Below are 57,267 nucleotides of genomic sequence, written 5' to 3'. Positions count from 1 at the left end.
AACACCACCGTCGCACCGCTCCACCTCCATCGCGTCACGGAAAGCCTCGAAGGCCTGCACTGGTCGTCGTTCCTGCTCGACGACGGCGAAACGCACAAGACCTTCGCGAACGTGGGCCGCGTGCTGGAAGCCCTGGGCGAACTGGGTGCCACGCGCGACGCCTGCGTCATCGCGCTCGGGGGTGGCGTGGTCGGCGACCTCGCCGGATTCGCCGCGGCGTGCTGGATGCGCGGCATCGATTTCATACAGATGCCGACGACGCTGCTGGCCATGGTGGATTCCTCGGTAGGCGGCAAGACGGGTGTGAACCTGCCGGTAGGCAAGAACCTGGCCGGCGCGTTCCACCAGCCGCGCGCCGTGGTCGCCGACATCGACCTGCTGCGCACGTTGCCGCAGCGGGAATACCGCGCGGGCATGGCGGAGGTCGTGAAGGGCGCGGCCATCGGCGATCCTGCCTTCTTCGCCTGGCTCGAAACCAACGCCGACGCACTCGCCGCACGCGAAACCGGCCCGCTGATCGAAGCGATCGCACGCAAGTGCGCGTACAAGGCGGGCGTGGTGTCGCGCGACGAAACCGAACAGGGTGAGCGCGCCTTGCTCAACCTCGGCCACACCTTCGGCCATGCCATCGAAACCGCGGGCAACTACAGCGACCTGCTGCATGGCGAAGCCGTGGCCGTGGGCATGGTACTGGCCGCACGGCTCTCGGAGAGCCTGGGCATGTCCGGCGGCGAAGACACCGCGCGACTGGTCGCCCTGCTCGGGCGGTTGGGCCTTCCCACCGAAACCTCGCGCCAGTACCCGGCCAGCCGCCTGCTCGAACTGATGCGGCTCGACAAGAAGAACAGCGCGGGCACGCTGCGCCTCATCCTCTGGCGTGGCATCGGCAAGGCCGAGATCGTGTCCGGCGTTCCCGAAGAAGAAATACTTGCCGTCTTGCTCCCGCGCGGATGACTGATTCCTGTGGGAGCCGCTTCAGCGGCGATCCCGCGGCAGCGGGCAACCGTGCCGCGAGCACCCATCGCCGCTGAAGCGGCTCCCACAAAAAGCACTACAATGATCGGCCCTGCGCCTGTCACGGATCGCTGATGCGGATCTACCTGCAAACCATGCCCGAAGCGGGGGCGGAGTCGCCCCGGTACGTGCAGATCACGCTCGAGCAGGACCTGCTCGGCGGCTGGACCTTGTATCGCGAAAGCGGCGTGCAGGGCGGCAAGGCCATGCTCAAGCGCGAGGTCTTCGTCGACCGCGATGCCGCGCTGGCCGCGTTCACCAAGGCGCGCGACGCCCAGATCAAGAAAGGCTTCAAAGTGATGTTCAGCCAGGGACAGGAGTCGGCGCATGGCCGCTGAACTCCGCAACGACCGCTTCCTTCGTGCGCTCCGCCGCGAATCCACCGACACCACGCCCATCTGGGTGATGCGCCAGGCCGGGCGCTACCTGCCGGAATACCGCGCCACGCGGGCCCGCGCGGGCAGCTTCATGGGGCTGGCCACGAACCCCGAATTCGCCTGCGAAGTCACGCTGCAGCCGCTGGAACGGTTCGAACTCGATGCCGCCATCCTGTTCTCCGACATCCTCACCATTCCTGACGCGATGGGGCTCGGCCTGTCCTTCGCGCAGGGCGAAGGTCCGCGCTTCGCGCGCCCGCTGCGCGACGCCACCGCCATCGAGGCGCTCGCGATGCCCGACATGGACGGCGAGCTGCGCTACGTGATGGACGCCGTACGCCTGATCCGCCGGGAACTGGACGGCCGCGTCCCGTTGATCGGATTCTCCGGCAGTCCGTGGACACTCGCCTGCTACATGGTGGAAGGTGAAGGTTCGCGCGACTTCGCGCGAGTGAAGGCCCTGGCGTGGGACCAGCCCGCCCTCGCGCACCGCCTGCTGGATACGATCGCCCGCGCTGTCTCCGCTTATCTCATCGCACAAGCCCATGCGGGCGCGCAGGCGCTCATGGTCTTCGACACCTGGGGCGGCCTGCTCGGGCCGGGACCGTTCCGCGAATTCTCCCTGCGCTACATGGCCCAGGTGGTCGAGGCGCTGAAGGCCGACGCGGCGAGCCGCGACCTGCCGGTCATCCTGTTTTCGAAAGGCGCCGGCGGACAGCTGGAAGCCCTGGCCGATACCGGCTGCGCCGGCCTGGGCGTGGACTGGACGCTGGACATCGGCGAAGCCCGCCGCCGCGTGGGCGACCGCGTGGCGTTGCAGGGTAACCTCGATCCGGCGGTGCTCCGGGCGTCACCGGAGATCGTGGCGCGCGAGGCGCGCGCCGTGCTCGATGCCTACGGCAACCATCCGGGGCACGTGTTCAACCTGGGCCACGGCATCACGCCGGAAGTGGACCCGGAGAACGTGAAGGTGCTGGTCGACACCGTGCATGCGCACGGTCGGACGATCAGACGAGGCTGACTTTTGTGGGAGCCGCTTCAGCGGCGATAGCCAGGATGCCGGCACCCCATCGCCGGCATAGCCGGCTCCCACATTCAAGCGCGTACCGATCCAATCAGAAGCGGTTGGGCCCCGCGATATGGCACTTCGCCAGTTCGCCGCGCGCGGCGTTCGCGCCGTTGGCGTCGCCGGCCTGGAGACGCATCTCCACGACCGTCTGCCAGTTGCGGGCGCACAGGCTGCCCGACTTGGGGCCCATGTCGAACGACTGCTTCGAGAGCTTCTCCGCGAGCGGGTAATCCTGCCGGCGAATGGCGATCTCGGCGCGGTCCTGGATGAGCTCCGGCGCCTCGGGCGCCAGCTTCAGCGCCTGCATCAGCTTGGCGTCCGCCTCGTCGTACTTGCCGGCACGTTCGTCCGCCTGCGCGGCCTGCTCCAGGCCCTTCACGCCCGGATCGCGCAGCGGCGCGACCTCGATGGCGGATTTCTCCCTTTCGCCCGCGGCGCGGACCTGGGCGACGATGTCGTACGTGGGTTTGCTGGGGCGGGTGGCTTGCGGCGGGGCGGGCTGGCTGCAGGCGGCAACGAGCGTGACGGCGGCGATGGCACAAAGACGAAGGCGATGCATGGGTCAATCCGTAGGATTACTGGGTACCGGGGACGCCGGCACGGCAGGCTCGGCGTCGCCGCCGAACATACCCTTGAATCGCTGCCAGAAACAGCCCTCCTCCGCTTCCGGGACGTAGCCCGATATGAACGGGAACTGCCGGGCGCCTTCACAGGAGGGATCGGTGCGCTTGCCGGTCTGCGGATTCACATAGGCCATTTCGAGGCCGTCGCCCAGCGTGGTGGGCAGCGGACGGGTCGGCATCTTGCGGAACAGTTCCTGCCACACGCGCATGCTGCCGGTCGCGCCGTAGAGGCCCGTGGGCTTGTTGTCGTCGCGGCCCATCCAGACGACGGCGAGACGGTCGCCCGTGAAGCCCGCGAACCAGCTGTCGCGCTGGCTGTCGCTGGTGCCGGTCTTGCCGGCCGCATGCAGCCACGACAGCCCGGAGTTCCCGACGGCCGCGGCGGTGCCGCTGTTCACTACCTGCTGCATGGCCCACGTGATGAGCCGCGCCGCCGTCTGGTATTCGCCTTCACCGCCCTTCACCTCGTAACGCTTGATCGCCTGGCCCTTGGCGTCCATGACGCCACGCACCGCCACCAGGGGCAGCGCGTGGCCGTCGGCGGCGATGTACTCGTACAGCTGCGCCACTTGCAGCGGCGAAAGGTCAATCGCGCCGAGCAGCAGCGAAGGACTCGGGTTCACGTCCTCGAGACCGAAGGATTCGAGGAAACCCTTGATGCGCGGGACGCCCACCTGCAGGCCCAGGTTCACCGTGGCGAGGTTCCACGAATGCACCAGCGCATCGAGCATCGGCACCTGGCCATGGATCTGGCGATCGTCGTTCTGCGGGGTCCAGGGCTTGCCGTCGGGCTGGCGCATGTTGATCGGCGAGTCGTCCACGATGGACGCCAGCGACCAGCGCGAGGGCTGTGCGAGGGCCACCAGGTACACCAACGGCTTCACCAGCGAGCCGATGGACCGGCGCGCGTCGAGGGCGCGGTTGAAGCCCTGGTCGCCCGGATCGCGCGAGCCGACCACGGCCAGCACGCTTCCGTTCGTGGTGTCGGTGACCACGGCCGCCGCCTGGGAGGCTGCGCCGCGCTTGCCCAGCGCCTTGGTGGTGCTGAGGATCGCCTGCTCGGTATACAGTTGGGCCGCCGGGTCGAGCGTGGTGAAGATCGACAGGCTGCCGTCGCGCAGCGCCGCTTCGTCGAAGTCGGCGGTGATCTGCGAGCGGACGAGCTGCATGAACGCGGGGAAGCGGTTGTGCGGCAGTTGCGCGTTCGATGCGATGCCCAACGGCGTGGCCTGGGCCGCCTTCGTCTGCGCGTCGTCGAGAAGACCGGTGTCGTGGAACTGCTGCAGGACGAGGTTGCGGCGTGCCAGCGCCCGCTCCGGATAGCGGCGCGGATCGTAATAGCTCGGGCCCTTCACCAGGCCGATGAGCAGCGCGATTTCCTGCGGACGCAGGTCTTCGAGGCGCCGGCCGAAGAAGAACTCACCGCCCGCCGCGAACCCATGCACGGCCTGGTTGCCCTGCTGGCCGAGGAACACCTCGTTGACGTAGGCCTCGAGGATGCGCCCCTTCGAGTAGTGCGCTTCCATGAGCAGGGAGAGGATGGCCTCGTTCACCTTGCGCAGCATGTTCTGGCTGCGGTCGAGGAAGAGGTTGCGCACCAGCTGCTGGGTGAGCGTGGACCCGCCCTGCACCGTATGGCCGGCGCGCAGGTTCGCGAACGACGCGCGCAGGATGGCGGAGAAATCGAGGCCGATATGGCTCTTGAAATCCCGGTCTTCGACGGCCTGCAGGCCCTGCACGAGCAACGGGGGCACGTTCTCCAGGCGCACGATGCGCCGCTCTTCCTGCTGCGCGCCGTAAAGCGTGGCGATGCGTGCGGGATCGAGGTGGATCGCCTTGATGGGTTTCTCGTTCGTATCGTCCACGACCGATGCCACCTGGCCGCCCGACAGGGCGACGCGGATACGGTGCGGCAGTTCACCGCCGTCCGGACCCGCATAGCCGTGGGACGCGATGAGGAAGCGCGACCCGTTCTTCGAGTAACTGCCCTGGATCTTGCCGCCACCTTCGGTGGTATAGCCCGCGAAGGTCAGTTCCAGCTCCAGCGCCGCCGGCGTCATGGGCAGTCCCTGGGCCAGCGCCAGCGGCCGTGCATAAACGCGCGTGGGTACGGCGAATACCAGGTCGTTGAAGCGGTTCTGCAGACGCGCGTTGAGCACCAGCGTATACGGAAGCAGGAAGCCGAAGACGAGCCCCATCAGCAGCCAGAAAGGAACGCGCAGCCAGGGCCAGCTGGCGCGCAGGAAGGAGCCGAGACGATTCAGGAAAGCCAACGCGGGGAGTCCAGGCAAAGATGACGTGCGGGGATGATAGGGGCACTTTCCCGGCATCCATCTGAACGGATGCTGGCAGGGAGGTGGCGGCGGCGTTCAGCGGCGCGGGCGCCAGGTGTCCGGAGAGGGTCGGAAGGGCCGCGGATGAACGCCCAGGACGCGTTCCAGCTCGCCATTGTCGGCGATCAGGTCGTCATCGAGCCTGTCGACCGGCCCCCGGAGACTTGGCATGGCAAGGGCCGCCAGGCGCAGCGCGAAACGCGGAACCGGCATGGGCACGGCCATGCCGCCGGCGCTGCGCCGGGCGCGTCGGAACATTTCCGTTGCCCTCATGCGGTCACCCCCGCCGATCGGGAACGTCTTGCCGCGGGCAAACGGCGACGCGAGCGCGGCGACGATGGCTGCCGCGATGTCGTCGGCATGCACCGGCTGTCGCAGGCCACGACCCGCCGGCACGGGGAACACGCGGCGGCGCAAGGCCGCCTGCACTATCGGAGTCAGGCTCTTGTCCACGCCGGCCCCGTAGATCAGGGTCGGCCTGAACAGCGTCCAGGGCATGCCGCGCGAGGCGCAGGTAGCGATCAGGGTCGTTTCCGCATCGCGCAGACGGCGCGAAAGCTCACGCTCCGCCGGCACGTGCGAGTCGCGCTTCGTCTCCGCACTCATCGACGAGGTGGCGACAAGGTGCGGCGTTCCCACGAGGCGCGTCGCCGACAGCCAGGGCGCCAGGTGATCGAGCGGGCCGAGGCTGACCACGGCGCGCAGTGGCGGCAGATCGGGCATGGCGTCGGGAAGACCACCGCGAATCCAGCGCGGGTCGCCGTCCGTCGCCTGGCGGGTGAGCGCCAGCACATCGAAGCCGGCTTCGGTCAGGCGGGGAAGCAGGAACTGTCCGATCTGCCCTGACGCCCCGATCACCAGTACCGTCATGCCCAGACTCAACGACCCGTCGCGATGCGCTCGTAGGCGCTTTGCAGGCGAGGATCGTCCGGCGCGTAGCGGCGCGCGCGGTCGAGGGCCTGGAACGCACCCGCTCGATCGCCCTGCGCCGCGCGTTGCAACGCACTGTCGATCCATGCGCTGCCGAGCCGGTGGCGCATCTCGCCCTGCGCCGCGTCGCCGGGCGCGAGGTCGGACAACGTGCCGTAGAGGTTTTCGGCGCGTTGCACGTTGCCGTTGGACACCGCCTGCTGCAACTGTTTCTCCACCTGGGTGGGCAGGCCTTGCAGTCCCGCACGTGCGGCGGGGTCGTTTCCGTCGATGGCCAGCGCGTTGCGATACAGGTCGTAGGCACTGTCGCCAGGCGGATCCATGATGTCGCCCCGTGTGGCGGCAACCTGCGCGCGCCGGACGAGATCGGCCACCTTCGCCTTCTGCTCCGGGCTCACGGCCATCGACGCTTCGGGAACCGCATCGTCGCCGGCGACAGCCACGGCGTCGCTGGAAGCAGCCGGACGCCGCTCGCCACCGGCGATGCGGGCACGCGCGGCAGCCAGTTCCGCCGACTTCGGCGCGAGCTTCGCCGCGCGGTCGAGCAGCCGCGTGGCCTGGTCGTCGTCCTCGCTGTCGATGGCCGCATTCGCCTGCACGATCAGCGCCTGGGCCACCCGGCCGATACCCGCCTTCGCATCGGCGTTGTCGGGGTCGGCGGCGAGCGCGGCCTGGAACCGCGAGAGCGCATTGTCGTCGCCGTCGCCGACGAACCGGCCGGCGCGTAAGGCTTCGTTACCCTGCTGGACCAGCGCGGCGACCGCCTGCCCGTCCTGTTTCTTCGTTTCCGCCAGCGCCGCACGCAGCGACGGAAGATCGCTGTAGCGGGGCACGAGGATGGCGATGCGGTCGACGATGGCGTTCGCCTTCGTCTTGTCGTTGGCGGCGATGGCCTCGCGCGCCTGGGCCGCGAGCGCGTCGCCCACCTTGTCCAGTCCGCGCGCGGCGACGGCATTGGTCTTGTCGGCGTCGAGCACGCGGCGGTACAGCGCACCGGCACCGTCGTCGCCATCGAGACGGCCGGCGGCCAGTGCCTGCTGCGCCTGATCGATGAGGCTTTCCGTGCGCGCTTCCGGGTTCCGCGCCTGGGAAAGCCGTTGCGAGAGGCGTTCCACGTCGGCGCCGCCGCCCAGGAGTTCGCGCGCAACGTTGAGCGCGGCCTCGGCTTCGTCGAGGTTGCCCGCCGTGAGCGCGGCATCGGCCTTGGCCACTTCCGCCTGCCCGACCCGCCGGAGACCGTCGCGTGCCTGGTCGCTGTCCGGCTGCTGGTCGCGCGCCTTCTCGAACAGTTCCCTCGCGCTGTCGCCGTTCGTGCCGTCCAGGCGGCCTTCGTCGAGCGCGCGGTTGGCCTGGGCGAGCGTGTCGTTGAGTTCGGTGGCGGGCACCATGTTGCGCAGGCGATCCTGCTGCAACCACAAGCCCGTGGCGGCGCCGATCAGCACCAGCACGAGCACGGGGATGAGCCAGCCGCGCTTGCGCGGCCCGCGGGGCGACGCCGGCGGCGGCGAGGCGCGCCGGCGCGGGGCGTCCACGACGATATGCGGCAGGCCGTCGTCAGCCGGCGCGGCCGGCTTGTCGAGGTCGTCGAGCCGGCCCAGGGTGGGTTCGGTGCGACCGCGGGTATCGCGGTCGTTGGAATCTCTGCGTCCGCTCATGGGGTTGGATCGTCCATAGGAGCGTTGCAGCTTAACATTCGGGCGTGAACGGCCGTTGTAGGCGCTTGGGGGACTAAAGTTCTACCCGAATGCGGCTGGCAGCGCGGGTGGCCTTCGCCAGCGCTTCCTCCACCGTGGCCGCGCGCGCCAGGGTCACCGCCATGCGCCGCCGGCCACGAACCTCCGGCTTGCCGAAGATCCGCAGCATGGTGCCTGTCTCGGCCAGGGCGTCCGCGACGCCGTGGTACCTCGGCGCCGCGCCTTCGCCCTCGACCAGGACAGCGCAGGAGGCGGCGGGCGCGAACAGGTGGATCTCGGGCACCGGCAGGCCGAGGATGGCGCGGGCGTGCAGCGCAAACTCCGAGAGGTCCTGCGAGATCAACGTGACGAGCCCGGTGTCGTGCGGCCGCGGGCTCACTTCCGAGAAGATCACCTCCTCGCCGCGCACGAAGAACTCCACACCGAAAACGCCGCGACCGCCCAGGGCGGCAGTGATCGCATCGGCCTGGCGCTGCGCGGACGCAAGCGCGACGTCGCTCATGGGTTGCGGCTGCCACGATTCGCGATAGTCGCCCTCTTCCTGGCGATGGCCGATCGGCGCGCAGAAGGACACGCCGTCACGGTGCCGCACGGTCAGCAAGGTGATCTCGTAATCGAAGTCGACGAACCCCTCGACGATGACGCGACCCTTGCCCGCCCGGCCGCCCGACTGGGCATAGTCCCAGGCGGCGTCCGCATCGCCGATGCTCCGGACGACGCTCTGTCCCTTGCCGGAGGAACTCATCACCGGCTTGACGACGCAGGGCGTACCCAGCGCCGCGATGGCGGCAAGGAAGCTCTCGCGGTCGTCGCAGAAACGGTAGGGTGATGTCGGCAGCCCCAGCTCCTCCGCCGCGAGACGGCGAATGCCTTCGCGATCCATCGTGAGCCACGCGGCGCGCGCCGTGGGGATCACTTTCACGCCTTCCTTTTCCATCTCGACCAGCGTCGGTGTGTGGATCGCTTCCACCTCGGGCACCACGAGGTCCGGCTTCTCCTGCTCGATGAGTGCACGGAGCGCCGCTCCGTCCAGCATGTCGATGACGTGGCTGCGATGGGCCACCTGCATCGCCGGCGCGTTGGCGTAGCGATCCACGGCCACCACCTCCACGGCGAAACGCTGGAGTTCGATGGCGACCTCCTTGCCGAGTTCGCCCGAGCCGAGCAACAGGACCTTGAAAGCGGTATGGGAATGCGGCGTGCCGAATGTTTTCACAGAAGGTCCTTCGCGGGGATGGGGAGGATTCTATAAGGATCGTCCAACCAGGACCGAGTACGGACGAACGCAATCGAAGTGGCCCTGGCCCGTTGTCGCCAGGAGGCACTTGACTCGGGCTATGAAAGTGGTGTGATGGAGGCGTCCCCAACAATTCGGAAGTACGCTCATGAGACGCTTTCTTGCCGTCCTCGCCGTACTGTGCGTCATTCCCGCCGTTTCCGTGGCGGAAGAGCGCTGGATGACCGTCTTGTTGGACGGCCGCAAGGTCGGAAGCCTGCACATCGACCGCCAGGTACAGCCCGGCCAGGTCGTGACCTGGCAGGTGCTGGATTTCCGCATGACCCGTTCCCGCACACCGATGGCGCTGCGCACGGAACTGCGTTCCACCGAGTCCCAGACGGGCGCGCCACTGGCGTTCTACGCCAGCACGCGCATGTCTTCGCAGGAGAACCTGGCCACCGGCGAGGTACGTGACGACGGCCTGTTCCAGGTAGCCAATACCGTCGGCGGCCAGTCGAAGATCAACCTGCTGATCTGGCCGACCGGCGCCACGCTCGCCGAGGGACAACGGCTGGCCATGGTGACGAACGGCTTCAAGGCGGGCACCACGTACCGCCTGCGCAATTTCGATTCGGTCCGGCAGCAGGTTGCCGATGTCGACGTGCAGGTCGTCGGTGACGAGGTCGTGGTCATGCCCGACGAGCGCAGGGAAACCCTGCACCATCTTCGCGAGTCGATCGCCGGCACCCACGACGACCGTGCCGTGGACATCTGGGTGGACGACGAGGGTTTCATACGCCGCAGCCTTGCTCCCCTCCTCGGTTTCCGGCTGGAAATGGCCGCCTGCAGCGCCGCGTGCGCACAGGCGCCCGACCAGGACATCGACCTGCTCCGCGCCGCCATGATCGGTTCGCCACGGCCGATGGTGGCCGCACTGCGCATCGCACCCGTTCGATACACCATCACCGTGCGCGGCGGCGACTCCGGCGCCAGTCCCTTCATCGAGACCGACGAGCAAGCGGTGCGTTCGCTCGGCGATGGCGTCTATATCGTGGACGTGGGCTTCGGCATGCGGCACAGCGACGAGCCGGGCCCGCTTCCCGAGGACACGGCGCCAAACGCCTGGGTGCAATCGGAGAACCCCGAAGTGGTGGCGCTGGCACGGCGTGCGGCCGGCGATGCGCAGACCGACCTGCAACGCATGCGGCGCCTGCGTTCGTTCCTCTCCGACTACATCGACGCCAAGGGGCTGGATGTCGGCTATGCCTCCGCGCTTGAAACGGTGTCGACACGGCGGGGCGACTGCACCGAACACGCCGTGCTCCTGACCGCCATGGCGCGTGCGCTGGGCATTCCCGCGCGCGTGGTCACCGGCATCGTGTACGCGGAGCGCATGGGTGGTGCGACGCGTGTGTTCGTGCCGCACGCGTGGAGCCAGGCGTGGATAAACAACCGCTGGATCAGCTTCGATTCGGCGCAACGGCGCTTCGATTCCACGCACATCGCGCTAGGCACGGGAAGCGGCGAACCCTGGCGATTCTTTTCCGCCATGAATGCGCTCAGCAGGATCCGGATCGACCGGGCCATCCCCTCGTCGAACCTCATGGATCTACCGCCAGCCAGCGACGGGCCCGCCGCCAGCCCGGGAGGACGCGGAGCGCCCTGATCCGTGTAGTTGAATTATGATATCAAAGTGATATCTTTACCCCTACACACCAGGGGTCCACCGCCATGAACGAGCGTGCCGCCGCCTCACTTCCGGGCATTCCCGCCCTCATCGGATTCATCGTGCTGATCGTCCTGGTCGCCGGGGGCGTGCTGGGCCAGGTCGTGAACCAAGGCAATCCCCTGGCAGCCGCGGGCGTCGTGCTCGTGCCCATCTTCGCGTTCCTCGCCAAGGGCTTTTTCCAGGTCCAGCCGAACCAGGGCCAGGTGATGCAGCTGTTCGGCAAGTACGCGGGCACGGAACGGCGCGAAGGGCTCCGTTGGACGAACCCGTTCTATTCCCGCCGGCCGGTCAGCCTGCGCGTGCGCAACTTCGAGAGCAGCCGGCTGAAGGTGAACGACAACGACGGCAATCCCATCGAAATCGCCGCCATCGTCGTCTGGCAGGTGGTGGATACCGCGGAAGCCGTGTTCTGCGTGGACGATTACGAGAACTTCGTGCAGATCCAGAGCGAGTCCGCGCTCCGGCAGATGGCGCAAAGCTATGCCTACGACGCGCACGACGACACCAAGCCGTCATTGCGCAGCCATGGCGAGGAAGTGAACAACCACCTGCGCCAGGAGATCGAAGCGCGGCTGCAGAAGGCAGGCGTGCAGGTCATCGAATCGCGCATCAGCCATCTCGCCTACGCGCAGGAGATCGCCCAGGCCATGTTGCAGCGTCAGCAGGCCAGCGCCATCGTCGCCGCGCGCGAACGTATCGTGGAGGGCGCCGTGGGCATGGTGGCCCTGGCACTCGACAGGCTGCGCGCAGAAGGCGTGGTGGAACTCGACGAGGAGCGCAAGGCCGCCATGGTGTCCAACCTGCTGGTGGTCCTCTGCGGCGATCGCGCCACGCAACCGGTGGTGAACGCCGGCAGCCTGTACCACTGAGCCGCGCGTGGCGGCCGAGAAAAAAGCCTATCCGCTGCGCATCAGCGCGGCCGTCCTCGAGGCCATGCAGTCATGGTCCGAGGACGAGTTGCGTTCGCTCAACGCACAGATCGAATACGTGCTGCGCGATGCATTGCGCCGCACCGGCCGCCTGAAGGCACGCAAGGTGGATCCGGTGGAAGACGCCGACGAGTGACCTTGAGGTACCGGCTGCTACATGGCGCGGGGACTGGCGCGAAGCGCGGTCACCAATGCCAGCCAGCCTGCGATGAAGGCCACGCCGCCCACGGGGGTGATCATGCCCACCACGCGCGGCGCTCCCAGCGCCAGCGCGTAGAGGCTTCCCGAGAAAAACAGGATGCCCGAGGCGAACGCGCCGATCGCGAAGCGTCGTGCCCGCCCCGCGGGCAATCCCACCACCGCCACGAACAACGCCAGCGCGTGCCAGAAGTGGTATTCGACACCGGTGTGCCACGTGGCCAGGGCCGACGCGTCCAGGCTGCCGCGCAGTGCGTGCGCGCCGAATGCGCCGAGCGCCACCGCCGAGGCGCCCGCGAAGCCGACGAGGATGGCGGTGGCCGTGTTGACAGGTTGTCGCATGCGCTGTGATTCCTCGGTGCGGGTGCCTGCGGGCAGGTACGGTGGCGTATCCTGCGCAGGATATCTCGCGGAGCCTCGCATGAAGCCATCCTTCTTCCGCCGGTCCCTCATGGTCCTGGCCGCCGTCGTCGCCGTCGCCTCGCTCGCCGCGTGCCAGCGCGAACCGCAGCCGGAGTGGCGCTTGAACGATGTGTCGGGCCACCTGCCCGATCTCGATTTCAAGCTGACCGACGACAACGGAAAGGCAGTGACCGGCACCGACTACAAAGGCAAGGTGGCGGTCATGTACTTCGGCTACACCCACTGCCCGGACGTGTGCCCGCTGACGCTCACCCAGTTGCATGTGGTGCTGGACCGCCTCGGCCCCGCTGCCGACAACGTGCGCATCCTCTTCGTCAGCGTCGATCCATCCCGCGACACGCCGGCAGTGATGCATGCCTATGTCAATGCTTTCGACAAGCGCGCCGTGGGCCTCGTCGGTTCCCAGGCGGCAGTGGAAGCACTGGCCAAGCGTTATCGCTCGGCCTTCACGCGAGAACCCGATCGCGGCGACGGCAACTACGAGGTCAGCCATAGCTCGGCGATCTACTTCTTCGACGCCGAGGGCAAGGCCCGGCTGCTCGCCACGCCGTCCGCATCCCAGGACGACATCGTCCATGACCTGCACCTGCTCACCTCGCTCGAGGCACGCTCATGACGATCCGCTTCCTCGCCTTCGCGCTGGCCCTCTGTGGCATCGGTGCCGCGCACGCCGCCGACACGCCGAACGTACAGGCGACGAACGGATGGGTGCGCGTGCTGCCGGGCACCCTGCCCGCCGGCGGCTACGTCACGTTCGCGAATCGTTCTGACCGCGTCTTGTCCATCGTCGGCGCGGAAAGCCCGCAGTACGGCGAAGCGATGATCCATCGCAGCAGCACGGATGGCGGCATGGGCCGCATGGAGATGGTCGACAGCGTGCCGCTGCCGGCCAAGGGCACCGTGGCCTTCGCCCCGGGCGGCTTCCACGTGATGCTGATGCAGCCGAAACAGGCGGTGAAACCCGGCGACAAGGTCATCGTGACCTTCACGCTGTCGGACGGCGAGAAAATCCCGGCGACCCTGTTGGCCCGCCCGGCGAATGCCACCGGACCGACGGATTGAACACTCTCGTGTAGGAGCCACCATGGCGGCGAGGGCAAGCTGCCGTAACCTGGCCACGATGGCGCGAGGTTTCCTCGCCGCTATAGCGGCTCCTACAGTGGTTTGTCAGCGAATGTGGAAACCTGTGGGCATCTCGTGCGAGCCGAGGTCTTCACGGTAAAGCTCGTTCACCTCGGCCTGCGGCGGACCATCGCGCAACCAGGCTTCCATCGCGTCGATGGCTTCCGCCCCACCCTGCACGACAACCTCGACGCTGCCGTCTTCCAGGTTCCGCGCGTGTCCGTGCAGCCGCAGTGCGTTGGCCTGATCGCGCGCCGATGCGCGGAAGAAGACGCCCTGCACCCTGCCCCTTACGATGAACCGCGCGGTCTTCATGTCATGAACCCTTGGCGATGGCCTCGTTGAGCTTCGTGGCGTCGACGGGCCCGACGAAGCGATGGGCTATGTGGCCGTCAGGCGCGATCAGGAACGTGGTGGGCAGGCCCTTCGGTGAGTCGAAGTCCTTCGGGGGCTGGGTGACGTCTACCTGCGCGATCGGGTACGCCACGGGATGCTTGCGCAGGAACGCCTCGATGTCCTTCTTCTCGGTGTCCTCGAATGCGAGGCCGATGGCCGCGACGTCCTTGCGGCTTTTCACGAAGGCGGAAATGTCGGGCATCTCCTTGATGCAGGGCACGCACCACGTGGCCCAGTAATTGACCACCACCCACTTGCCTCGCTCTGCGGCGAGGTTGAACGGCTTGCCGTCCAGCGTGGTGACGTTGAGTTCGGGTTTCACGACCGGGGCGGCGGCGACGGGCAAGGCGACGGCCAGTGCGGCAGTGGCGAGAAGGCGGCGGATCATGCAGGGCTATCCTCGATGGGGACGGGAACCGGCGGGGGCGGGAACAGCTTGTCGAGGCGCGCGCCGAGGGTGGCGTCGAGCGCTTCGGCCAGATTGTCCAGCAAACCCAGGAGTTCCGGGGGGAGTTTGATATCGAGACGCTGCACCTCGGCGCGCGGGCGCAGCGGAAGTCGGTACTGCGTGCAACGGTACACCCGCAGCAGCTCGGTGGCATCGAGGCTGCGGCTGAGCATCCAGCCGCCGGCCTCGCAGCGCTGGATCATGTCGGCACGCTGCAGGTCTTCGAAATAACATGCGATGGCGCTCGACGGCAGGTAGGGCTCGCGCAGCCGGATCATGGCCGGATCGACGCTTTCGCCCGTGCGCTGCGCCGAAACGAAGTGCTGGAGCACCACGAGCAGCCCGATGAACTCCGCCCCATCGGGCAAGGCCTCGTGCGGCACCGTGTATTCGAACGCCGAGATGGACGCCGAGATGGAAGCACCGAGGATCACGATGATCCACGAAAGGTAGATCCAGAGGAGGAAGATCGGGATGGCCGCGAGGGCACCGTAGATTTCCTCGTAGTTGGGCGAGTTGCGGATGAACTCCGCGAAGCCCCAGCGCGCGAGTTCGAAAAGAATGGCGCCCAGCAAGGCGCCCACCGCCGCATGCCGCCACGATACGCGCCGGTTCGGCACCATCGTGTACATGAGCACCAGCGTGACGAAGGTGATGGCGAAAGGCAGCAGGTTGATGAGGCGGCTCTGCGTGGCGATCTGGTCGGCGGCCTGGTGCAGCAGCGGGAACGCAGCGATGTACGACGACAACGCCAGCCCGCCCACCACGAGGATGGGGCCGAGCGTCAACGCGGCCCAGTACAGCAGCAGGCGCGATGTCCATCCGCGCGGTTTGCGCACGCGCCAGATGCGGTTGAGGCGGTCCTCGATGCTGATCATCATCGACACGGCGCTGAACAGCATCACGAGAATGGATATGCCCGTGAGCTGGCTGGCCTTGTCGGCGAAGGCCAGCATGTATTCCTGGATCTTCAGGCCCGTGGCCGGCACGAAATTCTGGAAGGCGTAGTTGGCCAGCGAGCCCCGCCATTCCGCGAACACCGGGAACGCGGAAAGCACAGCGAAAACTGCCACTGTAAGCGGCACCAGCGACACCAGCGTGGTGTACGAAAGGGCGCCGGCCGTCTCGAAGCACTTGTCGTCGACGAAGCGCAGCCAGGTGAAGCGCGTGAAGCTGAGCGCGCGGTCGCGGTCGATGCGCAGCGGCATGTCCATCCTCATCGAAGTCCCGAACGATTGGGAACGCGTGGCAGTTCTGCGAGACTAAGGGCCTTCGCAAAGGCACCCCATCCATGTCCCACGACGTTCTCGTACTCTACTACAGCCGCTATGGACACACGGCCCAGCTGGCCCGGTTCGTGGCCCGCGGCGTGGAGGAGGTGCCCGGCATGCGCGCCCGGCTGCGCCAGGTGCCGCCCGTGGCCCCGGTGACCGAAACGGCCATGCCGCCGGAGCCCGAGGAGGGCGCCCCCTACGTCACGCGTGACGACCTGACCGAGTGCGTGGCGCTGGCGATGGGCAGCCCCACCCGCTTCGGCAACATGGCCGCGCCTCTCAAGTATTTCCTGGACACCACCGGCGCCGAATGGGCGTCCGGGGTATTGGCGGGCAAGCCGGCCGCCTTGTTCACGTCCACCAGCACGATGCACGGCGGCCAGGAAGCCACCCTGCTCTCGATGGCACTGCCCCTGCTCCACCACGGCATGCTGATCGTCGGCATTCCGTACACCGAACCGGCGCTCACCGGCACGCTCACCGGCGGCACGCCCTATGGCGCCAGCCACGTGGCCGGGCCTCGGGGCGACAACGCCATCAGCGAACACGAACGCGAACTGGCGCGCGCCCTGGGCAAGCGGCTTGCCGACGTGGCCCGCCGACTGGGCGCGTCCACGTGACCACCATGCAGCGCACCGGCCTGTTCGCCTGGGCCGGCCTGCTCCTGGTGCAGGTGCTCTGGTACACCCTCTACACACCGGTATCGATACCGGCATGGGTCGCCTTCGCGCTCACCGTGCCGCCGTTGCTCCTGCCGCTTCTGTCGCTGCCCAACGTGGCCCGCGCGCTGCTATGGGTGGGCATCCTCGCGTTGTTCTATTTCTGCCATGGCGTATCGGAAGCCTGGAGTTCCACCGGCGACCGCTGGCTGGCCTTCATCGAGATCGCCCTCACCCTGCTGTTGATCGGCAGCCTCGGCGCCGGCGTGCGGCGCAGGCGCTAGCACCTCGGCATGCTGCGCAGCGTATCGACGAACGCGCCGCGGCGGTGCAGGCTAGCACCATCGATTCCGACGGCGAGGATGCCCCGATGAGTTTCGTACAGGACGCGCCCCGGCTTGCGCACCCTTACCGCGACGATCGTGTGCTGAACGCATGGCTGGGGCACACGCTGCCGCCTGCGAGGCTCGACGCGATGCGTCCGGACCTGGAGGCGCTGGCGGACTACGCACTCATGGCATGGGACCGCCGCTGCCGCACGCCGCGCACGGAGCCCGTGCTCACGCAGTGGGACGCATGGGGTACACGCGTCGACCGCATTGCGCTCACGCCGGCATGGGAGGAAGGCCCCGCCATCACGACCCTGCATGCCGTACTTGCCTCGGGCCATGCGGGTTCGCCGTGGGCACGCGTGGAGGAATTCGCGCGCGTGTACCTCTACCACGTCGCCAGCGGGTTCTATTGCTGTCCGCTCGCGATGACCGACGGCGCGGCCACCGCGCTTCATGCGTCGGGCAATCGCTCACTCATCGAACGCGCTCTGCCCCGCTTCCTCAGCCGCGATCCCGCCACGTTCTGGCTGTCCGGCCAGTGGATGACCGAAACACCGGGCGGCTCCGATGTCGGCCGCACCGAAACCGTGGCTCGCCAGGACACCGACGGCCAATGGCGCCTGTACGGCCGCAAGTGGTTCAGTTCGGCCGTGGTGGGCGAAGCGGCGCTCGCTCTCGCACGTCCGGAAGGCGCGGACACAGGTACGGCGGCCCTCGCGCTGTTCTATGTGGAAACGAAGGACGAGACCGGTGCATGGCGCGGGATCACCATCGACCGTCTCAAGAAGAAGCTGGGCACGCACGAATTGCCGACGGCGGAAATCCACCTCGACGGGTTGCCCGCCACGCCGGTGGGCGCGCTCGATCATGGCGTGCGCCAGATTGCGCCGATGCTCAACGTCACGCGTACCTGGAACGCGGTCTGCGCCGTCGCGAGCATGGCGCGCGCCATCGCGCTCGCCCGCGACTACGCCACGCGGCGCAGCGCCTTCGGCACGCGCCTGATCGACCAGCCGCTGCATGCGCGCACACTCGCCGACATGCAGGCTGAATTCGAGGGCGCGTTCTCGCTCACGTTCCATGTCGCGGACCTCCTGGGCCGCGTCGAGCATGGCGAAAGCGCGGCCCATGAAGCCGCCCTGCTCCGCCTGCTCACACCACTGGCCAAGCTGTGGACGGCAAAGGTGTCCATCCGCGTCGTATCGGAAGCCCTGGAATGCTTCGGCGGTGCGGGTTACATCGAAGACACCGGCCTCCCGCAGCTGTTGCGCGACGCGCAGGTCTACGCCATCTGGGAAGGCACCACCAATGTCCTTTCGCTCGACATGCTGCGTGCCCTTTCGGGAGGGCTGGCGCCGCTCCGTCAGGCGGTGGACGACGTGGCGCCTGACGACGGGACGCCTGAGCGGGCCGCCATCGCGGCGGCGCTCGACGCGGCGGAATCGTTGCTGGGCGAGGTCGCGGCCGACCGGGCGTCATTGGAAGCCTCGGCGCGGGGCCTGGCCTTCACCCTGGCGCGGACCATGGCCGCCGCGCTGCTGCTGCGATCGGCGCGCTGGGGCGTGGCAACGGGCGATCCGCGCCCTTCGGCGGCCAGCCGTCGCTTCATCGCTCGCGGCCTGGACCGGCTGGCCCTGCCGGCCAACGAGGACGACGTGCTGCTGGCCGGCGCCGGGAACACCGGCGTTCCAGCGCCTGCGATGTAGAATGGCGGCCCGCTCCACCCGCTTCCCAGGCCTGACCATGCAGCAACTGACCATCGTGACCACCGGCGGCACGATCGACAAGGTGTACTTCGACGACAAGTCGGACTACCAGATCGGCTCGCCGCAGATCGGCGACATCCTCCACCAGTTGGGTGTCGCGTTCCGCTTCGACGTCATTCCCATCCTGCGCAAGGACAGCCTGCACGTGACCGACGAGGATCGTGCCCTGATTCGCAGCACGATCGAGGCCCAGCCGCACCGGCACGTTCTGGTCACGCACGGCACGGACACGATGGTGGAAACGGCGCACGTCCTCGCGGGCATGCCGGGCAAGGTCATCGTGCTCACCGGCGCGCTCAATCCGGCCCGATTCCAGGGATCCGACGCCGTCTTCAACATCGGCTGCGCCGTCGGCGCCGTGCAGACGCTGGCCGATGGCGTCTACATCGCCATGAACGGGCGAGTGTGGGACCCATCCAAGGTGCGGAAGAATCGCGACGCCAACCGGTTTGAAGCCATCTGATTCAATCCGCCGGATTTTTCAGAATTTTCCCGTAGTTTCCGTAGGTGTCGACGTCTACTTTTGTAGGCACGTCACTACTCAACGGGAAAATGCATGCCTCGCCTCCAACCCTCGCTGGCGCGCGCCACGGCGCTCGCGCTCGCAGCGCAGCTTGTCGTCCCATTCTCCGGCGTCGTCCGTGCGGACGGCGTCCCGGCACCGGGATACACCGCTAAAGACGTTCGCGCACCCGGTGACCTGGACCCCACGTTCGGCGACAACGGACGCGCGACCTTCGCGTCGCGGGGTCTCGCCATACCGGCCGGCGATGGAAAGTACTGGGTGGTGTCGCGCATGGACGACGTGCCGGGAAAGGTCCAGGTACGACGCCTGCTGGAGAACGGAACGGCCGACCCGACCTTCCCTTCCGGTGGAACCATCGTCGAGCTCTATCCGGGCGCGCGGGATCTTGAGCTGTTTGCCATGCGACGGCAGTCCAGCGGCAAGATCGTGCTCGTCGGCCGCCTGTTCTTCGTCGACGGCACCACCGCCCCGCTCTTCGCCCGCCTGGGCCTCGACGGCCGGCTGGACACATCGTTCGGGAGAAATGGCATCCGCCTCGTCGACTTCGACGACGGCGCAAGCACGCGCTACGTCAACGGTGTGGATATCCAACCGGACGACAAGATCGTCACAGCGACGCTGTCGGCATTCGAAGAAAAGATGTATCCGCGAATCGTCAGGCTCCATGCGGACGGCGACCAGGACGCCGGCTTCGGGCGCAACGGCGTCGTCTATGACGTTCCCGAAGGTACCAACCTTCTCTCCGCACTTGCACTGGACGACGGCAAACTGCTGTTCGGCGGCATGTCCGCGGTGAACGCCAGCGCCGTGCTCACGCGACGTCGAAGCGACGGCAGCCTCGACACCGATTTCGGAGACGAGGGTTTTGTGTTCCTGCGCGATAAGAATCACCCCGGCATGAGGGTGGGAAGCATGACGTCCTCGACCGGGGACGATTCCGTGGTGGTGGGCGGCATCAGCGAGACGGCGACCGTGTCGGGCTGGGTAGCCAAGGTGATGCCCGATGGCCGGCTGGACCAGGACTTCAACGGCGGTAGCCCGCTGTTCACCGATCACCTGTCGATCTATTCGCTCGCGACACAACACGACGGGAAAATCGTGCTGCACGGCGCAAGCCGCTCGTCGTGGCCATCCATCATGGCCATAGGCAGGGTCGATCGCGCCGGAATCTTCGACACGTCATTCGGTTCCGACGGCGTCGCGCTCACACCGCCTCCCGTACAGACCCCCTATTCGAACATCTATTCGTATTCGGAAATTCAGGGGCCGAAGCTGTTCATCAGTGACGTGGTCGCACAGGACGATGTTTACGAGGTTCAGTTGCTTCGTTACGACTTGAAGTAGAGACGCCGCGCCTCGTCAGGTGCGACACCGGATTAAGCTCATCGGCAGCGCGCCTCAAGGGCGCCGGGCACGATCTTCGACGACCGCGTCCACGGTCGCCCCTGCGTCCATCAACCCCGCGCCGCAGCCTTTCGGGCAGCGGCCGGGAATGGGCCGCGCGTTATCGACCAATTGGGTCACCACCTCATCCACGCCGATGTCCGGATCGGCCGAGCGCATGAGGGCCACCAGCGCGGAGACGAGCGGCGCGGCAACGGACGTGCCACCGCGATAGCCGAACACCGAGCGCTCGTGGCCGCGCTTGCCGGTGTCCCAGGTGGAAAGGATGTTGTCCATGCCGACTCCGCCGAGGTCGCCGCCCGGCGCGGACAACGTCACCTGCTGGCCGAAGTTCGAATACTCCGCCATGGCACCATCCCTGCCGAGCGCGGCAACCGAGACCACGCCCGGACAGTTGGCCGGCGTATTCGTGTTGACGTTCTTCCGGTCGTTGCCCGCCGATGTGACCACTACGGAGCCGCGCGAGCGCGCCTCCTCGATGGCGCGCCGCAACGACGACACGCACGGACCACTGCTTCCCATGCTCACGTTGATCACATCGGCACGACGACCAAGGGGCGGCACGCCGGGTACGTGGCCGCCACTGGCCCAGACGATGGCGTCGGCCAGATCGGAAGCACGCCCGCCACATCGGCCCAGTACGCGGACAGGAATCAACTTCGCCTCGGGCGCCAATCCCACGATACCGGGACGGTTGCCGGCACGCGCCACGACGAGGCCCGCCATATGCGTGCCGTGCCATGTGGACCGCCTGCCTTCCGCGGCCCCGCAGTCGCCGGCGTCGCTCCAGTTGCCCGGGTCGGTGGGATCCGCGTCACGTCCGTCGCCGTCCCGCGCCGTACCCACATCGCTGATGAAGTCGTAGCCCGGAAGCAGCTGGCCGTCGAACTCTGGATGCGGGGTGATGCCGGTATCGAGCATGGCCACCACGGCGCCGGCGCCGCGCGTGTACTTCCATGCCACCTGCGCATCCACGCCCACTTTCGGATCGTGCATGTACCACTGCCGTTTCCAGAGCGAGTCGACGATCGTATGCGGTGCGAGCAGCAGGTCTTCTTCGACTGTGACGCCCGGCAAGCGGGCAAGCCGCCGCGCCTCCTCCGGGCTCATCTCGAACACCTCGCCACCCGCGGCAAGGGAGCGGAGGCGGTTCGTTCCCGGGCTCGTCGCCTGCATGCGCTGCGCGCGTGGCGTAGCGGCGCGCGGGATGCGCGAATGCGCAGTCTCTGGAAAATGCACGATGTATTGCGTCGGGGACGCGATCGCGAACGTCGATACCGCGAGCAGTGGGAGGGTCGCCGGAGAAATGAATCGCATGAAAGGTCCTTCGGATGCGCGGCATGCGCGGGTCCGACAAACCTAGGTTCAGACTGGCGACGCGGGTACGCGACCAAGCCCACCGCGTCGTGTGGGATGTCTCTTCGCCACATAAGGAAGGCCCGGGCGTCGCCGCCCGGGCCTTGTGGTGGATCGTTGCTTATGTCGTTACTGCACGGCCTTCAAAGCCACATTCGAGTAAGCGGTGTAACCGCGGATCTGAATGTAGTAAGTAGCTGCCGACGACACATTGATGGTGCAGGTCTCGTTATTGCCGTTGAGGTACGGACGGCAGGTATACGACGTGGTGGTTGGGACCGCACCGCGACGCACGTACAGGTCCGCGTCGCCGGTACCGCCACTCATGGTGACCGTCAGCGTGCCAGCTACCGCGGAAACCGAGTAGTTGGTCACCGACCCCGACGCACCCGACAGCCCGGTCTTGTTCAGCAGGACCGTACCGCCGCCACCGCCCGAGCAGCTCACACCGACGCTGCTGAAAGCGGAAACCACGTCCGCCGAGCTGAACCCGAGATCGTTCGCCGCCGTGGCGACGCCGCAGGAACCGCTGTTGTACGTGGAACTGGCCGTCCAGTAGAGATCGTTGGCACGAGCGAAGGCCTGGAACGCCTTCTGCGTATTCCAACCGGTCTTCTGCGCCAAGAGGCAGAAGGCCTTGTTGTACACACCGGACGAGTAGTGCACATCGAGCCCGTTGTAGTAATCGGCGGCGTTGTCGATCGAAGCGCCGTCCTGGGTCGGGTTGCACATGTAGCGCAGGGCGCCGCTGCCCTTGAATATCTCAGAACCCACCAACCAGTCGTTCGATCCTCGGTCGTAGTACTCCGCGGCTTCGCCCGCCATGTCGGAGAAGGCCTCGTTCATGCCGCCCGACTGGCCGCTGTAGGTGAGGTTTGACTGCTGCTCGGTGAAGCCATGGCTGATCTCGTGCGAGGTCACGTCCAGGGATACGAGGGGATAGAACGTGCTGGCTCCGTCGCCGAACGTCATCGAGGTGCCGTCCCAGAAGGCGTTCTCGTAGTTGTTGCCGTAGTGCACCTTCATCAGAAGAACCTGCCCGCCGGTCAGCGGCGGCATGCCCATGTAAGCCTGGTACATGTCGTGCACCACGCCACCGAAGTGATGCGCGTCGTTGATCGGGCCATAAGCGCCGTTGATGGCATCGCCGCTCGAGTTCGGACAGGTGAAGCTCCACAGCGTGCCGCTGCCCGAGGTCGCGTGGTTCATGTTGTACGTGCGCACGTACGTGTTCTGCATCGTGCAGGTGCTGCCCGACTGCGTCACGTTGAGGTATGGAAGGCCGTTGGCACCCCAGGTGTACTGGCCGGTCTTCTGGTTGCCGCCGGGGCCTGTGGCGTTCGCATACGTCAGGCCATCCCACTGTTCGAGGATCTGCCCGGTGTTCGCATCGATGATCGCCGTCGGCCGGGTCGGATGATCGCCGCCGGAGAAGAACGAGGTGAGGTATACAAGGCGGGCGGGTCCGCCCTCCTGCGGATAAATGAAGAGTTCGGCCTTGCCGTTCTCGGGCTTCGCCAGGCCACTGACGAACGAGCTCGACTGCTTGACCAGCAGTGCCACCGCCTGGCTCTTTTCGAAGCGCGGGGTCACGGAGGCGATATCCACCTGCAGATCGGACGACACTACGCCATTGGCGACCAGCGCGTTCCCCTGCGCGTCCTGTTCCACGGCGATGCTATGGCCGAAAACCGGCACACCCTTGAAGGTCTGCTGCATGCGCACGGTGGTCGTGCCTCGCACCGTCGGGGCCATGGACTTGGCGACGAAGCCATTGTCGGCCGTCAGGCCCAGGCGCGCGTTGAGTTGCGAGACGGGCGCGGAGCCCAGGTTCTGCGCGTGCAAGGCCTGCTGGGTAGCCGCACCTGCCGCCGACGCGGCCACGATGGCCAGCGAGGCGGCCAGGAGTTTCAAGCGAACTTGACTTGCCATTACGTTCCTCCTCCTGGAATGGGCCGCACGAAGCCATTGCGGCCGTGGGGACCACATTCCGAACGATATGAATTCGCGCCGTGGCGCGATGCCCGTTGCTGCGGCTCCGTGTGGTCGCCTGCCGTCCCCTCCTCCTGCTCCCTCGGAAAGCGGCATGGACCTTCACCCGCGGAACCGACCTCCGTTCTCCCTGCCGAAGGTCACGGTCAACCTAGCGCAAGAACTAGCGGTCGACTACCTAGGGATTTCCCTAGGACGCGGAAAAACGCGATGCTAGACACGCGGCGACCCACATGAACCTGCGAAAGGACAGCGGATGAGCGTGACCTCCGACATCGATGGCGACCTGCGGCGCCTCACGCCGTCCGTACGCGCCGCATTCCGGCTCACGTCGGAGCGGCACCCGCTGGAACGCCTGCTCACGGAAATCGAACTCCCTGGCGCGGCCACCTGGCAGAAAGGCGAGAGCATCGCGTCGTCGGAACTGCAGCGCCGGGCAAACGGCTGGTGCGTGGAACTGCCCTGGCAGCGCACGTACATGCTCGATGGGCCGCTCACGGAATTGCTGGCGATGCTCGCACCCCATCGCGACGAGATCGTCGCAGCGGTGCGATCGCTCGAACTCGACGCGCATGTGGGCCTGCATGTGCGCATGTACGGTCAGGAAGTGCCTGCCTGCCTGTTCTCGACGGCCAGCATCAAGGCCCTCGCGACCTACGGCGCATCGCTCGAAGTCGGCATCGTTCCGTCGACACCGCCCGAATCCTGATGACCGGTGCTTAAAGCATGCCGGTCTCGAGCTTCGCCGCGTCCGACATCATGGAATGGTTCCACGGTGGGTCGAACACCAGGTCGACATCCGCTTCCATGACGGTGGGAATGATCTCGAGCTTCGTGCGCACGTCGTCGACGAGAATGTCACCCATGCCGCAACCCGGTGCGGTGAGCGTCATCTTCACGTAGACCTTGCGGCCGCCTTCGTCGCCGGTTTCCAGGCTCACGTCGTACACGAGGCCCAGCTCCACCACGTTGATGGGGATCTCCGGGTCGAAACAGGTGCGCAGTTGCTGCCACACGAGCTTCTCGACGTCCTCGTCGGACGCGTCGTCCGAGAGTTCGATCGGTTTCGGCGGCTCCTTGCCCAGCGCGTCGGCATCGTTGCCCGCGATACGGAACAGGTTGCCTTCCACGTACACGGTGAAGCTGCCGCCGAGGGCCTGGGTGATGTAGCCGATCTGCCCGGCCGGGAGCGTCACCGTCTCGCCCTGCGGAACCATGACCGCCTGGCAGTCACGCTCGAGGGTGAAGGGCTCGCTGCTGAGGCTGAAACCGCTCATTGCTGTCCTGTAAAGGCCGCTGGGCGGCCGCAAAGTCGTCGATTATGCTCCCGCCGGGCCCCGGCGGTAAGCATCCACCGGCTCTTACGTCGGGGCAGCGGCCTGTCCCCTCAAGAGCGCGAAATGGCCATGGCCGCTATCATGCGCGCTTTGCCCGCAGCCACGATCCGATGCCCGATCCGCGCCAACCACCCCAGGCCGAGCGCTCCCCGCTCGCCGGCTTCCTCTTCGGCGTCGTCTGTGCCGCGATGTTCGGCCTTGCCGTGGGGGCGGTGTGGATGCTGCCGTCGATGATGTTCGGCCGCGCACTGCCCGCACTGGTACTGCCGGCCGGGTGGGTGCTGGGCGTCGTGACGCGGCGCTGGCTCCGCTTCCGCGGTGTCGCGGGGGCCGTGCTGGCCGCGGGTGCCACGCTGCTGGCGGCCGCCTACACCGCCTGTCTCGTGGCCGCGGCCACCATTGCCGGCATGATGGGCATCGGCCTGGCGCGGGCCATGAGCGATGCGGGCCCGGCGATGCTCGTGGAACTGGCGCGCCTGGCCCAGGGGCCCGGGGACGTGGTGCTGGCGCTCGCCGGCGCGGCCCTCGCGGCCATGGTGGCCTGGCCGCTGCGCGCGCGACCGGCCACTTCATAACCCATAAATATCAACGCCCGGAAGATATTGCGTCGAACGGGCAGTCAACCGGCGGTCGCCGACCGCGTTTACCGGAGTGAACCAGGCCGTATGGAGCACGAGGATGCCGAGACCGACGACGCGGAGAAGGCCGTGAACGCCTCGCTCGCGCTCGACAGCGCATCGCTCGACGGCCTGCGCGAGGTACCCGCGAACATGGATGCGTTCCTGGCCGCCATCGAGCGGCGGGCCTGGCGCATGGCCGAGATCCACCTGGGCAACCGGGAGGACGCGCTGGACGCCGTGCAGGACGCCATGCTGAGGCTCGTGCACCACTACAGCGACAAGCCGGCGGGCGAATGGACGCCGCTCTTCTGGGGCATCCTGCGCCGCCGCATCGTCGACCTGCAGCGCCGCCGCAAGGTGCGCTCGATCGTGGTGGGTTGGCTGGGTGGCGGCAAGGACGACGACGGCGACGAGCTCCCGCAGTGGGAACCCGCCGACGACAGTCCGGACCCGTCGGCACGATTGCAGGATTCGCAGGCTTACGCGGACATCGTCGCGGCCCTGCGCAACCTGCCGCGGCGGCAGCGCGAAGCCTTCGTGCTTCGCGTCATGGAAGGCCTGGATGTCGCCGAAACGGCCGTAGCCATGGGCTGCTCCGACGGCAGTGTGAAGACCCATCTTTCGCGCGCGATGCATGCGCTGCGCGATCAACTGGAGGCATGGCGATGAGCCAGCACGATCAGGAACTCGAACGCCGCGCCAGGAACCTGTACCTGCGCGCCAGCCGGGACGTCGATCCGGTCGTCGCCGGACGCCTGCGCGCCGCGCGGCGCACGGCCCTGGCCCATCCGCACCATTCGACGGCGCGGCGTCTCCTGCTGCCCACCGGCGCGTTCGCCGTGCTGGCCCTTGCCACGCTCATGGTGTGGCAACCGGGCGGCGGCCCGCCGTCGCCTGCCGTGGTCGCCCAGCCCGGCGACGGCGAGCCCAACGACCTGCCGCCCGATGCGGACAGCGCCGATCCGGCCCTCTACAAGGACCTCCAGTTCTATAGCTGGCTGGCCTACAACGACACCCGTCCCTCGTCCCGCAAGTGATGCCCATGCGCCGCGCTCCGCTCGTCCTCGCCCTGCTGCTCGCGCTCGCGGCACCACATGCCGCCATGGCGCAGGATCGTCCTCCGCCGCCGCCTACCGGCCAGGAGGAACCGCCGCCCGTGTCCGCCCCGCGGCCGTGGAAGGCGCTCTCGGCCGACGAGAAGGACATCCTCGCGCCGCTGGCGCGTGACTGGGACACGTTCCCGCCGCAGCGGCAGTCGAAGATGCTCGACAAGGCGCAGCGCTGGCGCGGGCTGCCGCCCGAGCGGCGGGCCGAGATCCGCGAGCGCATCGAGCGCTGGCAGCACATGACGCCCGAGGAGCGCGCGGAAGCTCGCCGCAACCGGCAGAAATTCCAGGACCTCTCGCCCGAGCAACGGGACCGGCTGCACGACGCCTTCGAGCGCTTCCGCAACCTGCCCCCGGCACAGCAGCGTGCGCTGATGAATCGATGGCAGAGCCAGTCGCCCGAACAACGCCGCGACGCGGTCGACCACCTGGGCCCGAACGACGCGCTGCCGCCGCCGGACGACAGCAGGCCGCCCGCCCATCCGTAGACAAGGCACTGTGGGAGCCGCTTCAGCGGCGATGTGTACTCGCGGCCAGTTTTGCCCGCTGCCGCGGGATCGCCGGCATAGCCGGCTCCCACAGGGGCTGACGGGGTCCGGTAAACTGGGCGGATGACCGATCTCGCCTTTCTCGACACCCGCCGCTCCGTGCCCTCGCGCCAGCTCGGTGAGCCGGCGCCCGACGATGCCACGCTGCGCCGCCTGATCGAAGCGGCGCTGCGCGTGCCCGACCACGGCAAGCTGGTTCCCTTCCGTATCCGCATCCTGCGCGGTGACGCGAAGCTCGCCTTCGGCCGCAAGCTGGCGAAGATCGCGGAAGACGCGAATCCCGACCTTTCCGAAGCGAAGCGGGAGAAAGAGCGGCACCGTTATGAACACGCGCCACTGGTGCTCGTCGTGTCGGCGAAGATCGACGACGAGAGCAAGGTGCCCGAGATCGAGCAGACCCTCACCGCCGGCTGCGTCGCCTACAACCTTCTACTGGGTGCGCAGGCCCTCGGGTACGGCGCCCAATGGCTCACCGGCTGGGCGGCGTACGATCGCGACGTGGCGAAGCTCCTCGGCATGAAGAAGAGCGAGCACATCGTGGGCTTTATCCATATCGGCACGCCGGCCATGGAAGCGCCCGAGCGCGACCGGCCCTCGTACGACGACGTCGCCAGCGTGTGGCATCCGTGAGCGGCGATTCGCTCGTCCACCTGGTGGACGGCAGCTTGTACGTGTTCCGCGCGTGGCATTCGATGCCCGACGAGTTCCACGACCACGAGGGCGAGCCGGTCAACGCCGTGCATGGCTTCACCCGCTTCCTCTGCGAACTGCTCGAACGCAGCCGCGCCGAACACATCGCGGTGGCATTCGACGCATCGCTCACCACGTCGTTCAGGAACGCTATCTATCCGGCCTATAAGGCGAATCGCGAACTGCCGCCCCCACAGCTGGTGCGCCAGTTCGCGCTGTGCCGGGAGATCGCGGCCGCACTCGGACTCACCGTGCTCAACGACCACCAGTACGAAGCCGACGACCTCATCGGCAGCGCGCTCTGGGGTCTGCGCTCGCATGGTTTCCGCGGCGTCATCGTTTCCGCGGACAAGGATTTCGGCCAATTGCTGGGCGAATCCGACGAGCAATGGGATTTCGCGAAGAACGTACGCTGGGGCGCCGCCGGGGTATTCGAGCGAATGGGCGTGCACCCGCACCAGGTGGCCGACTACCTCGCCCTCTGCGGCGATGCGGTGGACAACATTCCCGGCGTGCCGGGCATCGGCGCCAAGACGGCCGCGGCCCTGCTCGCACACTTCGGCAGCCTGGACAACATCCTCGAGCGCGTGGACGAAGTGCCGTACCTGCGCATCCGCGGGGCGGCCGCCTGCGCGGCGCGCCTGCGGGAGCACGCCGAGCAGGCCCTGCTCTGCCGCCGGCTCACGCGTATCGCGCTGGATATCGCCGTGGCCGAGACGGCCGATGCCTTGAGCCGCCGTGCGGGGGACGCCGCTTCCATTGACGACCTCTGCGAGCGCATCCGCTTCGGGCCGCTGACCCGCACGCGCCTGAAGGCCCTGATCTGACTCCTGTGTGGGAGCCGCTTCAGCGGCGATCCCGCGGCAGCGGGCGGTCACCCCGGCAAACACCATCGCCGCTGAAGCGGCTCCCACAAAGGCACAACGTCACACGGTAGCGATACTCTTGTACGGATACTTCGCCGTCCCGCCAAGGAGCCGCCCATGCAGAACAGTCCGCTGCCGCACGCCTCGCCCGTTCCCGACGACGCTTCCGCGCCCGAGGAGACCATGTTCATAGGCAAGTGGCTCACGCTGAAGAAGCGCGGGCGCTGGGAGTACGCTGTGCGCAACAATCCGCGCGGCGCCGTGATCATCCTGGCGGTCACGCCGGAGGACAAGGTGGTATTCGTGGAGCAGTATCGCGTCTCCATTCTCGCCAACACCATCGAGATGCCCGCCGGCCTGGTGGGCGACATCACCGGGTCGGAAGACGAGGACGTCCTGCTTGCCGCGCGGCGTGAACTGGAAGAGGAAACCGGCTATGCCTGCGGTCGCATCGAATTCGTGCACGAGGGCCCTTCTTCGGCAGGCATGAGTACCGAGATGATCGCCTTCGCGCGCGCCTGGGACCTCGTGAAGGTCGGCGAGGGCGGTGGCGACGAGACCGAGAACATCATCGTGCACGAGGTGCCGCGCGCCGAAGCGGGGCGCTGGCTGTTCGAACGCGCCGAGGAGGGGTTTTCGATTGACGCGAAGTTGTTTGCGGGACTTTGGTTCATCGAGCACCCGGATGCGCATATGCGGTGAGGCCTCCCGCCGAACCTGTCAATTCTTGTCCTGCCCGCACCCGCCGGGGTAGCCTTCCCTCTGCACCATCCGGCGCCGTCCATGTCTGTCCGTTTCGCCCATCTCCACCTGCACAGCGAATACTCGCTGGTCGACTCGACCATCCGCATCAAGCAGCTGGTCGCCGCCTGCGCGCGCATGGGGATGCCGGCCGTCGCACTGACGGACGAGAACAACCTTTTCGGCCTGGTGAAGTTCTACAAGCAGTGCACGGCGGCCGGCGTCAAGCCGATCGCGGGGTGCGACATCTGGGTGTCCAGCCCCGACGATCCGCGCCCGTGGCGCCTCACCCTGCTCTGCCAGGACCGCGACGGCTACCTGAACCTGTCGCGCCTGGTATCGCGCGCATGGCGCGAAGGCCAGGGCAGCGGCCGGGCCCTCGTGGAGGCCACCTGGATGCACCCGGAAAGCGTGCGCGGCCTCATCGCCATCGCCGGACGCGAGAGCGAGGTGGCCCGTATCGCGCTCGGCAGCGGGCTGCCCGCCGCCGGCCAGCGGCTGGAGGGCCTGCGGCGTCTGTTCCCCGACCGTCTTTACCTCGAACTGACCCGCACGGGCCGCGAAAACGAGGAACACTGGGTGCGTGCCGCCATGGCGCTGGCCGGCGAGTACGAACTGCCGGTGATTGCCAGCAACGATGTCCGCTTCCTCGAGCGGGAGGGCTTCGAAGCCCATGAGGCGCGCACCTGCATCAACCAGGGTCGCGTGCTCGCGGACCCGAAACGTCCCCGCGACTACAGCGAAGAGCAGTACTTCAAGTCGCCCGAAGAGATGGAGGCCTTGTTCGCCGACATTCCCGAAGCGCTGGAAAACACCGTCGAACTGGCGCGCCGCTGCAACCTCGAACTGTCCTTCGGCACGTACTACCTGCCGAACTTCCCGGTACCCGAGGGCCACACGCTCGACACGTACATCCGGGAGCAGGCGCAGAAAGGCCTGGAAGAGCGGCTGGCGACGCATCCGCTGGCCCCGGGCAAGACCCTGGAGGATTACCAGGCGCGGCTCGATCGCGAGGTCGACGTCATCATCCGCATGGGCTTCCCCGGCTACTTCCTCATCGTGGCCGACTTCATCAACTGGGGTAAGCAGAATGGCATTCCGGTAGGTCCGGGACGTGGCTCGGGCGCCGGCTCGCTCGTTGCCTGGGTACTCAAGATCACCGACCTGGATCCCCTCCAGTTCGAGTTGCTGTTCGAGCGCTTCCTCAATCCCGAACGCGTGTCGATGCCCGACTTCGACATCGACTTCTGCATGGACCGCCGTGACGAGGTGATCGATTACGTCGCGCGCAAGTATGGCCGTGACCACGTCAGCCAGATCATCACCTACGGTTCGATGGCCGCGAAGGCCGTGCTGCGCGACTCGGGGCGCGTGCTCGGCATGGGCTACGGCCAGGTCGACCGCCTCGCGAAGCTCATCCCGAACCGGCCGCTGGACCTGACGCTGTCGGACGCCCTCGGGCGTTCGGAGAAAGCGAAGAAAGAGCCGGACCGCGTCGTCACCGAACTCTGCAATATCTACGACACCGAAGAAGAACCGCGTGCGCTCATCGACCTTGCACTGAGCCTCGAAGGTCTCACCCGCAACGCGGGCAAGCACGCGGGCGGCGTGGTCATCGCGCCCACCCCGCTGACCGACTTCGCGCCGCTGTACTGCGAGCCGAGCGGCGAAGGTGTCGTCACCCAGTACGACAAGGACGACGTGGAGGCCGTGGGCCTCGTGAAGTTCGACTTCCTCGGCCTGCGCACGCTCACGATCATCGACTGGGCGGTGAAGGCGATCAACAAGCGGCGCGAACGCGAAGGCATCGAACCGCTCGTCATCGAATCGCTGCCGCTGGACGATCCGAAAGTCTACGATCTGCTGAAGAAGGCGCAGACGGTGGCCGTCTTCCAGCTCGAATCCCGCGGCATGCAGGGCATGCTGAAGGAAGCGCAGGCGGACCGCTTCGAGGACATCATCGCCCTCGTGGCCCTGTATCGCCCGGGCCCCATGGACCTCATCCCCAGCTTCTGTGCGCGAAAGCACGGCAAGGAAGCGGTGGAGTATCCCGATCCGCGCGTCGAGCCCATCCTGAAAGAGACCTACGGCATCATGGTCTACCAGGAGCAGGTGATGCAGATGGCGCAGATCGTCGGCGGCTATACGCTCGGCGGCGCCGATCTGCTGCGCCGTGCCATGGGCAAGAAAAAGCCCGAGGAGATGATCAAGCATCGCGCCACGTTCCGCGAGGGCGCGGCGAAGGACGGTATCGACGGCGACAAGGCCGACGCGATCTTCGACCTCATGGAGAAGTTCGCGGGCTACGGCTTCAACAAGTCGCACGCGGCCGCCTATGCACTGGTGTCCTACCAGACCGCGTGGCTGAAAGCGCACTATCCCGCGGAGTTCATGGCCGCGACGATCTCGTCGGACATGGACAACACGGAGAAGGCCGTCACCTTCCTCGACGAAACCCGCGCCATCGGCATCACGGTGCTGCCGCCGGACGTGAACGCGTCGGACTGGATGTTCGAAGCGGTGGAACCGAAGGTGGTGCGCTATGGGCTCGGCGCCATCAAGGGCGTGGGCCAGGGCATCTGCGAAGAGATCGTGGCCGAGCGCAAGGCACGCGGCCCTTACCGCGGGCTGGTCGATTTCTGCCAGCGCGTGGGCTCGAACAAGCTCAACAAGCGCACCATGGAAGCACTGGTGCAGTCGGGTGCGCTGGACGCGCTCGGCGAGAATCGCGCCACGCTGTTGATGCACATTCCCGAAGCCATGCGCGCCGCGGACCAGGAAGCGAAGAACCGCGCCTCGGGGCAAGTCGACATCTTCGGCAATGCGTTCGGGGCCGCCGAGGCGCCGAGCATCATCGAACTCTCGGGATCGGTGCCGGAGTGGCCGCTCGAGCAGCTGCTGCAAGGCGAGCACGATACGCTTGGCCACTACCTGTCCGGGCATCCCACCGATCCGTGGAAAGCGGAACTGGCGCAACTGTCCAGCTGCCCGATCGGGGAAATTCCGCAGCGCTACCAGCCGCCCAAGCCGCGCCGTAGCGACGATGACGACAACGCAAGCCGGTTCCGTCGCGGCCCGGAAACGCCGTGGACCGTTGCCGGCATGGTCGTAGGCATGCGCAAGCGCGGGGACAGCGACGCGTTCGTGCAGATCGAAGATGCCACCGGCCTGCTGGAAACCAGCTTCTTCCGCGAGGTATTCACCGAGGCCGCACCGCTGCTCACGCGTGGCAACCTCATCGTGGTGGAAGGCGGGCTGCGCATCGACGACTTCGCTGGCGGTTACCAGTTGCGCGCACGCAAGGCCTATTCGTTGTCCGACGCGATGGAACATTTCGGCCGGTTGCTGACGGTGAAGCTCAATGGCGTGGGTTCCGACTTCCCGCAGCACCTGCGCCAGGCGCTGATGGGTTATCGCGGCGGTCGCACACCACTCCTGCTTGCGGGGTACCGCAACGCGGTCGGCCAGGCCAGCTTCGAGCTGGGGGACGCATGGCGGGTTCGCGCCCTGCCCGACCTGGTACGCACCCTGCGCACCCTGCCCGGCGTGCTCGGTACCGAGCTGCGCATCGTGCGGCCTTCCGATTGAATGCCGCCGCCCGCACGGGCGGCGGCTGATTTCGATCAGCGCAGGTCGACCGCTTCGGCATCCGCCGATTCGACGAGCGTGACATCGCTCACCTGGACCGACGAGCCGGGGGCGGTGTTCGAGATCTTGATGAGTACGTGCGCGGGCGCGGGGGTAGGCTTCCCGTTCGCCACCACCACGACGTTACGCCATTCGCCCGCGGTGGCCGTGGTCTGCACGCTTCCGATGTACTGGGTATACCGGCCGGTGTCGTCGCTCATGTAGAGCGATGCATCGACGTCCGCGTCGGCAGACTCGGCGCGCAGACGAAAGCTGAGGGCATAGGTGGCGCCACTCCACTTGTAGAACATGGCGTACACCGGCTGCTGGATCGAGCTTCCGTAGCTCATCGATACATAAGACTTGTTGCCGTCGTTGCCGAGGGAGACGTGCCCGAGCGCTTCCCAACCGGCGAGACTCGCGAAATTGCCGTTCTTCACAGGCAGGCGACAAGTGACGTCCGCCTCGATGCCCGAATGGCACGCGGGCAGGCTGGACGGGGACGGCATGGTGCCGGCCATCGCCTGGCCGGCGAAGAGGCAAGCGCAGACGGCAGCCGCGCGCATCGCGAGGCTGGACGGATAGAAGGTATTCATGATGCTCCTTGGGGTTTGTGGGTGGCGGGCGGATTACACCGCAGCCGGGCCCCATCCAGGGCGCGCCCGACACGGGACGAGCCCGTTTCCGACATACCTTCGAGATATCGGCCTGCCTAGCCACGCAGACGAGGCAAGTGCCTTTCCTACAAAGCTAGGCGATCAGTTGACGCTCGCGAAGTACGGCGACGATCTGCGCCGCGAGGTACGCCGGCGTCTGCTCTGCACCGTCCAGGCGAAGATCGGGCGCGGCAGGCACTTCGTAAGGATCGCTGATGCCGGTGAATTGCTTGAGCGCACCCGAGCGCGCCTGCGCATAGAGCCCCTTGGTATCGCGTGCTTCGCACACGTCGAGGGCGGTACTCACATGCACTTCGATGAAATCGCCATGCGCTTCGACCAGCGCGCGGGCGGCTGCCCGGTCCTGGGCGTAGGGAGCGATCGGCGCGCAGATGGCGATGCCGCCGTGGCGGACGATTTCCGATGCGACGTAAGCGATCCTGAGAACGTTCGCGGAGCGGTCAGCGCGCGAAAAGCCAAGTCCCGCCGACAAGGTCTTACGTATCTCGTCGCCATCGAGCATGCTGACCTGCCTTCCTGTGTTTTCAAGGACGGCGGCCATGAGCGCCTGGGCGATGGTCGACTTGCCGGCGCCGGAAAGGCCGGTGAAAAAGACGGCGCACCCCCGGTTCTCGGGGCGAGGGAAACGCTGCCGGAGGATCGCTTCCACTTCCGGATAGGTGAACCACGCCGGGATGGCGCTGCCATCGCGCAAGTGTTTGCGCAACTCGGTGCCGGAGATGTCGCTCACGGCTTCGCCCGCGTGGAGTTCGTCGGTGGAGACATACGCCTGCCGGCCCGGCGCATAGACCATTGGCGCGAACGGGAGCACACCGATGCCCAGCTCGTCGGCATGGGCCTGGACCAGGGCCTGCGCCGCCAATGGCTCGTAGTACGGCCGTCCCGATGCGTCCTTGCCCGGACCGGCGTGATCGCGCCCGACGATGAAGAAATTCGCACCGAAGTTCTTCCGGATGATGGCGTGCCAGAGCGCTTCGCGCGGGCCGGCCATGCGCATGGCGAGCGGCAACACCGACAGCTTCACCGCGTTCTCGGGGTAATGCCCCAGCAACGCACGGTAGCAACGGACGCGGGTGTACGTATCGACGTCGCCGTCCCGCGTACGCCCGACGACGGGATGCAGCAGGAGTCTGCCGCCGACCGCCTCCATCGCTCGCCGCGTGAGCTCCACGTGCGCACGGTGCAACGGGTTGCGTGTCTGGAAAGCCACGATGCGATCCCACCCCTGATCGGCGAGCCACGCGCGCATCTCGCGCGGGGAAGCACGCAGGTCGGTGAAATCGTGGTGGGCCGGCCGCTGCAGGCCGCGAACGCGACCGCCAAGGCAGACCTCGCCCCGGCGTAGAAGATCGGCAACCCCGGGGTGCAGCGGGTCTCGCGTACCGTAGACCTGGAACGCTTCCCGCGCCTTGTCCGGGCGGAAGATGTCGGACAGGGTGAGCAGCGCCAGCGCCGTGCCCTGGACGTCGCGCAGCACGACGTCCTGCCCTATCGATAACGACGCCGCGGTATCTGCGGAGACGTCGAGCACGATTGGCATGGGCCAGAGGGTGCCGTCCGCCAGGCGGAGGCCAGCGACGACGGCCTCGTAATCCGCCTCCGCCATGAACCCTTCGAGCGGCGAGAACGCGCCGTCGAGAAGCAGCTCCAGATCGCATAGATGCCGGTGTTCCAGCCGCACGCCGGGCAGCGCGCCGGAGGCGTGCCTCGCGCCGAGCGCCTCCGCTTCGGGCAGGTACAGGTCCTTGAGCACACCACCATGCGGCTCGATCATGGTCAGACGATGGGCACCTGGCGGAGGTTGTTCTTCGGATCGGCCCAGAACGCCTCGTTGGCGAAGCGGCCGAAGACCTCCAGGGGCAGCACGGGCGCGCGCTCGACGGCCTCGACCTTCGCGCGGACGGCGTGCAACCCCGGCATGCCCACCCGCGCATCGAATTCGTCGGCGCTGTACGCGATGTCGTCGAAGTCATGCGCAAACCAGGGCTCACCCAGGAACCGGTACACCGCGCGCATGGCCGCTTCGGGATCGCGCACCAGGCTCTCGTAGGTCAGCAGCAACAGGTGATCGCGTGCCCATTCCCCGTAGAAGGCTTCCTTCGTTGCCTGGTACGCGAAACCGACCATGCCGCGCGGGTCCGTCAGCGCCTCGACGCGCGAATACACCGTCGTGTTGGTGTCGAAGCGAAACACCTTGCTGACGCTCACCGGTTGCTTCAGAACCAGCCGCTCCATGCTGTCGAGCACCCAGGCCAGCTGGCGCACGCAGGCAATGACTTTCACCTCCGGGAACAGGGTGGCGAGCAGACCCATGCGGCTGCACCACAGGCGGCTCATGTCGAACACCGCTTCCGCGCGGGTATCGACGGAATAGAAGTTCTCCACCAGGCCCCGCAGCATGGCCACCCGCTGCGCGTCCGTGACGTCGAAGGCGAAGTCGTTCTTGCTGCTGGCCTCGGCCACCACGACACCCATGATGTCGGCCACAGGACTGGTCATGCCGGCGCGAAAGCGCGGATTCTGGTTCAGGATGGCCGCAAGCAACGTGGTGCCCGCGCGCGGCAGGCCCGAGATGAAATGGAACCGGCGCTCGGACATACGGTGTTTCCTCTAGGGGGGTGCTGGCGCCGTCGATGCACGCAGGCGCATTTGGTAGTCGACCTCGACCATGCGGGGCTCGCCCTTGCCAAGGAGCCCGAGCAGAAGTTCCTCCGTGGCCCGCTTGCCCATGTCGCGCACCGGCTGGTGCACGGTGGTGAGCAGGGGCCACACCTGCGTCGCGATCGTCGTGTCGTCGAAGCCGCAGATGGACACTTCGGCAGGGACCATCACGCCCGCCTCGGCGGCGGCCCAAATCGCACCGACGGCCATGTCGTCGTCGGCCGCGAAGATTGCCGTGGGCCGCTCCTTCAGCCGTAGCAGCTGGCGGGCTGCCTCCACCCCGGATTCGAAGGAGAACTGGCCCTGCACCATGTAGTCGGCACGTTCCTCCAGTCCGGCGCGTTTCAGTCCGTCGCGGTAGCCCGCGAGGCGCCACACGCCCGCGCCATGCTTCGGATCGCCGATGATATGCGCGATGCGGCGGTGTCCCAGCGCGACCAGGTGGTCGACCATCGCAGCCGCGGCCTCGCGCTCCTGCAGGATGACGCCGGCGATGCCCTTCGCCTTGCGCGGCGCGATGGAGGCGAAAGGCAGCCCCGTGCTGCGCAGGTGCGCGAGCAGTGCCGGGTGGTCCGTGATGGGCGGCGTGAGGATCAGGCCATCGGGACGGTGCCGCCACAGGATACCCTCGACCCGTTCCATGAAATCCCGCGCCTTGGAGTCCAGGGGCTGCACCATCATGCTGTACTGCTGCGCCTCGCATGCCTCCTGCACGCCGGCCTGCACCTCCATGATGTAGCTGGGCGACAGGTTGTCGTACAGCAGCCCGATCATGAAGGAGCGATTGGTAGCCAGGCTTCGCGCCGACGTGAGCGGACGGTAGTTCAGTTCGGCGACGGCCGCCATCACACGTTCGCGCACTTCCTTGCGCACGCCCGGTTCCTGGTTGAGCACGCGTGAGACGGTCTTCTTGGATGTATCGGACGCACGAGCCACATCGTTGATGGTCACGCGCGACATGAAGGCCTCTTCAATGCTTGGTTCCCTGGGTGACTCCCGCGGCCACTCGCTCCGCGGGAGTATTCCAACCGGACACCTCGACCACCGTACCGGCCGTGCCCTGCGCAGGATAGCGCGCCGTGAGCACGACGGATTCGCCGGGCCAGAGCGTGACGTCATTGTCAGACCACGTCACGGGCAGCGCAAGCTCGCCTCCGGCCCGACGTATCGCCAGGTGTTCCTGTACCGCGGCCGCTGGCGACGATGACGGAATGGAAAGCGTCACCGTGGTGACCTCCGCGTCGCCGTCCCGCACGGTCGAGGCATGGACCTCGCGTGCCGCTTTCGGCAACGATGCCAGTGCGGTGAAATCGCCGTACTGGACGACCGGCGTCAGGTACCAGTTCGATTTCGGCCAGTCGAGCTTGTCCTCGCGCGTGGACAGCCAGTACACGTTACGGCTCACGGGTTTTCCGTCGGCGGCGGCCAGTGTCAGTTCCACGAAATACACCGTGGACAAATCCGCGACCGAGGGTAGCTCGAGCACCGCCTGCGAGTGATTACCGGCCAGATCGATGCGCTGCACCTGCTTTTCGTAGCGCACGCTGCCGTCGAGGTTGCGCACCTTTACCGAAGCCTGCAGGCCGTTGCGTTGCTCCAGCGTGTGGTTCACCACCACGATGGAACGCGAATCGTACGAGTACTGGATGTGCAGCGGCTCGTTCGCTTTCTTTGCGCCGTAGTATGCACCGGCCGGGTTCAGGTAGTAGTCGTACAGGTGCCAGTGAAGCGACGGCCACGCGTTGTTGAGCATCCAGTAGATGACGCCCGTGGCAGGGTTCGCCGCACCCATGCGCGCATTGAAGGCTTCGAACTGCGCGCGCACATTGTCGTAGTTGTCCAGCTGGGCCTTCGCCACATAGTCGGCGAGGCCAGTGGGTGCGCCGTAGCGCTTCGCCAACGCGGTGTCGAACGGCGTGAGCACGGCGAATGTCGACCAGTCGGCCGAGGCATGGTATTGCCGGGCCTCCGGGTACTTCCACAACGCTTCCTGTTCCTGCGGAGACAGCATGCGCTGCACGTCCTCCAGTCGCGGGATGACCGCCCCGGCGCTGACTTCCGAATCGAAGCCGAACGCCGCGCCGAGTTTGTCCGCGTACCAGTACGACGGCGGGATCCAGTCGTACGGGCCCGCCATCTTCATGCCCGAGGGGCCGGCTTCCGCCGTCGTCACGTCCACGGCCGCGGAAATGACGGGCAACGACCATCCTTCGGCACGGAGCGTATCCGTGTACATCTTCGCAAGCGCAGGCGGCGGCGCGTGGTCGCTGCCGATGTAGAAGCCGATCACGGACGGATGATTGCGCAACAGGCGCGCCTCGGTGGTCATCGATGCCTGCGCCACGCGCATGTCGGCGTCGGTCCAGGGCTCGCCACCCGTCTGCGCGGCGGCTTCCCACTTGTCGCAGCACTCCCAGCCGGGCAGGACGAGGATGCCGTTACGGTCGGCAAGGTCGTAGAAGCGTTCGTTCTCCAGTTTGCCTTCGCTGCGGATGGTGTTGATGCCGAGGTTCACCACGTAGCTGAATTCGGCCTCCATGCGTGCCGGATCGTCGCGCAGGAACATATCGGGTGCCCAGCCGCCGCCCCGTATCAGCAAGGGCTGGCCATTGACGATGAACTGGCGATAGCCCTGGCGAGTGAGCGTGGACTCGACACGGCGCACGCCGAAATTCGTCGCCGCGCGGTCCGAGGGCGTGCCGTCGACCGTCGCGGTCACCGCCATCCGGTACAAAGGGTGTTCGCCCATGCCGATGGGCCACCACACCTTGGGATGGTCCAGCGTCACGGCCGGCGCGGAGCCGGACGCGAGCGATACGACCTTCGCCTCCCCTGGGCCGAGACGGACCGTCTGCCGCACCGGCTTGTCGGCGACCGTGCCAGCGACCGTGGCTTCGTGGGCCACCGTATCCAGATTCGTCGCGGTGACGGTCACGGCCAGGGTCGCCTGGGCGAAGTCCGCGGACAAGGTCGGGGCGACGTGCGGCGAACTCAGTGCCACGGGGCCGGTCTGGACGATGTCCACGCCACGCCACGGGCCCATGTTGTTGTCAGGCGGCGTGGGATTCCAGTCGACCCAGCCGATGGAAAGGCTCATCCGCGGGTCGCCGGGGTACACCTTCAAGGCCACGGCGTTGGCGCCGGCGTGCACCCATCGCGTCACATCGATGTCGTGCTCGGGATACGCCCCGGCGAGATCGGCGTGGTCGGCGACCTTCTGTCCGTTCACCCATGCGTCCGCGGCGGCGATGATGCCGTGCGTGCGCAACAGGACGTGCCGTGTTCCCTCTGCCTTCGTCAGTTCGAAGCCCGCCCGGTACCACCACGGCGTCACGAACAGGTTGCCGCTGGCGTCGGGTACCTGCACGGCGCGTAGATTGTCGCCATGGAACACGTCGAACTTGAAGACGTCGTTCTCCAGCAGCCCCGCCATGACCGTGGCCCGGCCGGTGACCGGATACCAGTCCTTCGCGGCAAAGCCACTCTTGGAAATCGCCGCGCCATCGTGCTGCGCTTTCGCGGTGTCCTGGATCAGCCAGTGGCCGATGGCGCTGACGGTGCCGGCGTCCGCGGCAACGCGCGTGTCGGTGTAGGTGGTACCTGCCATCGCCGCAGGAGCGGATGCCAGGTTCACGGCGATGACTGCTGCAAGGACGGTCCGCACTGCAGATGGCATGGCGTCAAAGCTCCGGGGCGGCGGTGGATGGAATCTCGGTCGGCCCGAAGGGCCACGCTGCGTTCACCCGGGCCCAAAGCGTGAAAACCACGAGGCCGGCGGCGATCCATGCGCCCGACAGCAGCAGCGAGAGGGGCGACGCGGACACGTACACGTACACCCAGCCCACGAGCGCCACGATGCAAGGCACCGGGTAGAGCCACTGCCTGTAGGGCCGGTGAAGCTGCGGCTCCCGGCGGCGCAGGACGACGAGGGCCACGATCTGTGCGATCGACTGCACCAGGATCGTCGCCGTCAGCAGCATGTTGATGACTTCGGTCAGGTCGAAAAAGGTGCCGACGGCCGTGACCGTGCCCATGGTCAGCAAGGCGATATGGGGAAAGCCATGCTTCGCATGAAGCCGCCCGAAGGTCGAGAGGAAAACCTTGTCCCGCGCCGCCTCGAACGGCACGCGCGAGCCGCCGAGCAGGCCGGTGAACACCGAGGCCAGCGCCGTGACTATGATGAGGGCCGTCATCACCTCGGCGGCGGCATGGCCCCAGCTGCGCTCCACTACCAGCGACGCCACCGATTTGGACACGGCGATCTCGCGCCACGGCGCCACGCCGAGCACGCTGATATTGAGAAGGAGATAAATCACCATCATCGCGGTGATCGAGATGATGATGGTGCGCGGCATGGTGCGGCCGGGATCGCGCAGTTCGTCACCGATATAGGCCGTGGTGTTGTAGCCCAGGTAATCGTAGACGCCGATGATGAGGCCCGCCCCGAGCCCGACGAAGAAGCGCGGACCGAAGGCACCCGGTGGGAAGGCGAATGCCAGCCCGGCATCGAAGTGCGAGAACCCGGCTGCCGCCACGCCGACGATCGAGACGAGCATGATGACCCACAGGGCGATGGTGATGACTCGCACTGATTCGATCCGGCGATAAAGCAGCCACGTCACGAGCGCCGTTGCCGCAACTCCGACGATGCGTGCGGTCCACCAGCCCATGTCCGGGAAGAAGAACCCCAGGTATTCGACCATGCCAATGATGCCCGTGGACATCAGCAAGGGTATGGCGAGCAGCATCGTCCAGATGAAGAGGAACGGCATGAGCTTGCCCGTACGCGCCTGGAAAGCCCTCCGGAGGTACACGTAGGTACCGCCGGAACCCGGCATGGCCGCGCCCAGCTCCGCCCACACCAGTCCATCCGCCATGGCCAGCAACGCACCCACGATCCACCCTACGATGGCCTGCGGGCCGCCCATCGCCGCCACCATCAGCGGGATGGTGATGAACGGACCGATCCCGCACATCTGCGTCATGTTGATGGCGGTGCCCGAGAAGACGCCGATGGACCGGTGGAAGTGACGCTCGCTCATGGGTTCCCCTACCACTGGCCACGGATGCCGAACATGAACATGCGCTCGGAGAACGTCGAGTGCCCGGGCTGGTCCTTCCAGGTCAGGTAGTAGCGCTGGTATTCGTTGGTCAGGTTCGTGCCGTTGAGGAACACTTCCAGCTGCTTGGCGAACTTGTACGAGATGGATGCGTCGATGTATTCCTGCGGGGCTTCGTACATCTCCAGACCGGTGATGCCGCCGACGCTATCGGATACAGCGCGCTTCGAGCGGTAGTTGTATGCCACGCGTGCCTGGAAGCGGTCGTCCTGGTACCAGAGGATGACGTTGCCCGATTTCGTCGAGTTGTCCTGGAACGGGATCTTCTTGCCCGCAAGGTCCTTCTCGCCGGAGTTGCTGGGCGCGTACGTGGCGTTGAGTTCCATGCCCGTCTTCGAGAGGATGCCGGGGAGGAAGGTGAAGCCCTGGCGGTAGTCGAACTCCGCACCCTTGATGCTGTTGCCCGTGCCCTGCACGGGCTCGGTGATCACGATGCAGTGGTTGCGCACCACGCCGTCCTCATCGGGCAGCGTGCAGTTGGTGACGCTGCCGTTCTTGATGAAGCTGTCCACGTTGATGCGGAACAGCGCGAGGCTGACCATGCTGGTGGGGTTGATGTACCACTCCGCCGAGGCGCCGAAGTTGGTCGAACGCCAGGGGTCGAGTTTCGGATTGCCGGACGACGTGCCATTGGCCACACGGAACACGGGGCCATCAGGCGTCTCGGCCAATGAGTAATTCAACTGCAAACCGCCGCCCCAGGTACTGAGGTCCAGCGGCATCATGTTCTTCGAATACGCCAGGCGAAACTTGAGGCTGTCCGTCACGTCCAGGGCGAAGTTGGCCGAAGGCAGCACGTCCTGGTACGAGCGCTTGGTGATGTCCCTGCCCACGTCCTCCGGCTCGTCGCCGTACGCGCCCGGGTCACCGCTGAGGTGCTGCGTCACGTCGAGGTTGCTGCGGATGAGGCGTACACCCACGTTCCCGCTATAGGGCATGTCGCCGATCATGCCGTTGAAGTCGCCCTGCAGGTAACTCGACAATTCCTTGAGCCGCACGCCCCACGTGGTACCGGGTTCCGCCACCCGCACAGTATTGGGGTACAGCGACTTCCAGTACGCCTCCGGGTTCTTCATGGCATCGGGGTCGATCGCCCAGAAGTCGATACCGGAGCCAAGCAGGTTGTGATACGCCTTGAAGTTGTTCGCAAGCGGCGCCGCGGTATTCGGCATGGAGATGGCCGACAGCGGGCCGGCGCGGAAGTAGCCCTGGTCGTTGCCGGCGGTGCACGATCCGCTGTTCAACACCACGTCGGCACCGACGTAGCGCACCAGGCAGCCGTTCGGGTCGCTCGCGCCCATTCCGGCGTACACCGGCGTCTCGAACGTCCAGCCCTTGTTGCCGGCATCGCGGATACTGTTGCGCACGCCGAACTCGAGCTTGAAGCCATCGTTGAACTCGAACTTGCCGTCGAACCGCAGGGCGTTGAGGGCCACCTTGCGGTCGTAGTTGCCGGACGATTCGAGCGTCTTCATCGTCCAGGCGGCGGGATTGGCGAACGCCGCCGCCAGCTCGGCCGGCGTGCTGACCTTGAGGTACCGGCCGCGGAAGTCCGCGACGATGGGAATGGTGTTCTGCGGGATGCCCGTGGGATTGAAGACCCGGTTGCCTCCCAGTTCGGCGGGATAGACCATCGTCCCGGGCGGCACCGCGTCGTCTGGCACGCCGTCCTGCAGCACGTTGGGCCAGAGGGCACCGTCGGAATCGGAGATGTTGACGTCGGTTTCCTGCAGCGATTGCGACGCCGTGTCGTGGATGCCGCGGAGCGAGCCGGTGAAGGGGCCGCCGTTATCGTAGTCCAGCTGCAGGTTCAGGTTCTTCGCCACGGAGAACTTGCGGATCATCGACGAATACGACTCCACGTCGCCCGGCCACTTCCTGTAGACCTGCGTGGTGTAGATGTTCGACCCCTCCCAACCCGGCTCCGGCGTGCCGTATGAGCCGAGCGCCGGCCGCCCGGTATCCCGCGACTGCAGCGGCACGTACGTCGCGCCCTGCCAGTTGGTGGAGTTGAACTGGACACCGACGTTCCGGTCGAACTGGTGCTGCTGCGAATAGAAGTAATCGCTCGTCAGGCTGAAGCCGTTGCCGATGTCGAACTGGAAGGACGCATTGCCCGACTTCCGCTGGCGCTGGGTCACGATCCGGTTGATGCCGAAATTCTGGCTGCCCAGGAAGACGCCGTTCGACTTGCCGTCGCCGTTCACGTCCACGCTGCCATCGGCGTTCTGCACGATCTGCGATGGGATGGGCGCACCGTTCCACGGCGTGAGGAAACCGTTGTAGCCACCGGCGCTGGTGGCGTTCTCGCCGTTGAGCACCGCGCCATACTGATCCAGGCCTTCGCTGGAGTTCATGCGCCGCGTATCGGAATAATCGCCCGACAGCAGGAATCCCCAGCGGCCGTTGTCGTTGTAGGAAAAGAGGCCGTTCGCCTCCGGTCCCGTATGCTTCGTGGTCGAGCCGCGCTCACCATTGGCCGAATAGCTGTACGTGAAACCGGAAGGCAGGTCCCAGGGGCGATAGGTGTGCAGGTCGATCGCACCACTGATGCCCGCATCGGTTTCGTTGGCGGTAGACGACTTGACCACGTCCGCGCCATGGAACAGCGTCGACGGCAGCATGCTGAAGTCGGGCTGCTGGGAATCGATCTGGTCCGCGGTGATGAACACCTCGCCGTTGAGCATGGTGCCCACCTGCGGCAAGCCGCGCACGTCCACCGACGTGCCCACACCCGCGTCGCGATTGATCTGTACGCCGGTGATGCGCTGAAGCGAGTCGGTGATCGTGGTATCGGGCAGTGCGCCGATGTTTTCGGCGGTGATGCTGTCCTGGATCTTGTCGGCATCGCGCTTCACGTCGATCGCCTTCATCTGCGAAGCGCGAACACCGGTAACCGTGACGCCGGACAGATCGACGGCGCCCTGTGCCGCATCGCCCTGCTTGCCCGTGCCGCCTCCTTTTTTCGCGGCGGCAGGGGGTGGCGTGGTTTGCGGGGTAGCCGCCGAGGCGGTTTGCCCGTCCTGGGCGCCCGCCGACGCCGAAGCGACGGCCAGCAGGGTCACCGCGATGGCGAACGACAAGGGATGCTTGCGAAGTGCTGTGGACATGAGCCGTGACCTCGTGACTGTTGCCTGTCGGGAACGCGTACTGCCCGGCCGCGCCCGAAGGCGCACCGCCTTACTTCAAGAACGAAATCTTTCCGACCGCCCACTGCCCTTTGCGTGGGTCGCCCGTTGCGAAGACACACAAGGCATGTACGTCCGCAGCGACAGGTGCCGGAAGGCTCGCCTCCCGCCGCACCAACCCGCCCGGCGGCATGGCGCTGCCAAAGGGCAGCATCGCCAGGCGCGGACCGTCGCAGCCGTTGGCGTGGACCTCGATGGTGTCGCCCTTACCGGTGCCGGCGCGCACCACGGCCCCGCGGGCTTCGTCGCCGTAGCGCCAGGGCAGCTTTTCGGCCGTCACGGCGACACGGGTGACGCCATGCATGTTCACCGCCGGCCATATCCAGCAGGCGTTGCCGATCTCGACCGCGTAGACGGGGCTCGGGCCATGCGCCGGTGCGGCACCCTGCAGACGCGATGGCGGCTCGCCCGAGCAGGTCTCCAGCGCGGAGCTGTCGCGGCTCAGCAGCGTGGCTTCGTCCAGCACGGTCGAACGGGACGTGGCAAGCAGGCTGCCGTCGCTGGCGAACGTGGCTGCCCGCAACGTGGTTCCCGCCGGCAACGCAAGGGGCTTCGTATACGCCGCGGAGCTCGCTACAGGTTCCGTACCGTCGATGGTGTAACGGATGTCGCCAGCGTGGACCTGGTTCGCCAGCACGGCGCGGAATGTCCCGCCGGCCGGGTGCGATACCTCGAACGTCGGTGCGAACGCGCTGTCCGCGGCGGCGATACCCAGTGCACGGTAACGCCCTATTTCGCCGGGGAGGCGCGCCAGGAAGCCCTTCCAGTCGTGGGCGGCCGGCGGCGACCACCCCAACTCCGCCAGCGCGGCAATGCGCGGGAAGGCGGCATGCTGCACGTGCGCAAACGTCAACAACTGCTCGGACCAGAGGCCTGCCTGCACGCCAACGATATGTCTCGCTTCGTCCGCGCTGGTGCCCGGGGGTATCAGCTGCGTGTCATAGGCCTGGCGCAGCGTGACCTCGGGCGGCGGTCCGGCCCATTCGTCCACGTTTCCGGATTGCCGGTGGTCGAAGTACAACGATTCCTGTGGCGTCATGACCACGTCATGGCCCTGGCGCAGCGCGGCAAGCGCCACGCGCTCGTCGTGATCGCCATGCCAGGACATCACCACCTGTTCCCGCGGAAGTGCGACGCCCGCGGCCACCTCGTCGTCCCAGCCCACCGGGGTTCTACCGTGCTCGACGAGATACGTGGCCACCTGCTGCATGAACCAGCCCTGCAACTCGTCCATGTTGGCCAGCTTCAGCGCCTTCATCTGCGCGTTGACCTCGGGCGACGCGTTCCACTGCTGCTTGTCTGCTTCGTCGCCGCCGATGGAGATGTGGCGCGAAGGAAACAGGCGCATGGTCTCGTCCATCACGTCGGTCACGAAGCGCAGGGTCTTCGCATTCGGATTGAGGAGCCATGGGCTCACGCCCCAGTCGGTCCACACGGGTGGACGCCTGCCCGTCACGCCGAGCCACGGATAGGCGGCGATGGCGGCCTGCGAATGCCCCGGGAGATCGATCTCCGGCACGATCTCGACGTAGCGCGCGGCGGCATACCGCACGATGTCGCCGATCTCGGCGGCCGTGTAGACCTTGCAATAGGGCTTGGCCGGGCCACCCGATACTTCGCTGTCGTTGCCCACGGCGTCGCGGCAGGCACCTTTCGTGGACAGCTCGGGATAGTTCGGCACGGGCAGGCGCCAGCCCTGGTCATCGGTGATGTGCCACACGAGCACGTTGAGCTTGTCGAGCGACATCCCGTCGATCAACTGCTTGATCTCGTCGGCGGTCTGGTAATGTCTGCTGGAGTCGAGCAGCACGGCGCGCCATGCGAAGCGCGGGTGGTCGTCGATGCTGCCATAGGCCACGCGCGCGGGTTCGCCACGCGTCCAGCCCGGCTGCGTCAGCAACTGCCATACCGTCACGCTTCCGTAGAACGCGCCGCGCGGCGTGCGCGCGGTGACGACGATGCCCTGCTCGCCCACGGCTATCGCATAGCCTTCCTCGCCCACGACCGGTGCGTCGGAGCGAACATCGAAAGTCACCGCTGCCGGCTCGCCGCCGGCGACCTTGCGCATCGTCAGGCCGCGCACGCTCGCGACGCGCTGCATGAAGTTGTCGACGACCGCCGCCATGGCGGCGTCGGAGGTTCCGCGCACGGCGACTCCCGCACCGTTGCGGATATCGGCCGCGCCGGCAGCGGCCGGCCTCACCGTGGCGGGCATGGGCAGCAGCGACCAATTCGAGACGGGCGCGGATGCGGCGAAAGCGCCCGTCGCGAGCACACCCGTGGCGATCGCCGCGCACACAAGGGAGAAACACCGGTTCATGCGGTTGCTCCCGCGATGGATACCGCACCGGACGGCGCACGGTGGTGCATGTACCAGCGGGCGGCCCCCTGCACGCCGTGACAGCCATGCTCGGTGACCCATACCGGCACCTCGGCCAGCAAGGCCCGCACACTGCGACCGTGCAGGAAGCGTTCTTCGAAGGCGCTGCGCGCGAGCAGGTCGAACATGGAGGACAGGAAGCCGCCGGCCAGGAAAATCCCACCGGTAGGCATGGTCGTCATGGCGAGATTGCCCGTGAAACTGCCGAGCGCCCCGCAGAACAGTTCTACTGCCTCCACCGCGTGCGGATCGGCCTGCGCCGCGGCCGCGGCAGTGACCGCCCGTGGTGTCGCCAGCGCCGGTGCTTCGCCGTCGATACCGCACAGCGCCTCATAAAGGGTCAGCAGCCCAGGCCCCGAGACGATGCGTTCGACCGGCACGTAACCGCCTTCCGGCGCAAGCCACGCCAGCACCTCGCGCTCGCGAAGCGAGTGGGGCGCGAAATCCATCTGGCCGGCTTCCGTCGCGAAGACCGCCGCGTGGGGCGACCCGGGCACATGCACGGCCGCGCCCAGGCCGGTACCCGGGCCGACCACCAGCGACGGCCCCAGGCCACGGACGGACGGACCGCACAGATGCCTGCCGCTGGCCGCCAGTGGTCCCTCGATGGCATAGGCCAGGGCTTCGAAGTCATTGAGAAGCGCGACCTCGGCCAGGCCGAGCGTGGCGCGCAGGGTGTCGGCCCGGACGGGCCAGGCAAGGTTGTCGTTCACCACTTCGCCGCCCATCGCCTGGCCGGCGCATGCCAGCACACAGTGCGAGACCGGGACGCGTACCTCGGCCGCGATGAATGCCTGGAGCAGCGCGGCGAGCGAGGGAAAATCGGCGCACGTGAACACCCGGTAGGCGAGCGTCTCGATGCCGCCCGGCCGCCCGTCGGTGGCGAGGCGCACGAGCGCGACGTGGCCGTTCGTGCCGCCGATATCGCCCGCAAGAAAGTCCATCCCCCGATTTCCCCCGCCCTATTGGCCCCATGGGTGAACCACCCCATCCAAGTGCCCCCGCACCGGATTGGTCATCAGGGTGAAACGGGACTGACACCGGTGTCAAGGCATGGCGCAGCAGGGGCCAGAACTGCCTGCCGGTCTTATCGTTTCAGCTATTTAGGCCTGTCCCTCGGCGTCCATACCCGCCCGCACACCCCGCCAGCCCGCCACTCGGTATAATCAACGGTCTTGCCCGGATCACGCGACTTCATGAATCCCAACTTCCTCGATTTCGAACAACCCATCGCCGAACTGGAAGCCAAGATCGAAGAACTGCGCCACGCCAGCAGCGGGCAGGCGTTCAACATCGACGAGGAAGTGGGCCGGCTCCGCGAGAAGCTGAAGGTCAAGACCGCCGAGATCTTCCGCAACCTCACGCCGTGGCAGGTCAGCCAGGTGTCTCGCCACCCCGCGCGCCCGTATACGCTGGATTACATCCAGGGCATGTGCGAGGAATTCCACGAACTGAAGGGCGACCGCATGTTCGCGGACGACCAGGCCATCGTGGGCGGCCTCGCGCGGATCAACGGCCGTTCGATCATGATCGTCGGCCACCAGAAGGGCCGCGACACCAAGTCCAAGGTGAAGCGCAACTTCGGCATGCCCCGCCCCGAGGGTTACCGCAAGGCGCTGCGCCTGTTCAAAATGGCGGAACGGTTCGGCATCCCCGTATTCACGTTCATCGATACGGCCGGCGCATGGCCCGGCATCAATGCCGAGGAACGCGGCCAGTCCGAAGCCATCGCGCGCAACCTGCTCGAAATGGCCGAGCTGCGGGTCCCTATCATCTGCACGGTTACCGGTGAAGGCGGCTCCGGCGGCGCACTGGCCATCGGCGTAGGCGATCGCACGCTCATGCTCCAGTACTCCACGTATTCGGTCATCACGCCCGAGGGTTGCGCGTCCATCCTGTGGAAGAGCGCGGACAAGGCGAAGGACGCGGCCGAGGTCATGGGCCTCACCGCGCCGCGCCTCCTCGAGAACGGCCTCATCGACAAGATCGTGCGCGAGCCGCTTGGCGGCGCGCATCGCAATCCGCAGTCCATGGCGATTCGCCTCAAGGCCGTGCTGCTGAACCAGCTGGACGAGCTCGAAGCGCTGTCGATCGACGAACTGCTCGAGAAGCGCTACCACCGCCTGCGCGGCTATGGTGCCTTCAGCGAAGGCTGAAACCTCCGCACGAAAAATCCGGGTTAACATGACGGGACTTCCGCATTCCCGGAGCTGTCATGGCTAACGACGTCACCGCCAAGCTCGCCGTGCTGATCGATGCCGATAACGCACGGGCGAAGATCGTCGACGGGCTGCTCGCGGAGGTCGCGAAGTACGGCACCGCACACGTGAAGCGGATCTATGGTGACTGGACCGGGCCCAACCTCGGTAGCTGGAAGGCGGCGCTGCTGGAGCATTCCATCCAGCCAATGCAGCAGTTCGCCTATACCAGCGGCAAGAACGCCACGGACTCGGCGATGATCATCGATGCGATGGATCTGCTCTACGCCAACCGGTTCGACGGCTTCTGCATCGTTTCCAGCGACAGCGACTTCACCCGGCTCGCCTCGCGCATCCGCGAAGCGGGCCTTATCGTTTACGGGTTCGGCGAACGCAAGACGCCACAAGCATTCGTTTCCGCCTGCGACAAGTTCATCTACACGGATCGCCTGGTGGGCACCGTGGAAAGCGAGCCGGAAGAGCCAAAGGCGAAGAAATCGCCGAGCGAATTGCGTGGCGATACGAAGCTCACCAATCTCCTGCGCAACGCCGTCGATGCCGCGTCCGACGAGAACGGCTGGGCTTCGCTGGGAGCGGTCGGCAGCATCGTCAACAAGCGGTCCCCCGATTTCGACTCGCGCGACTACGGCTATTCGAAGTTCAGTGGACTGATCAACGCCATCGGCCTGTTCGACGTCGAAGAACGCCAGATCGGCAATGGCAAGCATCCCTACGTCCGCAGCAAACCGCGGACCAAATGAGCCCGGATCTTTCCGCCCATCTCGACCGTGTCCTGGAAGCGGACGGTGAGGTTCCGCTGGTCGTCGCCTACAGCGGCGGACCCGATTCCACCGCGCTGCTGCACGCCCTTGCGACACGCGCACCGCGGCCACCGTTGCGTGCCTTGCACATTGATCACGGCCTGCACGCCGAGAGCGGCGTCTGGGCACTGCACTGCCGGCGGTTCTGCGACTCGCTGGAGGTCCCTTTCGAAGCGATCCGCGTTGCCGTCGACCTCACCCGCGGCGAAGGCGTCGAGGCAGCGGCGCGGCGCGCACGGTACGCGGCGTTCGCCGCCGCGCTCAGACCCGGAGAGCGGCTGGTCGTGGCGCACCATCGGGACGACCAGGTGGAAACCGTGCTGCTGAAACTGCTGCGCGGCGCCGGTCCGGAAGGCCTCGCCGGCATGCGTGCGTGCCGCCCTCTCGGCGCCGGGTGGCTTTGGCGCCCCCTGCTCGACCTGCCGCGCGGCACGCTGCTCGACCACGTCGCCGCGTTCGACCTCGACACAGTCCACGACCCTTCCAACGACGACCCGCGCATCGCGCGCGGCTACCTGCGCGGCACGGTTCTTCCCGCACTCCTCGCGCAATGGCCGCAGGCGGCGACCAGCATCGCGCACAGTGCCCGCCTGTGCGGCGAGGCCGCAGAGGCCTTGCGCGATGGATGGCTGGACGCCTGTGGCCGACTCGCCGACGAGCGCGGGACGCTGGATGCGGCCGGGTGGCTCGCGCTGCCGCCGGCCTGGCGGTCGCCGCTGCTCGACCACTGGCTGCATGCGGCGGGCCTGTCCGCCCCGACCACGGCACAACGCGACGTACTCGAGCGCCAGGTCCGCGAGGCTGCGGCCGAGCGCCTGCCGCTCGTCGGCTGGGCGGATACCGAGGTGCGTGTGTGGCGTGGGCGTCTATGGGCGATGCGGCGGCGCGCAGACTTCGACGAAGGCTGGTCGGCACCGTGGTGGGGCGAGGCCCTGGCGCTGCCCGGCGGTGGTTCGCTCGCGCTCTCTGCCGGCCGCCTGGACGCGCCCGTGACCGTGCGCTATCGCCGGGGCGGCGAAGTGTTGCGACCGCACGGCGACCGCCACACCCGGGAGCTCCGCGACCTGTTCCAGCAAGCCGGCGTGCCACCCTGGGTGCGCCCGCGCATGCCTTTGGTGGAAGCGGGTGATCGCCTCATCGCGGTGGCCGACAAGTGGCTGAGCGACGAAGGGAAAGCGCTGTTCGAGGCAGCCGGCGGCAGGCTCGTGTGGCATCGCGACGATTGATTGAAACGCCCGTGTGAGCTAGCTTTGCGGCCATGCCGAAAGCCCCAGACACCCCCGCGCCCGCGTCGTCGATCGCCGAATTCGAGCATTCGCTGGACGAACTCGAGCAACTGGTCACGCGCATGGAAGGCGGGGAGCTAAGCCTCGACGAGTCCCTGAAATCGTTCGAGCGCGGCATCGGTCTCTACCGGCACTGCCAGAAGGCGCTGGAGCAAGCGGAACTGCGCGTGCGCCTGCTGCTCGACCCCGAAGCTCCCGATACCGCCGAACCCTTTGACACACGCATCGACTGACCTGCCGGCGCCGCTCCGGGCGCTGGTCGGCCGGGCGGACGACGCGCTCGCACGCGTCCTCCCCGGCGAACATCTGCCGCCCACCGACCTGCACCGGGCCATGCGCTACGCCGTCCTCGGCGGCGGCAAGCGCTTGCGGCCACTCTTCGTCTACGCCGCGGGCCACGCCCTCGGCTGCGACGGACCGATCCTCGATGCACCGGCGTGTGCCGTGGAAATCATCCACGCCTATTCGCTGGTGCACGACGACCTGCCGGCGATGGACGACGACGCCTTGCGCCGTGGGAGGCCGACCTGCCACATCGTGTTCGGCGAAGCCATGGCGATCCTCGCCGGCGATGCCTTGCAGGCGCTGGCCTTCGAGATCCTCGCCACGGCGCCCGGTGACGACGACGCGCGCCAGCGCATCGCCATGCTACGCGCCCTGGGTGCGGCATGCGGTGCCGAAGGCATGGCGGGCGGCCAGGCCTTCGACCTCGCCGGCGTCGGCAAGAAACTCACGCTCGACGAACTCGAGCGCATGCACGCCTACAAGACGGGTGCGCTGATCCGCGCATCCGTGCGCCTCGGTGCGCTCGCCGCCGGTTGTAACGACACGGACATGCTCGAACGGCTCGACCGTTACGGCCATGCTGTGGGCCTCGCCTTCCAGGTTCGCGACGACATCCTCGATGTCGAGGGCGAATCGGCTGTGATCGGCAAGACCGCCGGCAAGGATGCCGCCGCCGACAAACCCACCTTCCCTTCGATCATCGGACTGGAAGCGTCCCGCACGCGACTGGAGAACCTCGTGGAGGAAGCGCTGGACGCCGTCGGGCCGCTAGGTGAACGCGGCGAGTGGCTTGCCGAACTGGCTCGGTACTCCGCGCGACGCGGGCACTGACGAAAACCACGGCTTTCGGAAACATCTGAAGCGCCGGACGAACCGCACCCGTCGCAGGCGATCGACGAAAGCCCGACATAGCGCGGCTTACAGCGCTAGTCAGCAACCGGTTATTGCCACGCCAACCAACTTATTTGAGCATCCTTGCCCAATTCGCAAGGAACACGCTCATGCGCTCATGGAAGGCGGCCGTCGCCATCGTTACTCCCCTCGCCGCAACCATTGCCGCGGCTTACGGCTCGGCCTACGCCGTCAACCTGTTCCTCGGCCTCGACGGGCAGCCCGTGCGGTGGGACAACGCTTGGCGGTATTACCACGCGCTCGATCAACCGCGCGTGGCACCGTATGCATGGCGCATCAAGGCGGGGATCGCCGCGGGCTGTGCGCTGCCCCTCCTGGCCTGTTGTGCGACGTGGGCCAAGCTTCTCAAGCACAGGTCGGCCGCGGCACCGACGCATGGCGACGCCCGCTTCGCCACCCTGACCGACATGAAGAAGGCCGGCCTTCTGGTCCGCAAACCGGAAAGCATCCTGATCGGCAAGTACAAGGGTCGCTACCTCTGGCTTGGCGGTGCCCAGCACGTCATCGCCGTCAGCCCCACCCGTTCCGGCAAGACGACCAGCCTCGCGATCCCGGTCCTGTTGACCTATGAACATTCGATCGTCGTGCTCGATCTCAAGGGCGAGCTGTACAAGGCCACCAGCGGACAACGCAAGGCGATGGGCCAGGAGATCCTGGTATGGGCGCCCTACGACGAGCACGGGCATACGCATCGCTTCAACCCGATGACCTTGCTCGCCGGCATGGCGCCCGCGAAGCGCATCGGCGAGTTGCAGACCATCGCCGCCATCCTCTACCCGGACCAGCCCGGGGCCGATCCCTTCTGGACGACGCAAGCCCGAGCGGCGTTCACCGCTTTCGCCTCGTACATGTTCGAGGCCTGGGACGGGAAGCATCCGGGCAGCGCCGGCGCCAATCCATCCCTGGTCAACACCTTGGAGGATTTCCCCAGCTTCGAGAGCATCTTGCGCTTCTCCAGCGGCAGCGACGGAGAGACCACCCGGGAAATGCTAAGCACCCTCCTGAAGGACACCACGCCGGGGCGCCTCAGCCCGCAGACCCGCACGGTATTCGCCAACCTCGCCGGGCTGGCCGAGGAAACTTTCTCCTCAGTGATCGCCGCGATGCAGGCGCCCCTGCAGCAGTTCCTCAGCCCGATCCTGGCGGCGGCGACCAACGCGACGGACATCGACATCCGCAGCTTCCGCAAGAAGCCAACCACCCTCTACGTCAACATCCCGACGAACAAGCTCGACGAGAGCAGCAAGCTGCTGAACATCTTCTTCAGCACGGTGATCGGCAACAACCTCGACAAGCAGCTGGGCGAAGAGCCCGACCTGAAGTACCAGATGCTGATGCTCATGGATGAGTTCACCGCCATGGGCCGAGTGGACGTCTGGGCCAAGCGCATCTCCATCGCGGCCAGCTATGGCGTGCGCGACCTCTGCATCGTCCAGAGTCGCGCCCAGCTGAGCGGGACCTACGGCGAAAACGACGCACAGAACTTCATCACCAACCATGGCGCGCAGATCGTGTTCGCGCCGCGCGAACAGGCCGATGCAAACGCGTACAGCGAGATGCTTGGCTATCGCACCGTACGGAAGCAGCAACGCAGCACCAGCCAAGGCGGCAGCGGCCGGCAGGTCTCGACCAGCCATATCGAGGAACGCCGTGCGCTGCTGTTGCCGCAGGAAATCAAGGAACTTCCTGCGGACGACGAGCTGATCTTCTACGAAGGTTGCAAGCCGATCCGGGCACGGAAGAACTGGTTCTTCAAGGACAAGGTTTTCCAACACTCGGCAAGCATGCCGCCGGCAGCCATCGTTCGGACTCAGGAGCCTGACATCAGTACGGCAATCGTTGCCGCGGGTCAGCCCAAGGGTAGGCGAATAAGGTCTGCATTGTCGCGACGCGCACACAGCACGGCGGCTGCGTAGGTGACCTGCCGATCAGATCGGCTCAATGGAGAAAACCATGCCAACGGAAGACGACTTCGGTGAGGAAGGCGCGCGTCCTTCATCGCTCATCCCTGTACACAAGTTATCCACTCGCGACCCGCTTCATGACATGCAGCTATTGCGCGACGTGGCAATCATCAACGAGCAGGTGAGGCGCGAGCTGGGGCCACCGTCACGCACTGCTCCCCATCAGAAACCTGAGGAGGATCGGGAAGACATGAAACCTCGCGAACTTGCCATGGCGGCGCTCGTCGCCGTGGGCGCCGCCGGAGTTGCCGCTTGCGCGTCATCCGCACCGACGCTGGGCAAAGAGCGCCATATCGACCCCGCGGTGCGCGCTGAATTCAACCTTCAACCGCCCGAATGGCCGTTGAAGTTCAAGGAGCATACCTTCAGGGTGGTCTGTTACAGCACACAGATGTGCAAGGTCTGGTATGCGCGCGCTTGGTCGATCCGTGACAAACCGACGCCACCTTCATCCGCGTATGGTCCTAAGTACCTCGACCACCTTCTCGGCGGCCACGTCGGCATCGCCAATTTCCCGGAACCGGCGGAAGTCACGTGGCGCTCCATGGACGGTACGGAACATCAGGCTCATATCGACATCGGCGCGATCTTTCATGATGAAGTCGCCAGACACAACGTACCTCGTGAGGAAGTGGCCGACCTCGCTAATGGAAAGCTCTCCGGTGACCCGCAGATTCTCCTGGAGATAAACGACAGAACGATTCGGGTCTACATGCGCACCTATATCCCAACCAGGCACTTCCAGACCCCTGGCAACCCCTATAGCGATTCTCGCTACGAACCGATTCTCGCCAAAACGTATCGTTACTAGACACACGGAGTGTGATTCATGGGACAACTTCTTTCGGGCGGAATCACCCGCCCCGCGAGCGAGCGCGATCTTGATGCCTACGAGCGGATGCGAGAACAGCAGGCGAAGCAGACCGTACCGGTGTTGCAACATCACAACCGGCCGCACGAATACCTGTTCATCGCGTTGTTCGATGGCACCGGCCAGAGTGCCTACAATGATCGATTATTGACAAACATCGGTGAGTTGAAGAAGCGAGCCGATGAGATTGCGGATATACCAAGTAATCGAATCAGCGTCGGCTACGCCGAGGGCATCGGCACGCAGAAAAATCCGCTGACCCGTGCCATCGACGGTGCCTTCCCTTATACGTGGGACGACAAGATACAGAAAGTCTATTGGGATCTCGCTGTGGCGGCAGAGCAATGGAAGCGCCAGGACCCGCAGGCACAGATTCGCGTCGTCGGTGTCGGCTACAGCCGCGGCGCCGTCCTCGTTCCTGGGTTGTCGCGTCTTGTCGATACCTTTGGCATTGTCCATCCCGAAGGCCTGAAATTCGGCCGCGACGCGCACGGTAATCTTACGGTGAGTTCGCCGCGCACCCTCATTCCGCCGGGCGAAGTGGCCCAAGCCGTCGGATTATTCGATCCGGTCGGCACCAACCTCCCGAAGAACTACGACGCACGCCTGCCCAAGTCCGTGCTGTCCGGCTTCTCGCAGATCGCGCGTGACGAACAACGCGAGTTGTTCCCGCATCAGACCATTCTCGACCCAGACTGGTCCGACGATGGGCGCTTCCTGAGCGCCACTCTCCCCGGCGGACATTCGAACATCGGTGGTGGCAATGACGAGGCGGGGCTCGAATCGCTAGCCTTCAACGGCATGGCCGATTACCTCAATGCGCTGACCGACCGGCCGCTGTTCAAGCATCGTGAGGTGCCCCAAGATCCGGCACAGTTCACCATCTTCCAGGCCAGCGGCGTCACCGCGGCCTTCGGCTTGCGCATGGACAAGGACGGCCAGCGCGATCTCCGCGACGAGCTGGCAAATTGCAGGATCGTCGATATCTGTCGCGACGCCGAGCCGGTGGACTCGGCGCTGGCGAACCGGTTCGACTGGCAGAGTGTCACCCCGCACGTCACCAGGGCGCCGCCGCCACTGCCGGAAGCCGCCGAGGTAGCGCGAACCGTCGAAGTGCCGGCTGCACCCCTGCCTGCGCCGACATCCCCACCCGCCGTCGTACCGGTCATCCGACTCGACGACCCGAGCCACCCCGATCGCGCCCTGTACCTGAGTGCGCAGGCGCACGTGTACGACCTCGACCGCCAATTCAACCGAACGCCCGACCAGCGCAGCGACAACCTCAGCGCCGCCCTCGTCGTCGCCGCCCGGGCGGACGGCCTTCAGCGCATCGACCGCATCGAACTGGGCAAAGACGGCAGCACCCTCGCGATAGTCGAGGCACCCATTGGCCAGCCGGAGAGGCGCAGCGAGGTGCCCGTGGTCGCGTCGATGAACACGACGATGGCACGCAGCGCCGATCAGTGGTCGACCGCCATGCACGACTTCGAGCAACGTCGGACCCCTGCGCGCGACGTGGCGCGGGAAGTGTCCCCAGACACCCCGTCACCCCAGCC

51 protein-coding genes (1 of these 51 only partly in view) are annotated in these 57,267 nt (G+C 66.6%); 30 read left to right on the top strand and 21 right to left on the bottom strand.

The genetic code is table 11. The features are described from left to right. The 3 genes from aroB to hemE all read left to right on the top strand — a co-directional run. Positions 1-954, top strand: partial view of a 3-dehydroquinate synthase gene (gene aroB / locus ACPYOD_RS08860; protein WP_481301371.1) — the 3' portion only. Its footprint begins 123 nt before the window's first position; 954 of the gene's 1,077 nt are visible here — the last part of the coding sequence; its start codon lies off the left edge, out of view; it ends in the stop codon at positions 952-954. A 134-nt stretch (positions 955-1,088) separates the two neighbouring features. Continuing rightward, complete coding sequence (locus tag ACPYOD_RS08855; RefSeq protein ID WP_167022376.1) at positions 1,089-1,352, top strand: WGR domain-containing protein; 264 nt, start codon at positions 1,089-1,091, stop codon at positions 1,350-1,352. Beyond that, on the top strand, positions 1,342-2,412 hold the full coding sequence (gene hemE / locus ACPYOD_RS08850; RefSeq protein ID WP_481301370.1) for a uroporphyrinogen decarboxylase: 1,071 nt from the start codon (positions 1,342-1,344) through the stop codon (positions 2,410-2,412). Before ACPYOD_RS08855 ends, hemE begins: the two co-directional genes overlap by 11 nt. 94 nt (positions 2,413-2,506) lie before the next feature. Here hemE and ACPYOD_RS08845 read toward each other — a convergent pair whose 3' ends face one another. The 5 genes from ACPYOD_RS08845 to purT all read right to left on the bottom strand — a co-directional run bounded on the left by ACPYOD_RS08845 (position 2,507) and on the right by purT (position 9,256). Next, complete coding sequence (locus ACPYOD_RS08845) at positions 2,507-3,019, bottom strand: tetratricopeptide repeat protein (protein ID WP_481301369.1); 513 nt, start codon at positions 3,017-3,019, stop codon at positions 2,507-2,509. A 3-nt stretch (positions 3,020-3,022) separates the two neighbouring features. After that, positions 3,023-5,356 carry a penicillin-binding protein 1B gene (gene mrcB, locus ACPYOD_RS08840; RefSeq protein WP_481301368.1) on the bottom strand — a complete coding sequence of 778 codons (2,334 nt, stop codon included), beginning with the start codon at positions 5,354-5,356 and terminating at the stop codon, positions 3,023-3,025. A gap of 96 nt (positions 5,357-5,452) precedes the next feature. Further along, on the bottom strand, positions 5,453-6,286 hold the full coding sequence (locus ACPYOD_RS08835; RefSeq protein WP_481301367.1) for an SDR family oxidoreductase: 834 nt from the start codon (positions 6,284-6,286) through the stop codon (positions 5,453-5,455). Between the two features lie 8 nt (positions 6,287-6,294). Then, entirely contained in the window at positions 6,295-8,001 is a 1,707-nt protein-coding gene (locus ACPYOD_RS08830) for a hypothetical protein (protein WP_481301366.1), read from the bottom strand. Between the two features lie 73 nt (positions 8,002-8,074). Then, on the bottom strand, positions 8,075-9,256 hold the full coding sequence (gene purT, locus ACPYOD_RS08825; RefSeq protein ID WP_481301365.1) for a formate-dependent phosphoribosylglycinamide formyltransferase: 1,182 nt from the start codon (positions 9,254-9,256) through the stop codon (positions 8,075-8,077). Positions 9,257-9,425: 169 nt separating this feature from the next. Between purT and ACPYOD_RS08820 the strand changes: the two genes are divergently transcribed. From ACPYOD_RS08820 to ACPYOD_RS08810, 3 genes are all read left to right on the top strand, one after another. Further along, positions 9,426-10,925, top strand: coding sequence for a transglutaminase-like domain-containing protein (locus ACPYOD_RS08820; RefSeq protein WP_481301364.1), 1,500 nt, complete (start codon positions 9,426-9,428; stop codon positions 10,923-10,925). A 65-nt stretch (positions 10,926-10,990) separates the two neighbouring features. Next, positions 10,991-11,857 (top strand): SPFH domain-containing protein, encoded by an 867-nt coding sequence (locus tag ACPYOD_RS08815; RefSeq protein WP_481301363.1) that lies wholly within the window; start codon positions 10,991-10,993, stop codon positions 11,855-11,857. 7 nt (positions 11,858-11,864) lie between these two features. After that, positions 11,865-12,053 (top strand): type II toxin-antitoxin system antitoxin, encoded by a 189-nt coding sequence (locus tag ACPYOD_RS08810; RefSeq protein ID WP_481301362.1) that lies wholly within the window; start codon positions 11,865-11,867, stop codon positions 12,051-12,053. Positions 12,054-12,070: 17 nt separating this feature from the next. On the opposite strand, the gene ACPYOD_RS08805 is transcribed toward ACPYOD_RS08810, so the two are convergent. Further along, entirely contained in the window at positions 12,071-12,457 is a 387-nt protein-coding gene (locus ACPYOD_RS08805) for a DUF423 domain-containing protein (protein WP_481301361.1), read from the bottom strand. Positions 12,458-12,536: 79 nt separating this feature from the next. On the opposite strand from ACPYOD_RS08805, the gene ACPYOD_RS08800 reads away from it, so the two are divergent. After that, entirely contained in the window at positions 12,537-13,154 is a 618-nt protein-coding gene (locus ACPYOD_RS08800; RefSeq protein ID WP_481301360.1) for an SCO family protein, read from the top strand. Then, on the top strand, positions 13,151-13,600 hold the full coding sequence (locus ACPYOD_RS08795) for a copper chaperone PCu(A)C (protein WP_481301359.1): 450 nt from the start codon (positions 13,151-13,153) through the stop codon (positions 13,598-13,600). The genes ACPYOD_RS08800 and ACPYOD_RS08795 overlap by 4 nt, the downstream gene beginning before the upstream one ends. A gap of 105 nt (positions 13,601-13,705) precedes the next feature. On the opposite strand, the gene ACPYOD_RS08790 is transcribed toward ACPYOD_RS08795, so the two are convergent. The 3 genes from ACPYOD_RS08790 to ACPYOD_RS08780 are packed head-to-tail and all read right to left on the bottom strand — an operon-like array spanning position 13,706 to position 15,712. Then, positions 13,706-13,975 carry an acylphosphatase gene (locus ACPYOD_RS08790; RefSeq protein ID WP_481301358.1) on the bottom strand — a complete coding sequence of 90 codons (270 nt, stop codon included), beginning with the start codon at positions 13,973-13,975 and terminating at the stop codon, positions 13,706-13,708. A gap of 1 nt (position 13,976) precedes the next feature. Next, entirely contained in the window at positions 13,977-14,444 is a 468-nt protein-coding gene (locus ACPYOD_RS08785) for a TlpA family protein disulfide reductase (protein ID WP_481301357.1), read from the bottom strand. Then, a complete protein-coding gene (locus tag ACPYOD_RS08780) occupies positions 14,441-15,712 on the bottom strand; it encodes a YihY family inner membrane protein (protein ID WP_481301356.1) in 1,272 nt (423 codons plus the stop codon). The genes ACPYOD_RS08785 and ACPYOD_RS08780 overlap by 4 nt, the downstream gene beginning before the upstream one ends. An 83-nt stretch (positions 15,713-15,795) precedes the next feature. Here ACPYOD_RS08780 and wrbA point away from each other — a divergent pair, with 83 nt between their 5' ends. The 5 genes from wrbA (at position 15,796) to ACPYOD_RS08755 (ending at position 20,405) form a co-directional block, all read left to right on the top strand. Beyond that, on the top strand, positions 15,796-16,398 hold the full coding sequence (gene wrbA, locus ACPYOD_RS08775) for an NAD(P)H:quinone oxidoreductase (protein ID WP_481301355.1): 603 nt from the start codon (positions 15,796-15,798) through the stop codon (positions 16,396-16,398). Between the two features lie 5 nt (positions 16,399-16,403). Further along, positions 16,404-16,721 (top strand): DUF2069 domain-containing protein, encoded by a 318-nt coding sequence (locus ACPYOD_RS08770; protein WP_481301392.1) that lies wholly within the window; start codon positions 16,404-16,406, stop codon positions 16,719-16,721. A gap of 86 nt (positions 16,722-16,807) precedes the next feature. Next, a complete protein-coding gene (locus ACPYOD_RS08765) occupies positions 16,808-18,475 on the top strand; it encodes an acyl-CoA dehydrogenase family protein (protein ID WP_481301354.1) in 1,668 nt (555 codons plus the stop codon). Positions 18,476-18,512: 37 nt separating this feature from the next. Next, complete coding sequence (locus ACPYOD_RS08760; RefSeq protein ID WP_481301353.1) at positions 18,513-18,998, top strand: asparaginase domain-containing protein; 486 nt, start codon at positions 18,513-18,515, stop codon at positions 18,996-18,998. 93 nt (positions 18,999-19,091) lie between these two features. Then, complete coding sequence (locus tag ACPYOD_RS08755) at positions 19,092-20,405, top strand: hypothetical protein (protein ID WP_481301352.1); 1,314 nt, start codon at positions 19,092-19,094, stop codon at positions 20,403-20,405. Between the two features lie 54 nt (positions 20,406-20,459). Here the strand turns inward: ACPYOD_RS08755 and ACPYOD_RS08750 are convergent, their stop codons facing one another. Both ACPYOD_RS08750 and ACPYOD_RS08745 read right to left on the bottom strand, forming a co-directional pair. Beyond that, positions 20,460-21,782 (bottom strand): S8 family peptidase, encoded by a 1,323-nt coding sequence (locus ACPYOD_RS08750; RefSeq protein WP_481301351.1) that lies wholly within the window; start codon positions 21,780-21,782, stop codon positions 20,460-20,462. A 168-nt stretch (positions 21,783-21,950) separates the two neighbouring features. Further along, positions 21,951-23,753: a M4 family metallopeptidase gene (locus ACPYOD_RS08745; RefSeq protein ID WP_481301350.1), complete on the bottom strand. Its 1,803-nt coding sequence runs from the start codon at positions 23,751-23,753 to the stop codon at positions 21,951-21,953. 316 nt (positions 23,754-24,069) lie between these two features. Between ACPYOD_RS08745 and ACPYOD_RS08740 the strand changes: the two genes are divergently transcribed. Continuing rightward, complete coding sequence (locus ACPYOD_RS08740) at positions 24,070-24,522, top strand: DUF4279 domain-containing protein (RefSeq protein WP_481301349.1); 453 nt, start codon at positions 24,070-24,072, stop codon at positions 24,520-24,522. 10 nt (positions 24,523-24,532) lie between these two features. Here the strand turns inward: ACPYOD_RS08740 and sufT are convergent, their stop codons facing one another. Next, on the bottom strand, positions 24,533-25,090 hold the full coding sequence (gene sufT / locus ACPYOD_RS08735) for a putative Fe-S cluster assembly protein SufT (RefSeq protein WP_072322880.1): 558 nt from the start codon (positions 25,088-25,090) through the stop codon (positions 24,533-24,535). 170 nt (positions 25,091-25,260) lie between these two features. Between sufT and ACPYOD_RS08730 the strand changes: the two genes are divergently transcribed. The 8 genes from ACPYOD_RS08730 (at position 25,261) to dnaE (ending at position 33,309) form a co-directional block, all read left to right on the top strand. After that, positions 25,261-25,725 (top strand): hypothetical protein, encoded by a 465-nt coding sequence (locus ACPYOD_RS08730; protein WP_481301348.1) that lies wholly within the window; start codon positions 25,261-25,263, stop codon positions 25,723-25,725. Between the two features lie 90 nt (positions 25,726-25,815). Continuing rightward, a complete protein-coding gene (locus ACPYOD_RS08725) occupies positions 25,816-26,439 on the top strand; it encodes an RNA polymerase sigma factor (RefSeq protein ID WP_481301347.1) in 624 nt (207 codons plus the stop codon). Further along, on the top strand, positions 26,436-26,807 hold the full coding sequence (locus tag ACPYOD_RS08720) for a hypothetical protein (RefSeq protein WP_481301346.1): 372 nt from the start codon (positions 26,436-26,438) through the stop codon (positions 26,805-26,807). The genes ACPYOD_RS08725 and ACPYOD_RS08720 overlap by 4 nt, the downstream gene beginning before the upstream one ends. Positions 26,808-26,812: 5 nt before the next feature. Then, on the top strand, positions 26,813-27,364 hold the full coding sequence (locus tag ACPYOD_RS08715; RefSeq protein WP_481301345.1) for a DUF3106 domain-containing protein: 552 nt from the start codon (positions 26,813-26,815) through the stop codon (positions 27,362-27,364). Between the two features lie 123 nt (positions 27,365-27,487). Next, positions 27,488-28,054: a nitroreductase family protein gene (locus tag ACPYOD_RS08710; protein WP_481301344.1), complete on the top strand. Its 567-nt coding sequence runs from the start codon at positions 27,488-27,490 to the stop codon at positions 28,052-28,054. A gap of 62 nt (positions 28,055-28,116) precedes the next feature. Continuing rightward, positions 28,117-28,941 (top strand): 5'-3' exonuclease, encoded by an 825-nt coding sequence (locus ACPYOD_RS08705; RefSeq protein WP_481301391.1) that lies wholly within the window; start codon positions 28,117-28,119, stop codon positions 28,939-28,941. 156 nt (positions 28,942-29,097) lie between these two features. Beyond that, positions 29,098-29,682, top strand: a complete 585-nt coding sequence (locus ACPYOD_RS08700; protein ID WP_481301343.1) for an NUDIX hydrolase — start codon at positions 29,098-29,100, stop codon at positions 29,680-29,682. Between the two features lie 81 nt (positions 29,683-29,763). After that, positions 29,764-33,309 carry a DNA polymerase III subunit alpha gene (dnaE, locus tag ACPYOD_RS08695; protein WP_481301342.1) on the top strand — a complete coding sequence of 1,182 codons (3,546 nt, stop codon included), beginning with the start codon at positions 29,764-29,766 and terminating at the stop codon, positions 33,307-33,309. 35 nt (positions 33,310-33,344) lie between these two features. On the opposite strand, the gene ACPYOD_RS08690 is transcribed toward dnaE, so the two are convergent. The 9 genes from ACPYOD_RS08690 to ACPYOD_RS08650 form a co-directional block, all read right to left on the bottom strand. Continuing rightward, positions 33,345-33,944: a hypothetical protein gene (locus ACPYOD_RS08690; protein WP_481301341.1), complete on the bottom strand. Its 600-nt coding sequence runs from the start codon at positions 33,942-33,944 to the stop codon at positions 33,345-33,347. A gap of 154 nt (positions 33,945-34,098) precedes the next feature. Continuing rightward, the gene (locus ACPYOD_RS08685) at positions 34,099-35,799 is read right to left on the bottom strand and encodes a bifunctional sulfate adenylyltransferase/adenylylsulfate kinase (RefSeq protein WP_481301340.1); all 1,701 of its coding nucleotides are present in this window, start codon (positions 35,797-35,799) and stop codon (positions 34,099-34,101) included. Between the two features lie 2 nt (positions 35,800-35,801). Next, complete coding sequence (locus ACPYOD_RS08680) at positions 35,802-36,623, bottom strand: sulfotransferase family protein (protein ID WP_481301339.1); 822 nt, start codon at positions 36,621-36,623, stop codon at positions 35,802-35,804. A gap of 12 nt (positions 36,624-36,635) precedes the next feature. After that, on the bottom strand, positions 36,636-37,646 hold the full coding sequence (locus tag ACPYOD_RS08675) for a LacI family DNA-binding transcriptional regulator (protein ID WP_481301338.1): 1,011 nt from the start codon (positions 37,644-37,646) through the stop codon (positions 36,636-36,638). Between the two features lie 10 nt (positions 37,647-37,656). Beyond that, positions 37,657-40,362, bottom strand: coding sequence for a glycosyl hydrolase 2 galactose-binding domain-containing protein (locus ACPYOD_RS08670; protein WP_481301337.1), 2,706 nt, complete (start codon positions 40,360-40,362; stop codon positions 37,657-37,659). 4 nt (positions 40,363-40,366) lie between these two features. Beyond that, positions 40,367-41,728 carry an APC family permease gene (locus ACPYOD_RS08665; RefSeq protein WP_481301336.1) on the bottom strand — a complete coding sequence of 454 codons (1,362 nt, stop codon included), beginning with the start codon at positions 41,726-41,728 and terminating at the stop codon, positions 40,367-40,369. Positions 41,729-41,736: 8 nt separating this feature from the next. After that, positions 41,737-44,916, bottom strand: coding sequence for a TonB-dependent receptor (locus ACPYOD_RS08660; RefSeq protein WP_481301335.1), 3,180 nt, complete (start codon positions 44,914-44,916; stop codon positions 41,737-41,739). A gap of 70 nt (positions 44,917-44,986) precedes the next feature. After that, on the bottom strand, positions 44,987-47,314 hold the full coding sequence (locus tag ACPYOD_RS08655; protein WP_481301334.1) for a beta-N-acetylhexosaminidase: 2,328 nt from the start codon (positions 47,312-47,314) through the stop codon (positions 44,987-44,989). Further along, positions 47,311-48,318 carry a glucokinase gene (locus ACPYOD_RS08650; protein ID WP_481301333.1) on the bottom strand — a complete coding sequence of 336 codons (1,008 nt, stop codon included), beginning with the start codon at positions 48,316-48,318 and terminating at the stop codon, positions 47,311-47,313. Before ACPYOD_RS08650 ends, ACPYOD_RS08655 begins: the two co-directional genes overlap by 4 nt. A 252-nt stretch (positions 48,319-48,570) precedes the next feature. Between ACPYOD_RS08650 and ACPYOD_RS08645 the strand changes: the two genes are divergently transcribed. The 8 genes from ACPYOD_RS08645 to ACPYOD_RS08610 all read left to right on the top strand — a co-directional run. Next, positions 48,571-49,530 (top strand): acetyl-CoA carboxylase carboxyltransferase subunit alpha, encoded by a 960-nt coding sequence (locus tag ACPYOD_RS08645; RefSeq protein ID WP_481301332.1) that lies wholly within the window; start codon positions 48,571-48,573, stop codon positions 49,528-49,530. 59 nt (positions 49,531-49,589) lie between these two features. Continuing rightward, positions 49,590-50,333 (top strand): NYN domain-containing protein, encoded by a 744-nt coding sequence (locus ACPYOD_RS08640; protein WP_481301331.1) that lies wholly within the window; start codon positions 49,590-49,592, stop codon positions 50,331-50,333. After that, the gene (gene tilS, locus ACPYOD_RS08635) at positions 50,330-51,619 is read left to right on the top strand and encodes a tRNA lysidine(34) synthetase TilS (protein WP_481301330.1); all 1,290 of its coding nucleotides are present in this window, start codon (positions 50,330-50,332) and stop codon (positions 51,617-51,619) included. Before ACPYOD_RS08640 ends, tilS begins: the two co-directional genes overlap by 4 nt. Positions 51,620-51,651: 32 nt before the next feature. Next, entirely contained in the window at positions 51,652-51,912 is a 261-nt protein-coding gene (locus ACPYOD_RS08630; RefSeq protein WP_481301329.1) for an exodeoxyribonuclease VII small subunit, read from the top strand. Continuing rightward, a complete protein-coding gene (gene ispA / locus ACPYOD_RS08625; protein WP_481301328.1) occupies positions 51,893-52,795 on the top strand; it encodes a (2E,6E)-farnesyl diphosphate synthase in 903 nt (300 codons plus the stop codon). The genes ACPYOD_RS08630 and ispA overlap by 20 nt, the downstream gene beginning before the upstream one ends. A 170-nt stretch (positions 52,796-52,965) precedes the next feature. After that, positions 52,966-54,792: a type IV secretory system conjugative DNA transfer family protein gene (locus tag ACPYOD_RS08620; RefSeq protein ID WP_481301327.1), complete on the top strand. Its 1,827-nt coding sequence runs from the start codon at positions 52,966-52,968 to the stop codon at positions 54,790-54,792. Between the two features lie 37 nt (positions 54,793-54,829). Next, positions 54,830-55,651 carry a hypothetical protein gene (locus tag ACPYOD_RS08615; RefSeq protein WP_481301326.1) on the top strand — a complete coding sequence of 274 codons (822 nt, stop codon included), beginning with the start codon at positions 54,830-54,832 and terminating at the stop codon, positions 55,649-55,651. 18 nt (positions 55,652-55,669) lie between these two features. Then, a partial coding sequence (locus ACPYOD_RS08610) for an XVIPCD domain-containing protein (RefSeq protein WP_481301325.1) occupies positions 55,670-57,267 on the top strand: 1,598 nt, incomplete at its 3' end.

The sequence above is a fragment of the Luteibacter sp. HAY1-4A genome, from assembly GCF_056755355.1.
This window is presented reverse-complemented; position numbering and strand designations above follow the sequence as displayed.

Excerpts from the sequence above, each read along its gene's own strand:
- ACPYOD_RS08855 (WP_167022376.1), top strand. The coding sequence starts at position 1,089 with ATGCGGATCTACCTGCAAACCATGCCCGAAGCGGGGGCGGAGTCGCCC.
- hemE (WP_481301370.1), top strand. The coding sequence starts at position 1,342 with ATGGCCGCTGAACTCCGCAACGACCGCTTCCTTCGTGCGCTCCGCCGC.
- ACPYOD_RS08845 (WP_481301369.1), bottom strand. The coding sequence starts at position 3,019 with ATGCATCGCCTTCGTCTTTGTGCCATCGCCGCCGTCACGCTCGTTGCC.
- ACPYOD_RS08835 (WP_481301367.1), bottom strand. The coding sequence starts at position 6,286 with ATGACGGTACTGGTGATCGGGGCGTCAGGGCAGATCGGACAGTTCCTG.
- ACPYOD_RS08830 (WP_481301366.1), bottom strand. The coding sequence starts at position 8,001 with ATGAGCGGACGCAGAGATTCCAACGACCGCGATACCCGCGGTCGCACC.
- ACPYOD_RS08820 (WP_481301364.1), top strand. The coding sequence starts at position 9,426 with ATGAGACGCTTTCTTGCCGTCCTCGCCGTACTGTGCGTCATTCCCGCC.
- ACPYOD_RS08815 (WP_481301363.1), top strand. The coding sequence starts at position 10,991 with ATGAACGAGCGTGCCGCCGCCTCACTTCCGGGCATTCCCGCCCTCATC.
- ACPYOD_RS08805 (WP_481301361.1), bottom strand. The coding sequence starts at position 12,457 with ATGCGACAACCTGTCAACACGGCCACCGCCATCCTCGTCGGCTTCGCG.
- ACPYOD_RS08800 (WP_481301360.1), top strand. The coding sequence starts at position 12,537 with ATGAAGCCATCCTTCTTCCGCCGGTCCCTCATGGTCCTGGCCGCCGTC.
- ACPYOD_RS08795 (WP_481301359.1), top strand. The coding sequence starts at position 13,151 with ATGACGATCCGCTTCCTCGCCTTCGCGCTGGCCCTCTGTGGCATCGGT.
- ACPYOD_RS08790 (WP_481301358.1), bottom strand. The coding sequence starts at position 13,975 with ATGAAGACCGCGCGGTTCATCGTAAGGGGCAGGGTGCAGGGCGTCTTC.
- ACPYOD_RS08785 (WP_481301357.1), bottom strand. The coding sequence starts at position 14,444 with ATGATCCGCCGCCTTCTCGCCACTGCCGCACTGGCCGTCGCCTTGCCC.
- ACPYOD_RS08780 (WP_481301356.1), bottom strand. The coding sequence starts at position 15,712 with ATGCCGCTGCGCATCGACCGCGACCGCGCGCTCAGCTTCACGCGCTTC.
- wrbA (WP_481301355.1), top strand. The coding sequence starts at position 15,796 with ATGTCCCACGACGTTCTCGTACTCTACTACAGCCGCTATGGACACACG.
- ACPYOD_RS08770 (WP_481301392.1), top strand. The coding sequence starts at position 16,404 with ATGCAGCGCACCGGCCTGTTCGCCTGGGCCGGCCTGCTCCTGGTGCAG.
- ACPYOD_RS08765 (WP_481301354.1), top strand. The coding sequence starts at position 16,808 with ATGAGTTTCGTACAGGACGCGCCCCGGCTTGCGCACCCTTACCGCGAC.
- ACPYOD_RS08760 (WP_481301353.1), top strand. The coding sequence starts at position 18,513 with ATGCAGCAACTGACCATCGTGACCACCGGCGGCACGATCGACAAGGTG.
- ACPYOD_RS08755 (WP_481301352.1), top strand. The coding sequence starts at position 19,092 with ATGCCTCGCCTCCAACCCTCGCTGGCGCGCGCCACGGCGCTCGCGCTC.
- ACPYOD_RS08750 (WP_481301351.1), bottom strand. The coding sequence starts at position 21,782 with ATGCGATTCATTTCTCCGGCGACCCTCCCACTGCTCGCGGTATCGACG.
- ACPYOD_RS08745 (WP_481301350.1), bottom strand. The coding sequence starts at position 23,753 with ATGGCAAGTCAAGTTCGCTTGAAACTCCTGGCCGCCTCGCTGGCCATC.
- ACPYOD_RS08740 (WP_481301349.1), top strand. The coding sequence starts at position 24,070 with ATGAGCGTGACCTCCGACATCGATGGCGACCTGCGGCGCCTCACGCCG.
- sufT (WP_072322880.1), bottom strand. The coding sequence starts at position 25,090 with ATGAGCGGTTTCAGCCTCAGCAGCGAGCCCTTCACCCTCGAGCGTGAC.
- ACPYOD_RS08730 (WP_481301348.1), top strand. The coding sequence starts at position 25,261 with ATGCCCGATCCGCGCCAACCACCCCAGGCCGAGCGCTCCCCGCTCGCC.
- ACPYOD_RS08725 (WP_481301347.1), top strand. The coding sequence starts at position 25,816 with ATGGAGCACGAGGATGCCGAGACCGACGACGCGGAGAAGGCCGTGAAC.
- ACPYOD_RS08720 (WP_481301346.1), top strand. The coding sequence starts at position 26,436 with ATGAGCCAGCACGATCAGGAACTCGAACGCCGCGCCAGGAACCTGTAC.
- ACPYOD_RS08715 (WP_481301345.1), top strand. The coding sequence starts at position 26,813 with ATGCGCCGCGCTCCGCTCGTCCTCGCCCTGCTGCTCGCGCTCGCGGCA.
- ACPYOD_RS08710 (WP_481301344.1), top strand. The coding sequence starts at position 27,488 with ATGACCGATCTCGCCTTTCTCGACACCCGCCGCTCCGTGCCCTCGCGC.
- ACPYOD_RS08705 (WP_481301391.1), top strand. The coding sequence starts at position 28,117 with ATGCCCGACGAGTTCCACGACCACGAGGGCGAGCCGGTCAACGCCGTG.
- ACPYOD_RS08700 (WP_481301343.1), top strand. The coding sequence starts at position 29,098 with ATGCAGAACAGTCCGCTGCCGCACGCCTCGCCCGTTCCCGACGACGCT.
- dnaE (WP_481301342.1), top strand. The coding sequence starts at position 29,764 with ATGTCTGTCCGTTTCGCCCATCTCCACCTGCACAGCGAATACTCGCTG.
- ACPYOD_RS08690 (WP_481301341.1), bottom strand. The coding sequence starts at position 33,944 with ATGAATACCTTCTATCCGTCCAGCCTCGCGATGCGCGCGGCTGCCGTC.
- ACPYOD_RS08685 (WP_481301340.1), bottom strand. The coding sequence starts at position 35,799 with ATGATCGAGCCGCATGGTGGTGTGCTCAAGGACCTGTACCTGCCCGAA.
- ACPYOD_RS08680 (WP_481301339.1), bottom strand. The coding sequence starts at position 36,623 with ATGTCCGAGCGCCGGTTCCATTTCATCTCGGGCCTGCCGCGCGCGGGC.
- ACPYOD_RS08675 (WP_481301338.1), bottom strand. The coding sequence starts at position 37,646 with ATGTCGCGCGTGACCATCAACGATGTGGCTCGTGCGTCCGATACATCC.
- ACPYOD_RS08670 (WP_481301337.1), bottom strand. The coding sequence starts at position 40,362 with ATGCCATCTGCAGTGCGGACCGTCCTTGCAGCAGTCATCGCCGTGAAC.
- ACPYOD_RS08665 (WP_481301336.1), bottom strand. The coding sequence starts at position 41,728 with ATGAGCGAGCGTCACTTCCACCGGTCCATCGGCGTCTTCTCGGGCACC.
- ACPYOD_RS08660 (WP_481301335.1), bottom strand. The coding sequence starts at position 44,916 with ATGTCCACAGCACTTCGCAAGCATCCCTTGTCGTTCGCCATCGCGGTG.
- ACPYOD_RS08655 (WP_481301334.1), bottom strand. The coding sequence starts at position 47,314 with ATGAACCGGTGTTTCTCCCTTGTGTGCGCGGCGATCGCCACGGGTGTG.
- ACPYOD_RS08650 (WP_481301333.1), bottom strand. The coding sequence starts at position 48,318 with ATGGACTTTCTTGCGGGCGATATCGGCGGCACGAACGGCCACGTCGCG.
- ACPYOD_RS08645 (WP_481301332.1), top strand. The coding sequence starts at position 48,571 with ATGAATCCCAACTTCCTCGATTTCGAACAACCCATCGCCGAACTGGAA.
- ACPYOD_RS08640 (WP_481301331.1), top strand. The coding sequence starts at position 49,590 with ATGGCTAACGACGTCACCGCCAAGCTCGCCGTGCTGATCGATGCCGAT.
- tilS (WP_481301330.1), top strand. The coding sequence starts at position 50,330 with ATGAGCCCGGATCTTTCCGCCCATCTCGACCGTGTCCTGGAAGCGGAC.
- ACPYOD_RS08630 (WP_481301329.1), top strand. The coding sequence starts at position 51,652 with ATGCCGAAAGCCCCAGACACCCCCGCGCCCGCGTCGTCGATCGCCGAA.
- ACPYOD_RS08620 (WP_481301327.1), top strand. The coding sequence starts at position 52,966 with ATGCGCTCATGGAAGGCGGCCGTCGCCATCGTTACTCCCCTCGCCGCA.
- ACPYOD_RS08615 (WP_481301326.1), top strand. The coding sequence starts at position 54,830 with ATGCCAACGGAAGACGACTTCGGTGAGGAAGGCGCGCGTCCTTCATCG.